43 protein-coding genes and 1 pseudogene are annotated in these 43,780 nt (G+C 64.8%); 8 read left to right on the forward strand and 36 right to left on the reverse strand.

Translation table 11 applies throughout. The features are described from left to right. The first annotated feature begins 4 nt into the window (after positions 1-4). From NFX52_RS11995 to NFX52_RS12010, 4 genes are all read left to right on the forward strand, one after another. Positions 5-247 carry an exodeoxyribonuclease VII small subunit gene (locus tag NFX52_RS11995; protein ID WP_252635655.1) on the forward strand — a complete coding sequence of 81 codons (243 nt, stop codon included), beginning with the start codon at positions 5-7 and terminating at the stop codon, positions 245-247. Further along, positions 244-1,209: a polyprenyl synthetase family protein gene (locus tag NFX52_RS12000; RefSeq protein WP_055400510.1), complete on the forward strand. Its 966-nt coding sequence runs from the start codon at positions 244-246 to the stop codon at positions 1,207-1,209. Before NFX52_RS11995 ends, NFX52_RS12000 begins: the two co-directional genes overlap by 4 nt. Before the next feature lie 115 nt (positions 1,210-1,324). Further along, positions 1,325-3,229 carry a 1-deoxy-D-xylulose-5-phosphate synthase gene (gene dxs, locus NFX52_RS12005; protein ID WP_055400512.1) on the forward strand — a complete coding sequence of 635 codons (1,905 nt, stop codon included), beginning with the start codon at positions 1,325-1,327 and terminating at the stop codon, positions 3,227-3,229. 232 nt (positions 3,230-3,461) lie between these two features. Continuing rightward, positions 3,462-4,544, forward strand: coding sequence for a TRAP transporter substrate-binding protein (locus NFX52_RS12010; protein WP_055400514.1), 1,083 nt, complete (start codon positions 3,462-3,464; stop codon positions 4,542-4,544). A 664-nt stretch (positions 4,545-5,208) separates the two neighbouring features. On the opposite strand, the gene NFX52_RS12015 is transcribed toward NFX52_RS12010, so the two are convergent. The 13 genes from NFX52_RS12015 to NFX52_RS12075 form a co-directional block, all read right to left on the reverse strand. Continuing rightward, a complete protein-coding gene (locus NFX52_RS12015; protein WP_055400516.1) occupies positions 5,209-5,460 on the reverse strand; it encodes a DUF2274 domain-containing protein in 252 nt (83 codons plus the stop codon). After that, a complete protein-coding gene (locus tag NFX52_RS12020; protein ID WP_055400518.1) occupies positions 5,457-6,716 on the reverse strand; it encodes a TraB/TrbI/VirB10 family type IV secretion system protein in 1,260 nt (419 codons plus the stop codon). The genes NFX52_RS12015 and NFX52_RS12020 overlap by 4 nt, the downstream gene beginning before the upstream one ends. A 1-nt stretch (position 6,717) precedes the next feature. Then, positions 6,718-7,719 (reverse strand): P-type conjugative transfer protein TrbG, encoded by a 1,002-nt coding sequence (gene trbG, locus NFX52_RS12025; RefSeq protein ID WP_055400519.1) that lies wholly within the window; start codon positions 7,717-7,719, stop codon positions 6,718-6,720. Continuing rightward, the gene (gene trbF / locus NFX52_RS12030) at positions 7,716-8,420 is read right to left on the reverse strand and encodes a conjugal transfer protein TrbF (RefSeq protein ID WP_055400521.1); all 705 of its coding nucleotides are present in this window, start codon (positions 8,418-8,420) and stop codon (positions 7,716-7,718) included. Before trbF ends, trbG begins: the two co-directional genes overlap by 4 nt. Positions 8,421-8,438: 18 nt before the next feature. Further along, entirely contained in the window at positions 8,439-9,812 is a 1,374-nt protein-coding gene (gene trbL / locus NFX52_RS12035) for a P-type conjugative transfer protein TrbL (RefSeq protein ID WP_055400523.1), read from the reverse strand. A 12-nt stretch (positions 9,813-9,824) separates the two neighbouring features. Beyond that, positions 9,825-10,556 (reverse strand): P-type conjugative transfer protein TrbJ, encoded by a 732-nt coding sequence (trbJ, locus tag NFX52_RS12040; RefSeq protein WP_055400525.1) that lies wholly within the window; start codon positions 10,554-10,556, stop codon positions 9,825-9,827. Then, entirely contained in the window at positions 10,553-13,024 is a 2,472-nt protein-coding gene (gene trbE / locus NFX52_RS12045) for a conjugal transfer protein TrbE (RefSeq protein WP_055400526.1), read from the reverse strand. Before trbE ends, trbJ begins: the two co-directional genes overlap by 4 nt. 9 nt (positions 13,025-13,033) lie before the next feature. Beyond that, positions 13,034-13,306 (reverse strand): VirB3 family type IV secretion system protein, encoded by a 273-nt coding sequence (locus NFX52_RS12050; RefSeq protein WP_055400528.1) that lies wholly within the window; start codon positions 13,304-13,306, stop codon positions 13,034-13,036. After that, a complete protein-coding gene (locus NFX52_RS12055; protein WP_055400530.1) occupies positions 13,303-13,689 on the reverse strand; it encodes a TrbC/VirB2 family type IV secretion system protein in 387 nt (128 codons plus the stop codon). Before NFX52_RS12055 ends, NFX52_RS12050 begins: the two co-directional genes overlap by 4 nt. Next, positions 13,686-14,765 carry a P-type conjugative transfer ATPase TrbB gene (trbB, locus tag NFX52_RS12060; RefSeq protein ID WP_055400532.1) on the reverse strand — a complete coding sequence of 360 codons (1,080 nt, stop codon included), beginning with the start codon at positions 14,763-14,765 and terminating at the stop codon, positions 13,686-13,688. Before trbB ends, NFX52_RS12055 begins: the two co-directional genes overlap by 4 nt. Continuing rightward, positions 14,762-15,208 carry a CopG family transcriptional regulator gene (locus NFX52_RS12065; RefSeq protein WP_055400534.1) on the reverse strand — a complete coding sequence of 149 codons (447 nt, stop codon included), beginning with the start codon at positions 15,206-15,208 and terminating at the stop codon, positions 14,762-14,764. Before NFX52_RS12065 ends, trbB begins: the two co-directional genes overlap by 4 nt. Further along, entirely contained in the window at positions 15,205-17,205 is a 2,001-nt protein-coding gene (locus NFX52_RS12070) for a conjugal transfer protein TraG (RefSeq protein ID WP_055400536.1), read from the reverse strand. The genes NFX52_RS12065 and NFX52_RS12070 overlap by 4 nt, the downstream gene beginning before the upstream one ends. Positions 17,206-17,413: 208 nt before the next feature. Further along, positions 17,414-17,674, reverse strand: a complete 261-nt coding sequence (locus NFX52_RS12075; protein WP_055400538.1) for an EexN family lipoprotein — start codon at positions 17,672-17,674, stop codon at positions 17,414-17,416. A gap of 140 nt (positions 17,675-17,814) precedes the next feature. Between NFX52_RS12075 and NFX52_RS12080 the strand changes: the two genes are divergently transcribed. Beyond that, positions 17,815-18,789, forward strand: a complete 975-nt coding sequence (locus tag NFX52_RS12080; RefSeq protein ID WP_055400540.1) for an IS5 family transposase — start codon at positions 17,815-17,817, stop codon at positions 18,787-18,789. A gap of 175 nt (positions 18,790-18,964) precedes the next feature. Here the strand turns inward: NFX52_RS12080 and NFX52_RS12085 are convergent, their stop codons facing one another. From NFX52_RS12085 to NFX52_RS12125, 9 genes are read right to left on the reverse strand one after another with little or no spacing between them, the layout of a single operon-like run. After that, positions 18,965-20,134, reverse strand: coding sequence for an MFS transporter (locus NFX52_RS12085; protein WP_055400542.1), 1,170 nt, complete (start codon positions 20,132-20,134; stop codon positions 18,965-18,967). Between the two features lie 15 nt (positions 20,135-20,149). Continuing rightward, positions 20,150-21,055, reverse strand: a complete 906-nt coding sequence (locus NFX52_RS12090; protein WP_207401983.1) for a LysR family transcriptional regulator — start codon at positions 21,053-21,055, stop codon at positions 20,150-20,152. Between the two features lie 11 nt (positions 21,056-21,066). Next, positions 21,067-22,338 carry a serine hydroxymethyltransferase gene (glyA, locus tag NFX52_RS12095; protein ID WP_055400546.1) on the reverse strand — a complete coding sequence of 424 codons (1,272 nt, stop codon included), beginning with the start codon at positions 22,336-22,338 and terminating at the stop codon, positions 21,067-21,069. Positions 22,339-22,349: 11 nt separating this feature from the next. Then, complete coding sequence (gene trpA, locus NFX52_RS12100; protein ID WP_055400548.1) at positions 22,350-23,180, reverse strand: tryptophan synthase subunit alpha; 831 nt, start codon at positions 23,178-23,180, stop codon at positions 22,350-22,352. 14 nt (positions 23,181-23,194) lie between these two features. Next, positions 23,195-24,436, reverse strand: a complete 1,242-nt coding sequence (locus NFX52_RS12105) for an aspartate aminotransferase family protein (protein ID WP_055400550.1) — start codon at positions 24,434-24,436, stop codon at positions 23,195-23,197. Then, positions 24,412-25,368 carry a pyridoxine/pyridoxal/pyridoxamine kinase gene (gene pdxK / locus NFX52_RS12110; protein WP_082437551.1) on the reverse strand — a complete coding sequence of 319 codons (957 nt, stop codon included), beginning with the start codon at positions 25,366-25,368 and terminating at the stop codon, positions 24,412-24,414. Before pdxK ends, NFX52_RS12105 begins: the two co-directional genes overlap by 25 nt. Continuing rightward, on the reverse strand, positions 25,365-26,084 hold the full coding sequence (locus NFX52_RS12115; RefSeq protein WP_055400552.1) for a glutamine amidotransferase: 720 nt from the start codon (positions 26,082-26,084) through the stop codon (positions 25,365-25,367). Before NFX52_RS12115 ends, pdxK begins: the two co-directional genes overlap by 4 nt. Beyond that, positions 26,081-26,896, reverse strand: coding sequence for a YggS family pyridoxal phosphate-dependent enzyme (locus NFX52_RS12120; protein WP_055400554.1), 816 nt, complete (start codon positions 26,894-26,896; stop codon positions 26,081-26,083). Before NFX52_RS12120 ends, NFX52_RS12115 begins: the two co-directional genes overlap by 4 nt. Beyond that, on the reverse strand, positions 26,889-28,145 hold the full coding sequence (locus NFX52_RS12125) for a benzoate/H(+) symporter BenE family transporter (RefSeq protein WP_055400556.1): 1,257 nt from the start codon (positions 28,143-28,145) through the stop codon (positions 26,889-26,891). Before NFX52_RS12125 ends, NFX52_RS12120 begins: the two co-directional genes overlap by 8 nt. Before the next feature lie 108 nt (positions 28,146-28,253). Between NFX52_RS12125 and pdxR the strand changes: the two genes are divergently transcribed. Then, positions 28,254-29,750, forward strand: coding sequence for a MocR-like pyridoxine biosynthesis transcription factor PdxR (pdxR, locus tag NFX52_RS12130; RefSeq protein WP_055400558.1), 1,497 nt, complete (start codon positions 28,254-28,256; stop codon positions 29,748-29,750). Then, on the forward strand, positions 29,725-29,964 hold the full coding sequence (locus NFX52_RS12135; RefSeq protein ID WP_055400560.1) for a hypothetical protein: 240 nt from the start codon (positions 29,725-29,727) through the stop codon (positions 29,962-29,964). The genes pdxR and NFX52_RS12135 overlap by 26 nt, the downstream gene beginning before the upstream one ends. A 34-nt stretch (positions 29,965-29,998) precedes the next feature. Here the strand turns inward: NFX52_RS12135 and NFX52_RS12140 are convergent, their stop codons facing one another. The 9 genes from NFX52_RS12140 to NFX52_RS12180 form a co-directional block, all read right to left on the reverse strand. Further along, positions 29,999-31,987, reverse strand: a complete 1,989-nt coding sequence (locus NFX52_RS12140) for a relaxase/mobilization nuclease domain-containing protein (protein ID WP_055400562.1) — start codon at positions 31,985-31,987, stop codon at positions 29,999-30,001. A 613-nt stretch (positions 31,988-32,600) separates the two neighbouring features. Then, entirely contained in the window at positions 32,601-33,200 is a 600-nt protein-coding gene (locus tag NFX52_RS12145) for a S26 family signal peptidase (protein ID WP_055400564.1), read from the reverse strand. Continuing rightward, on the reverse strand, positions 33,197-33,754 hold the full coding sequence (locus NFX52_RS12150) for a DUF2840 domain-containing protein (RefSeq protein ID WP_055400566.1): 558 nt from the start codon (positions 33,752-33,754) through the stop codon (positions 33,197-33,199). The genes NFX52_RS12145 and NFX52_RS12150 overlap by 4 nt, the downstream gene beginning before the upstream one ends. Continuing rightward, entirely contained in the window at positions 33,751-34,035 is a 285-nt protein-coding gene (locus NFX52_RS12155; protein WP_055400568.1) for a hypothetical protein, read from the reverse strand. Before NFX52_RS12155 ends, NFX52_RS12150 begins: the two co-directional genes overlap by 4 nt. Then, complete coding sequence (parA, locus tag NFX52_RS12160) at positions 34,032-34,670, reverse strand: ParA family partition ATPase (RefSeq protein WP_055400588.1); 639 nt, start codon at positions 34,668-34,670, stop codon at positions 34,032-34,034. Before parA ends, NFX52_RS12155 begins: the two co-directional genes overlap by 4 nt. Positions 34,671-34,959: 289 nt before the next feature. Continuing rightward, positions 34,960-35,817: a replication initiator protein A gene (locus NFX52_RS12165; RefSeq protein WP_055400589.1), complete on the reverse strand. Its 858-nt coding sequence runs from the start codon at positions 35,815-35,817 to the stop codon at positions 34,960-34,962. A gap of 26 nt (positions 35,818-35,843) precedes the next feature. Continuing rightward, on the reverse strand, positions 35,844-36,125 hold the full coding sequence (locus NFX52_RS12170) for a helix-turn-helix transcriptional regulator (RefSeq protein ID WP_055400591.1): 282 nt from the start codon (positions 36,123-36,125) through the stop codon (positions 35,844-35,846). 83 nt (positions 36,126-36,208) lie between these two features. After that, complete coding sequence (locus tag NFX52_RS12175) at positions 36,209-37,003, reverse strand: DUF2285 domain-containing protein (protein WP_055400570.1); 795 nt, start codon at positions 37,001-37,003, stop codon at positions 36,209-36,211. Positions 37,004-37,341: 338 nt separating this feature from the next. Beyond that, the gene (locus NFX52_RS12180; RefSeq protein WP_055400572.1) at positions 37,342-37,689 is read right to left on the reverse strand and encodes a DUF2958 domain-containing protein; all 348 of its coding nucleotides are present in this window, start codon (positions 37,687-37,689) and stop codon (positions 37,342-37,344) included. Positions 37,690-37,903: 214 nt separating this feature from the next. Here NFX52_RS12180 and NFX52_RS12185 point away from each other — a divergent pair, with 214 nt between their 5' ends. Continuing rightward, positions 37,904-38,194, forward strand: a complete 291-nt coding sequence (locus NFX52_RS12185; protein WP_055400574.1) for a helix-turn-helix domain-containing protein — start codon at positions 37,904-37,906, stop codon at positions 38,192-38,194. 375 nt (positions 38,195-38,569) lie between these two features. On the opposite strand, the gene NFX52_RS12190 is transcribed toward NFX52_RS12185, so the two are convergent. The 5 genes and pseudogenes from NFX52_RS12190 to NFX52_RS12210 all read right to left on the reverse strand — a co-directional run. Next, a complete protein-coding gene (locus NFX52_RS12190; RefSeq protein ID WP_055400576.1) occupies positions 38,570-38,884 on the reverse strand; it encodes a DUF736 domain-containing protein in 315 nt (104 codons plus the stop codon). 862 nt (positions 38,885-39,746) lie between these two features. Continuing rightward, positions 39,747-40,574: a hypothetical protein gene (locus tag NFX52_RS12195; protein WP_055400578.1), complete on the reverse strand. Its 828-nt coding sequence runs from the start codon at positions 40,572-40,574 to the stop codon at positions 39,747-39,749. A 204-nt stretch (positions 40,575-40,778) separates the two neighbouring features. Then, the gene (locus NFX52_RS12200; RefSeq protein WP_055400580.1) at positions 40,779-40,991 is read right to left on the reverse strand and encodes a hypothetical protein; all 213 of its coding nucleotides are present in this window, start codon (positions 40,989-40,991) and stop codon (positions 40,779-40,781) included. Between the two features lie 63 nt (positions 40,992-41,054). Next, positions 41,055-43,109, reverse strand: coding sequence for a ParB/RepB/Spo0J family partition protein (locus NFX52_RS12205; protein ID WP_055400582.1), 2,055 nt, complete (start codon positions 43,107-43,109; stop codon positions 41,055-41,057). Positions 43,110-43,187: 78 nt separating this feature from the next. Continuing rightward, a pseudogene (locus NFX52_RS12210) lies at positions 43,188-43,658 on the reverse strand (DUF932 domain-containing protein); the annotation flags it as partial. Between the last annotated feature and the right edge of the window lie 122 nt (positions 43,659-43,780).

Raw genomic sequence — 43,780 nt, forward strand, 5'->3', positions numbered from 1 at the left:
CTCCATGCCCAAGGCCCCCGAAACCCCCGCTCCTCCCGCCGAACCTGCCAGCTACGAGGCGGCCCTGGAAGAGCTGGAGCAACTCGTGGCCCGCATCGAGTCGGGCCAGTTGCCGCTGGACCAGATGCTGGCCGGCTACCAGCGCGGCGCCACGTTGCTGGCGTTTTGCCGCCAGCGGCTCGAAGCCGTGCAGGACCAGATCAAGGTGCTGGATGAAGGGCAACTGCAACCATGGAACCAGGAATGAGCGCGGTGCCAATGAATTTCGAGAGCCAGCCGCTGGACATGAACCTCTGGAGCCAGAACCACCTGGCCCGGGTGGAGCAGGCCCTGTCGCAATGGGTGGGCGATGGCGCACCCGCCGGGCTGGGCGACGCCATGCGCTATGCCGTGCTCGATGGTGGCAAGCGGCTGCGGCCCCTGCTGGTGCTGGCGGCCTATGAGGCGGTCTGCAGCGGCGCACCGGCCTCTGCGGTGGTTGACGATGCCGCGCTGCGCGCTGGCCTGGACGAGGCGGCCCTGCGGGCCGCGTGCGCGGTGGAACTCATTCACGCCTACTCGCTGGTGCACGACGACATGCCCTGCATGGACAACGACGTGCTGCGCCGTGGCAAGCCCACCGTGCATGTGCAGTTTGGCGAGGCCCAGGCGCTGCTGGCGGGCGATGCCTTGCAGGCCTTTGCATTTGAGCTGCTCACGCCCGACAACACCCTCATCCCCGCCGCCACGCAGGCCACGCTGTGCAGGCTGCTGGCGCGGGCCGCCGGCTCGGCCGGCATGGCGGGCGGGCAGGCCATCGACCTGGCCAGCGTGGGTGTGGCGTTGACCGAAGACCAGTTGCGCCAGATGCACCGGCTCAAGACCGGCGCGCTGCTGCAGGGCAGTGTGCTCATGGGGGCGGCGTGCGGCCACGCCGTGGGCGAGGCCTACCAGGCGCTGTCCGACTACGGGGCCGCCATGGGTCTTGCGTTCCAGGTGGTGGATGACATCCTTGACGTGGTGGCCGATTCCGCCACGCTGGGCAAGACGGCCGGCAAGGACGCTGCGGCCGACAAGCCCACCTATGTGTCTTTGCTGGGGCTTGCGCGGGCGCAGGCCTATGCCCAGGAGCTGCTGGCCGAGGCCCATGCGGCCCTGGCCCGCAGTGGCCTGCCCGATACCCGCGCGCTGGCGGCCCTGGCGGACATGGTGGTGCGCCGCTCGCACTGAGCCTGGCCCGATGATCCGTGCTGCACCCTGTTCATGCCCGTTGCAGTGAAATCAATGCCAAATTGGCCTCCAGCGCTTTCCTGTAAAGCGCTGGCAGCTATGAAAAAAATAGTAAATGTCCACGATGTCCTTTCCCCTGCTGCAGACCATCAATGACCCGGCCGACCTGCGCCAGCTTTCGCGCGCAGATCTCAAGGCCCTGGCGACCGAGTTGCGCGGGTTCGTGATCGAAAGTGTTGCGCGCACGGGTGGGCACCTCAGCTCCAACCTGGGCACGGTGGAACTGACGATCGCGCTGCACCATGTCTTCAACACCCCTGAAGACCGCCTGGTGTGGGACGTGGGCCACCAGACCTATCCGCACAAGATCCTGACCGGCCGCCGCGACCGAATGCACACGCTGCGCCAGTTGGGCGGCATCTCGGGCTTTCCGCAGCGGGCCGAGAGCATTTACGACACCTTTGGCACGGCGCATTCGAGCACCAGCATCTCGGCCGCGCTGGGCATGGCGCTGGCCGCCAAGCGCAAGGGCGAAAACCGCCACGCCGTGGCGATCATCGGCGATGGCGCCATGAGTGCGGGCATGGCCTTCGAGGCGCTGAACAACGGCGGTGTGGCCGATGCCAACCTGCTCGTGGTGCTGAACGACAACGACATGAGCATCAGCCCGCCCGTGGGCGCGCTCAATCGCTACCTCGCTCAGCTCATGAGCGGGCAGTTCTACGCGGCTGCCAAGAACGTGGGCAAGACCGTGCTGCGCCCCGTGCCGCCCCTGCTGGAGCTGGCCAAGCGCTTCGAGCAGCAGGCCAAGGGCATGGTGGTGCCTGCCACGTTGTTCGAGAAGTTCGGCTTCAACTACATCGGCCCCATCGATGGGCACGACCTCGACTCGCTGATCCCCACGCTGGAGAACATCAAGGGCCTCAAAGGCCCGCAGTTCCTGCACGTGGTCACCAAAAAAGGCCAGGGCTACAAGCTGGCCGAGGCCGACCCCGTGGCCTACCATGGCCCCGGCAAGTTCGACCCCTCCGTGGGCCTCACCAAGCCCGCCACGCCGCCCAAGCAGACGTTCACGCAGGTGTTTGGTCAGTGGCTGTGCGACATGGCCGCACACGACTCTCGCCTGGTGGGCATCACGCCCGCCATGCGCGAGGGCTCGGGCATGGTGGAGTTTGAAAAACGTTTCCCGGACCGCTACTACGACGTGGGCATTGCCGAGCAGCATGCCGTAACCTTTGCCGCCGGCATGGCCTGCGAAGGCGTCAAGCCGGTGGTGGCGATTTACTCCACCTTCTTGCAGCGCGGTTATGACCAGCTGATCCACGACGTGGCCCTGCAAAACCTGCCCGTGGTGTTTGCGCTGGACCGCGCGGGCCTGGTAGGCGCCGACGGTGCCACGCATGCAGGCGCGTACGACATCCCGTTTGTGCGCTGTATTCCCAACATGAGCATGGCCTGCCCGGCTGACGAGCGCGAATGCCGCCAACTGCTCAGCAGCGCCTTCGAGCAGGACCACCCCGTGGCCGTGCGTTACCCGCGTGGCAGCGGGGCCGGTGTGGCGCCGCTGGCGGCGTTGGATGGCCTGCCTTTTGGCAAAGGCGAGATCCGTCGCGAGCGCCAGGGCACCGATGCCAAGGCGCCGCGCATTGCGATCCTGTCGTTTGGCACGTTGCTGTACCCCGCGCTGGAAGCGGCCGAGGCTCTGGACGCCACGGTGGTCAACATGCGCTGGGCCAAACCCATCGACGAGGGCTTGTTGCGCGAGGTGGCCGAGCGCCACGATGCGCTGGTCACGCTGGAAGAAGGCGCGATCATGGGCGGTGCGGGCAGCGCCGTGACCGAAGCGCTCCACAGCATGGGCATCGTGCGGCCCGTGCTGCAGCTGGGCCTGCCGGACGTGTTCATCGAACATGGCGACCCGGCCAAGCTGCTTGCGTTGCAGGGGCTCGATGCCGAGGGAATCCGCCTTGCGATCGAGCGGCGGTTTTTGCCCGCGCTGCAGTCTGTGCGGGCTGCCTGATCTGCCAAGGTGGTCTGCCGCAGTCCCGTTTTGCAGCGGGGTGCGTGCGGCTGTCCCCAAGATGCTTGCAGAAGCCTGAAGCCATGTGCAAGGGCCGGGATTTTCGCGGGAAAACCCGCAAAAGTCTGAGGGGGCATGTTTCTACAATGAACCCGGCTCAAACAAGTCCTTGACGGCGCCGTGCACAACGCGTGCGCCCAAGTTTCGCAATCACTATATCGGAGAGAACCTCATGGATCGTCGTTCAATCATCAAGCAGGCTGGCATCGCTGGCGTGCTGGCTGCAGGCGTTGCGCCTGCCGTCCACGCCCAGGCTGCCATTCGTTGGCGTCTGGCTTCCAGCTTCCCCAAGTCGCTGGACACCATCTATGGCGGCGCTGATGTGTTCTCCAAGGCCGTCAAGGCCATGTCGGGTGGCAAGTTTGAAATCTCCGTGCACGCTGGTGGCGAGCTGATGCCCCCCTTTGGCGTGATGGACGGCGTGCAGCAGGGCACCGTGGAGATGTGCCACACCGTGCCTTACTACTTCTACGGTAAGAACCCTGCCTTCGCGCTGGGTTCGGCAGTGCCCTTCGGCTTCAATGCCCGCCAGATGAATGCCTGGATGCTGCATGGCAATGGCCGCAAGCTGATGAACGAGTTCTACGCGAACTACAACGCCATCAGCTTCGCCGGCGGCAACACCGGCACCCAGATGGGTGGCTGGTTCCGCAAGGAAATCAAGTCGCCCGCCGACTTTAAGGGCATGAAGATGCGCCTGGGCGGCGGCCTGATTGGCGAGGTGATGCAAAAGCTGGGCGCTGTGCCCCAGAGCATCCCTGGCGGCGAAATCTACCAGGCCCTCGAAAAGGGCACGCTGGACGCTGCTGAATGGGTGGGTCCGTACGACGACCAGAAGCTGGGCTTCAACAAGGTGGCTCCGTTCTACTACTACCCCGGCTGGTGGGAAGGTGGCCCGGAAGTGGACTTCTTCGTCAACCAGAAGGCCTTCGACGGCCTGTCTGCCGAGAACAAGGCCATCATCGAAGCCGCAACCAACGTGGCCCACATCGACATGCTGGCCAAGTACGACGCGCTGAACCCGACGGCCCTCAAGCAACTGGTGGCTGCCAAGACCAAGGTGCTGCCGTTCTCGCAAGCCGTGATGGACGCTTCGTTCAAGGCCTCCATGGAAGTCTTCGCCGCCAACGACGCGAAGAGCCCCGAGTGGAAGAAGATCTACGCCGACATGCGCGCATTCCAGCGCGACCAGGTGCTCTGGTTCCGCTTTGCCGAAGCCCGCTACGACTCGTTCATGTCTTCGCAGAAGCTCTGATCCCGAGTGGCTCTGGAATGGCGGCGCAAGCTGCCATTCCAAGGTCTGCAAAACCCGTCCTCTTTTGGGCGGGTTTTTTTTCGTCCCGGTGTTCTGCGAGGCGGCGCCTTGCTGCGGCCATGCGGCCCCCTTCAACCGCAGGAACGTGGGCAAGGTCCCAAGCCACAGCCGGCGGCTTGACTCTCGATGCCTTGGAGCGCGCGGCCGTTGCCCGTGTACCGCTGAAGCCTTTCGATTCGTGAAGGGCTTCCTTGTGGCTGCTCGCCGCTAAGAAAGAGGGTGGCAGGAGATCAAGGGGCTCATCTGCTTGCGCGATGCGCCAAAGTCGATGCCCCACCGCTACCTCCATGATCCATGGCGCACGGCCCCCCTGCGTCTGCTCCATAAAAAATGTCCGCTGTCAAGTCTTTGGTGCGGACCTGCAGTGGTGCGAAAGGTCTTATGGGGCAATGGGTTAGGCCAGATTCGCCCTGTTGCGTACTCTCGCCGCTTTTGGAGCTAGGTGCCGCATAGGCGCTTCGCGGTGGTGAGCGCAGGGGCATCGCAGCGGGCAAGGTCGCATTGCCATCATAGCCTCGGCTTGTCGCCGCCCAGCTCCCAAAGCGAAGCGCAGTCCGTGGGCTGCGCTTTCGTTGGTGGCGCGATGACAAGGGTATCCGCGTCGTCAGGGCTGTTTCGGTTTCGGTGGTGAGGCCCTGGTCATCGCTCCCTTCCGGAATCCCCGATCCCCCGCCATGAACGCTTCCAGCATATGCGGAATCAGCGTCGCCGCATCCACAGCCTCGCCATACGCTTGTGCGTGAAGCGCAGCGTACTGGTCGAGGTCGGCTTTCAAGCTGACCGGGCATGCAAAGGTCAGCTTGGTGGATTCAAGTTTCGGCAGCGGCCCGAGGCGGAGTTTTTTTGTCGTACTCATCGCGTAGTTCCCCTCAGGTAGAACATGGGCTGGTAAGGACGGAGCCGTAAGTCGCGGTTGGCGACGATCCGCACCGACAACCCCGGCCGCGCCGTCAGCGTCGGCTGGACGTTCATGTTGCGCCGAGTCATCTCCTGCCCGACCTGATTGATGCTGTCCTGGGCACTGTCGCGCCCGGCGATGATGATGCGGTTGCCGTCCTGCCGGTTCTCCGGCGCGGCCAGTTCGGCCCCCACGCCCAACAGCGTGGTCAATGCCGCCCCGGCCAGGATGCGGCCCCAGTGCCGGTCTACCTCGTCCTCCACACCGGCATAGCCGGCGGGATCGGTGCCCACGAGGTTGTCGAGCGTCAGCGAAGACGTGTCCGGCAGGATGATCCGGTGCCACACCATTTGCACCCGGCTCTGGCCATAGCTCACCTGGCTGTTGTAGCGGCCCAGGATGCGCGAGCCCTGCGGGATCAGCAGGAATTTTCCAGTGGCCGTGTCATAGACCGGTTCCGTTACCGTGGCGATCACGTCGCCCGGCAGATCGGACTTGATGCCCGTCACCAGCGCCGCCGCAATCACCGTCCCGGCCATGACCTGGTACGGCGAGGCCGACATTTGCAGATTCCCGGAATTACGGGTTTCCGTAGAACCGCCTTTCAGGAACGCCTCCTTCTGCTCCTGGCGGTTCTGCACCGTGGTCGGGTCGGCTGGCTGGGCCCCGGTCGAGGCTGGCCCGGCGGCCAGCGGGTCAAAGGCCGCCATGGCGCTGGGTGCACCGGGTGCCGCTTGCGGGATAGCACCAGCGGCTTGTCCCGGCTTGCCCGAGCGGAAGAACACCGACGACGCCGCTGCCGCTTCCGCCTCCTTGCGCAAGGCATCCTCGGGATCATGGCCCGGCGGCGCATAGGTGGGCGCCATCGGCTGCTGCGAGGCCACGATGGCCGGGCCGAGATCGCCCGGCAGCGGCGGCCCCAGTTCGGGCACCTTGGGCAGCTTGGAGTAGTCCGAAGGCAACCCATCCAGCCCCTCGGACTTCGACACGCGATCGACGTTGTACAGCTCGCTCTGCCCACCGCCGCGCCGGTGCGGCTGCAGCGACCAGATCGTGGCGCCGAGCACGGCGACCGACAGGCCGCCAGTGAGGATGGTCAAGGTGCGCCGGTTCAGGCGCGTGACCGGGCGCGGCTGCGCGCGCAGCGCCACAGCATCGGGCGCCACCTTGCCCGCCTGCTGCGTGGCGAGGTCGGGAGTGTCATCCTGGCCCATGTCAATTCCTCCCTACGCCATCCGTGCGCTCAATCCGCACCACGTCGCCCTTGTCCCCGCCCAGCCGCAACTCGGCCGCACCAAACAGCCGATCCACGATGTAGTACGGCGATCGGAAGCGGTAGTTCACCAGTTGCCCGTCGCCCTGCGCGCCGATCACAAACAGCGGCGGCAGCTCGCCATGGGCAATACCTGGCGGGAACTGGATGTAGACCTTCTCGCCGTCATCGAAAGCGCGCAGCGGCTTCCACGGCGGATTGCTGCCGCTGACCGCATAGCGGAAGCGGATCTTCTCCAGCGACAGGCCGCTATCGACCGGCGCAGCCGCACCGGCCGCCTGCGCCTGGCGCTGCAAGGCCAGCATCTTGTCCTTGGGATACTCCCAGGACACCGACGCCATCCATGTCTTCTCGGTCGCGGTCAGCTCTAGCAGGTAGGTACGTCGGCTGGTCGTGATGACCAGATTCGTCTTCAACCCCGAGCGGATCGGCTTGACCATCACATTGACGCGCAAGTCCGCGCCGGAACCGCTGGACGTATCGCCCACGATCCAGCGAACGGTATCGCCCGCAGCCACCGTCACCAGTTCTTCGCCGGGTTGCAAGGCAACCACCGTCACGCGGCCCACAGCCGCATAGACCTGGTACAGCGCGCCATCGGTGAAGGGCCAGACCTGGATCGCGTTCACATAGCCCTCGCGCGTGGGTGCGATGCGCGCCTCGGCATTGGCGCGTGATACGCGCACCTTCTCGTCCGCAGGCTCTTGCGCAAGTTTGGCGTCCCCCGTGCCGGACAACGGCATCAGTTGCCCCGGCAAAGCCAGCGGCTCGGGTACGCTGACCACCTCCACGGGCTTCGGCGCTTCGGGCAGCGGTTGCGCTTGCACCGGTTCATCGAGCGAGATGGACGGCGGCGGCTTGCCCTGCGTGGCGCAGCCCGCAAACAAGACGGTGGATGCCAGCAGGATCACCGGCAAAGCGGGCTTACGGAAATGTGCATTCATGGTTTTGCTCCTTCGTTCGCTTCCAACTCGCGGCTCCACGACAGACCATTGACGTAGATGCCCAGGGGGTTTTTGCGCACACGCTGCTCGGTGCGCGGGGTTTGCAACACGGTGGAAACCACCGCGTTCCAGCGTTCGGTGCGATCCAGCGCACCATTCACAAAGCGTGTCTCCGTCCAGCGCACGTTGAAAGACGACTCACTGGCGCGGGTCACGCTGCTGATCTGCACCGTCACCGACTCCTTGCCGATGCGCGCAAACGGGTCATTGGTGCGGGCGTACTCGTTCAGCACCACCGCCCCCTTGTCGGTGGTGTAGTCGTAGGCATCCAGCCAGTTCTGCCGCACGACGATGGGGTCGATGGACAGCGAGCGCACCAGGCCGATGAAGCGGCCGAGGTGGTAGGCGATCTGCGCATCGCTGGGCTTGTAGGGCGTGGCGGCTTCGCCGACGGCCCGAACCTGGCCCGCGTTGTCCACCTCGATGACGTAGGGCGTGACGATGGACTGGGCCGAGCGCCAGACCAGGCCACCCGCCATCAGCACGGCCAGCGTCAAGCAGCCGAAGGCCATGAAACGCCAGTTCTTCGCCTGCACGCGGGCCGAGCCAATGCGCTCGTCCCACACCTGGGCGGCCGATTGGTAGGGGGTGGCAGGCTGCGGCGTGTCGGCGTAGCGCACCTGCGGTCGTTTGAATCGCATAAGGGTTCTCCTTGAAGTTCAGGAATTGGAATCACGCAGGCTTGGCCCCTGGCTGGAACTGCCGGCGTCGCCACCGCGCAGCGTGTGGGCGGCGGTCGTGGCGGCATGGCTGAGTTGCTGCCTGCGGTGCAGGCGCTTGGCCCAGGCGGGTTGCTCGGTGGGTGGTGACGAAACGGCTGCATCGGCGGTGCCACCCGACGCGGCGCCAGCCGCTCCCGTTCCAGAGGCGGGGCCACCACCTTCCTGGAACGCCGCTGCGGCGCGCTTTGTCATCGAACGCGCGCCCTCGGCCACCTTCTGCCCGGCCGCCTGTGCGCCGGTCTTGGCGACATTGCCCATGCCAGTGGCGGCACCCTTGAGGCCACCACCGGCCGAAGCAGAACCCGCCTGGTACGCCGACTTGGCGCTGCTGGCGGTCGATGCCATCGAGCGGGCACCGTCTCCGGCCACCTTGGCGGCCGCGGGCGCCATGCGGGCTCCGGCCGCCACTGCGCTGCCCACGCCCGTGGCCGCGGCACCGACCACCACGGCGGTACCGGCTGCACCGATGGCAGCCCCGGCCATCGCTCCCGCGCCAAGCTGTGGCCCACCGGACACCAACCCGGTCGCAATGCCCGGTCCGAAGATGCCCAACGCGAGCATGGACAGCGAGGCCAGCATGATGACCAACGCCTGGTCGATGGAGGGCTCGGCGCCTGCCGGAATCGTGAACTCAGAGAACAGCCCAGACCCGATCCCCACGATGACGGCGAGCACCAGCACCTTGATGCCCGAGGACACCACGTTGCCCAACACCTTCTCGGCCAGAAACGCCGTCTTGTTCCAGAGGGCAAACGGCACCAGCACAAAGCCCGCGAGTGTCGTCAGCTTGAACTCGATCAGCGTCACGAAGAGCTGCACTGCCAGCACGAAGAAACTAACGATGACCACCAGCCAGGCGAAGAACAGCACCACGATCAGATCGATGTGGACGAACACCTCTGGAAAGCCTGCCAAGTCGCCAATTTGCGTGAAGATAGGCGCCGCTGCTTCCACACCCACCTTGGCCAGGTGGCCCGGTTGCAGGAAGTTGCCCATGCTCAAGGTCGAGCCGCTGGCCGTCAGGCCCAGACCCGCAAACGACCGGAACACGATGCCCGCCAAGGTATTGAAGTTGCCGATGATGTAGGCGAAGGCTCCGACATACAGCACTTTGCGGATCAGCTTGGCGATCACGTCCTCACCCTGGCCGGTGGCATGGCTCATGGCCCAGAACAGCCCCGCCAACGTCATGTCGATGACGATCAGCGTGGCCGTGAGGAATGCCACCTCGCCCTGCAGCAGCCCAAAGCCCGAGTCGATGTAGCGCGAGAACGTGTCGAGGAATCGGTCAATGACCGTCACGTCGTTCATGGCTGTGCTCCGTCAGTTGCCGTAGAAGTTGACGGGATGCGGCGTGTACGGGGTGCCCGTACCCTGAAAACGCCGCCGTACTTCTCGCCCGCGCTCGGCTGCAGCCGCCTGCCGAGCCAGTTCCAGCGAGGCCGCCCGATCCTGTGTGATCTGCAATCGCTGCGTCTGGATGGACTGCTTGGCCTGCAGGGCCAAGAGTTGGTTCATGGCCTGCATGGCCTGAAGCGCACCTTCAGCCGATTGGCTCTTGCCCACGAGGTCAGCGAGAACGCCTTCGTCATCGCTCAGGTTCTGCGAGGCCTGGGCCTGCATCTGCATCGTGGTCTGCAAGCCGTTCAGTGTGTTCTTCCAGCGCTCTTGCGTATCGCGGTACATCTGATCGCCGCTCACCGTGGCGGCGTACTGTTCGGGATATAGCCGCTGGAAATCCTGATCCATGCGCGCCACGTCGTAGGCCATGCCTTTGGCCCGAGCGATCAGCCGCTGCGTGGTCGCCAGATTGCTGCGTAGGCGGCTCACCACATTGAACGGCAGGCTCGCTAAGTTGCGGGCTTGGTTCGTCAGCATCTGCGCCTCGTTCTGGAGCTGCTGGATCTGGTTGTTGATCTGCTCCAGCGTGCGGATCGCGGTCAGCGTGTTCTGCACGAGGTTCGTGGGGTCGATCACGACCCATTGCGCCTGCACGGCGGGCACTGTGCAGAGCAGGGATGCGGCGACGGCGGCGGCGATAAGGTGCTTCTTCATGATGGGTTCTCCTGTGGGTGGTCAGCGGTGCGAGCGGAAAACTGAGAGGTCAGCGGCGCAAGGCCGGGGAACGAGGGCAGCAGATCGGCCGCCCAATCGAGGCCACGATGGCACAGCCAGGCACCCGCGAAGCCGGGCACGCCTGCGTCCAGCAGTACGCGATCCATGTTCCGCTGGTCCTGCGGCGAGGACGCGCCCGCAAAGGCTAGCGTCGCGGCCCCCAGGTCGAGGTCGAACAGGCGGTTGCCGAGGCGGGATTGGTAGTAGTAGTCGCGCTTGGGCTGCGCGGTGGCGACGATCTCGATCTGGCGGCTATTGAGGCCGAAGCCCTCGTAGATCGTGCGAATCTGCGGCTCGCTCGCCTGCGGATTCGGCAGGAAGATGCGGCTGGCGCAGCTTTCGATGATCGCGGGCGCGATGCTCGAATCCTTGATGTCCGCGAGCGACTGCGTGGCGAAGATGACGCTGACGTTCTTCTTGCGCAGCGTCTTGAGCCACTGGCGGATGCGGGCAGCGAATACCGGGTCATCGAGGAACAGCCACGCTTCATCGAGGATCAGCAGCGTGGGGGCACCGTCAAAGCGTTCGTCGAAGCGCGCAAAGAGGTAGTGCAGCACGGCCATGACGGCGGCCTTGCTGTGCATCAGCTCTTCCATCTCGAAGCACTGAACGGAGCCGAAGCCCAGGCGATCCGAATCCGCATCCAGCAGCTTGCCGTGCGCGCCGCCGAGCACATAGGGCGCGAGCGCCTGGCGCAGCGCGTTCGATTGCAATAGCACGGACAGGCCAGTCATCGTGCGCTGCTCCACGGGCGCACCGGCAAGGCTGCCGAGCGCCGACCAGATCGCCGCTTTCTCATCGGGGCCGACCGCCACCCCTTCGTGCAACAGGCGGCCCTCGATCCATTCGGCCGCCCATGTGCGGTAGCCTTCGCGGTCGATGCGCGCGAGCGGCTGGAAAGCGATCTCGCCATCCGTGCCCAGGTCATAGTGCTCGCCTCCCAGCCCGAGGATGGTGGCACGCATGGAACGCCCCATGTCGAAGGCAAAGATGCGCGAGCCGGGGTAGCGGCGGAACTGCATCGCCAGCGTGGCGAGCAAGACCGACTTGCCCATGCCGGTCGGCCCGGCCACCAGCGTGTGGCCCACGTCGCCAATGTGCGTGACCAACCGGAACGGCGTGGCGCCTTCGGTGCGGGTCACGATCAGCGGCGGCCCGTCGAGATGGGCATTGCGCTCAGGGCCTGCCCATACGGCGGACACCGGCATCAGGTGCGCCAGGTTCAGCGTCGAAACGATGGGCTGGCGCACGTTCGCGTAGGCGTGGCCCGGAATTGACGACAACCACGCATCGACCGCGTTCAGGGTTTCAGGAATAGTGACGAAACCACGGCCCTGAATGACGCGCTCCACCATGCGCAGCTTCTCGTCGGCCACGGCGGGATCGGCATCGAGCACCGTCACCGTGGCGGTGACGTAGCCGAAGGCCACTTGGTCGCTACCCAGCTCCTGCAGGGCCGCGTCCGCATCGGCCGACTTGTTGCTGGCGTCGGTATCGACCAGCGGCGATTCCTGCTGGAAGATGGTTTCGCGCAGTAAGGCGATGACGTTCTTGCGCTTGGCGAACCACTGGCGGCGCAGGCGCCCCAATTCCCGTTCCGCCTCGGATTTGTCCAGGCAGAGAAAGCGCGTACTCCAGCGATACGCAAATCCGAGGCGGTTGAGGTCGTCCAGAATCCCCGGCCAGGTCGAGGTCGGAAAACCTCGCACCGTCGTCACGCGCAGGTGCTGGTCGCCCAGCATCGGAGCCAGCCCACCAATGAGCGCGGAATCGGCCAGCAGCGCATCGAGGTGAAACGGCACTTCGGGCACTGGCACGGGATAGCGTCGCGTGGAAATGGTCGCGTGCAGGTAGGTCAGCGTCTGCGCGTCATCGAGCCATGCGATTTCCGGCATCACGCCATCGAGCAGGTCAAACACGCGATCCGTTTCCGCCTGAAATGCTGTCAGGCGCTCGCGCCAGTCCACGCCCTCGGTGGGTCGGTTCTCGTACAGCAGCCCCGCTGCGCGGGCGCGCGATTCCTCGGGCGGCAGGTACACCAGCGTCAGGTGGTAGCCGCTCTCGAAGTGATGCCCAGCTTCCTCGAAGCTGGCCCGGCGCTCCTCGTCCACCAGCCACGACAACTGTTCCGGAAACTCGGAGTGCGGGTAATCGGCGGCAGCGCGGCGCTCAGCCTCCACGAACAGCGCCCAGCCCGAACCCAGGCGGCGCAGCGCGTTGTTCAAGCGCGCCGACGTGGCGATCAGCTCGCCCTGCGTGGCGCTGTCCAGATCAGGCCCACGGAAACGCGCCGTGCGCTGGAAGGAACCATCCTTGTTCAGCACTACGCCAGGGGCCACCAGTCCGGCCCACGGCAGCCAGTCGGCCAGCAGCGCGGGCCGTTGGCGGTATTCGGTAAGGTTCAGCATGGCATCCCCCTACACGTCCAGCAGCGGCTTGTGCTTGATGTGCCGCGCGAAGACCTGCATGAACTGCGGATCGACGCGCGCGCCCCACACCGTCAGCGAATGGCCGACGATCCAGAGCACCACGCCCGGAATCCACAGTTGCAGGCCCAGCCCGACAGCAGCAGCCAAGGTGCCGTTGGCAATCGCCACGGTGCGCGGCGCACCGCCCATCAGAATCGGCTCGGTCAGCGAGCGATGCAAAGGCACCTCGAACCCGGCCGCGAAGTTGTCTGGGCCGCTCATACGACTGCCCCACCCGAGAAGCTGAAGAACGACAGGAAGAAGCTCGAAGCGGCGAACGCGATGGACAGACCGAACACGATCTGGATCAGCTTGCGGAATCCTCCCGAGGTATCGCCGAAGGCGAGTGCCAGGCCCGTGGCGATGATGATGATGACGGCAACGATGCGCGCCACCGGCCCCTGGATCGACTCCAAGATGGATTGCAGCGGCGCTTCCCACGGCATCGAGGAGCCGGCGGCCTGCGCGGTGCCGGCCAGGAACAGCAGCAACGCGGCCAGCAGCAGCCCTTGCGCCGCAGGGCGGGCCAGGCTGCGCAGCCGTGCGAGGTTGGGCAGACGCGAAAGCGGATTTACGGAAATACGGAAAGCAGCAACGTGCGTCATGAAAGTTCTCCAGGTGGATCAAGGGACAGGGAAGGTGCAGCGGCAGGCACTGCGGAGGAAACCGGCGGCAACTCGGGAAACGGCGTTTCCAGCGCCCCCAAGGCATCCACCAGTTGGTAGCCCACGCCGTCGAAGCCGACGACACGGGCGATGCTCTCGATGCGGCGCTTGCGCCCGCGCCCGGCGATGTGGATCACCACATTGACCGCTTCGGCGATCAGCGCACGGGGTGGGTTCACCGCCACTTCGAGAATCAGTTGCTCCAGGCGCAGCAATGCGCCGATGGCGGAGCCCGCATGGATCGTGGCGATGCCGCCCGGATGGCCCGTGCCCCACACCTTGATGAGGTCCAGCGCCTCGGCGCCGCGCACTTCGCCCACGACGACACGATCGGGACGCAGCCGCATGGAAGAGCGCACCAGTTCCTGCATGGACACCACGCCTCGGCGCGTGCGCAGTGGCACGTGGTCACGGGCGGCGCATTGCAGCTCCACCGTGTCTTCGAGCACCAGCACGCGGTCGCCCGTGGCGGCGATCTCCGCCAGCAGCGCATTGGCCAGGGTGGTCTTGCCGCTGCTGGTAGCCCCCGCGATCAGGATGTTCTGCCGCTCGCGCACCGCACGGATGAGGTAGTCCGCCTGGGCGCGGGTCATCATGCCGTCGGTGACGTAGCGCTCCAAGGGGATCACGCCGATGGCGCGCTTGCGCAGTGCGAAGGCCGGGCCTGGTGCGGCCGGGGGCAGGATGCCCTCGAAGCGTTCGCCGGTTTCGGGCAGCTCCGCCGACAACAGCGGCTGGCCGCGATGCACTTCTGCGCCGACGTGGGCCGCTACGAGTCGGATGATGCGTTCGCCGTCCGCTTCGGACAGATCCACACCCATCGGGGAACGACCCGAGGAAAGCCGGTCGATCCACAAGGTGCGATCGGGGTTGAGCATGATTTCCACCACGTCCGGGTCTTCGAGCGCGGCGGCGATCAGCGGCCCCATTGCTGTGCGCAGCATCTGGATGCGCCGGTCCAGTGACGTGGCGGCCGATGAACGAGGTTCTGCCGGGAGTTGGGGAACGGCGTTCATGAGGCACGCTCCTGCGCTTCATCCATGCGCGTGGGGTCTGGATGCAACTCCTCCACCACGTCCCGCACCAAGCTGCGCCCGCGCAACAGATGGCGACCCAGCTGTTCGACGAACTGTTCGAAGCGGGCCTTGCCCTGGGCACGCGCTGCGTCCTGATGGGCCTCTGGCACCGGCGTGCTCACCGTGAGGAAGTAGCGGATGAACAGCGCCAGTGTTTCAATTTGGATGTTCTGGTCGCGCTCCAAGCACTCGGCATGGCGCGACAGGCGATCCAGCCGTTTGGCAACTGCTGCTTCGCGCTGGTCGGCCGCGTCAGGCGACAGCCACGATGCGAGCGCCGCAGCGACGATGGACGACTTGGAAACGCCTTTCTTGGCGGCCAACTCATCGAGCCGTTTGCTGTGCTCTGGCTGGATGAATACATTGAGGCGGTGCTGGGTCATAGGTCGATTCCGTCGTTGGGGTCGAGGGATGCCAGCCGGGCCGTGCGCTGCAGCGCCGGGTCAAGCTGGCGCGGGAGGGGAAGCGGCGCGTCGTCGTCATCGAGCAGCGCGAGGTCGTTGGCTGCGGATGCCTGTTCGGGTTGGTACTCGGAGACTTCGGAAAGCTCGGGCTGGCGGCGCGGGCCGCCGTCGTCGGCAGCGGCAGCGAAGCCTTCAGCGGCATCAGTGACAGAGGCGATCGGCACAGCGGGAATCGCCAACGCACTCCAGTCGTCGGCACGCGAGGGAGGTACGTCGGCGTAGCGTCCCGCAGTCAGAACGGGCGGCGGCAGCACGCGGTGCTTGAAATTGCTGTCCGCGTAGTAGCGCAGCTTCTTGGCTTTGATCGGCGCCAAGCTGGACACCATCACCACGGCCTCATCGGGCGGAAGCTGCATGACTTCGCCGGGCGTCAAGAGCGGCCGGGCCGTCTCCTGGCGCGACACCATCAGATGGCCCAGCCACGGCGCCAGGCGGTGGCCCGCGTAGTTGCGCTGGGATTTGAGTTCGGTGGCGGTGCCCAGGGTTTCTGAGATCCGTTTGGCGGTGCGTTCGTCGTTGGTGGCGAACGTCACGCGCACATGGCAGTTGTCCAGAATCGAATGGTTCTGGCCGTAGGCTTTGTCGATCTGATTGAGCGACTGCGCGATCAGGAAGCTGCGGATGCCATAACCCGCCATGAAGGCCAAGGCTGTCTCGAAGAAATCCAGGCGCCCGAGCGCCGGGAACTCGTCGAGCATCAGCAGCAGCTTGTGGCGGCGCTCAATGCCGTCGCTGCCGTCGAGTGATTCCGTGAGGCGCCGCCCGATCTGGTTCAGGATCAGGCGAATGAGCGGCTTCGTCCGCGAAATGTCCGATGGCGGCACCACGAGATACAGCGAGACGGGATGCTCGGCTGCAATCAGGTCGGCGATGCGCCAGTCACAGCGCGAGGTGACTTCGGCCACCGTGGGATCGCGGTACAGGCCGAGGAACGACATGGCCGTGGAGAGCACGCCCGAGCGCTCGTTGTCGCTTTTGTTGAGGACTTCACGCGCGGCGGACGCCACCACCGGATGCGGGCCATCACCCAAGTGCGATGTGGTCATCATCCGGTGCAGCGTCAACTCAAATGGGCACGCGGGATCGGACAGGAAATTGGCAACCCCACGCAAGGTCTTGTCTTCGCCCGCATACAGCACATGCAGGATGGCGCCCACCAGCAGCGCGTGCGAAGTCTTCTCCCAGTGGTTTCGCTTCTCCAGCGCGCCTTCGGGATCGACCAGGATGTCCGCGATGTTCTGCACGTCGCGCACTTCATGCGCGCCGCGCCGTACTTCCAGCAGCGGGTTGTAGGCCGCCGACTTCGCATCCGTGGGGTTGAACAGCAGGCAGTGCGAGAAGCGCGAGCGCCAGCCTGCGGTGATGCTCCAGTTCTCGCCCTTGATGTCGTGGATGACGGCGGACGCGGGCCAGCTCAACAAGGTGGGCACCACCAGGCCGACGCCTTTGCCGCTGCGCGTGGGCGCGAACGTCAGGACATGTTCCGGGCCTTCATGGCGAAGGTACTGGTAGTCGTGCTGGCCCAGGAACACGCCGGCCGGCTGCGTGAGGCCCGCCTTGCGAATGTCCTCCTTGTTGGCCCACCGCGCCGTGCCATAAGTCGTGACCAGCTTGGATTGCCGCGAACGCCAGATCGACATGCCGATGGCAACCACCACCGCGAACAGGCCACTGCCTGCTGCAATGGCGCCACCCGTGTCAAAGACGTGGGGCGCATAGGCATCGAAGAAGAACCACCACTCGAACAGCCGCCAGGGGTGGTAGATCGGCGTGCCCAGTAGGTCGAACCAAGGCGAGCCCAGGCGTAGCTGGTAGCCCAAGGCGGCGGCTGTCCATTGTGTGGCGCCCCACACGCCGGAGATCACGATGCCGAACACCACGGCGATCTGACCGAACAGCACGTTCGTCCCTTGCATGACCCTGCCTCCATTCACGGCACAAAGACGTGCCGCAGGCATCAGGATCAGCGCCGTGGGGAGTACCGGTCAAAGACCGTTATCAGAATGTAGATGCCGCAAAAAGCATCGTTTCAGGCAGGAGAGAGCACAGTAAGAACGCCGCTAGCTAAGGCGCATTGCGGCGTATCGAACGAGAAAAAAGAACTGCGTTGCAGGCAGCAGACAATCAGAACTTGGGCGGTTCTTTGGATGGGGTGTATGGCACCTTGCCATCGCCCACGAAGCGTCGGCGCGTGGCTTCGGCCACGCGATTGCACAACGCGTCACCCAGCTTGGCCCGATCCAGCTTGCACTGCTGGCGCAGTTCCTTGAGGCGCTCAGGATTGGCCGCAAGGGATTCCACCGTCTCGGTGGAATTGGATGACTGGCCGCAGGCGGCGAGCATCGCCGCCAGCGATGACGACACAATGATCTTGAACAGGCTCATGGTTTTATTTCTCCAAAGAGTGGGGCTTGAGGCAAAGGCCGCAGCAGATCCGCACGGCCTTGATAGATTCAAACGAATTTCTTTAGGGCAATGCTGAAAAAGTCCCCGCTGCTTCTTCAGTCTGGGTAAATTACAGGGCCATGAAGCAGCAGACCCTTGCCATGGCGGCCGACACGCAGTCGGGCTTTGAACAACACCGCAAACCCACGCGGCGCGATGAATTCCTCAAGACCATGGATGCGCTGGTGCCCTGGGCTGCGCTATGCGAGGAGATTGCCCCGCACTATCCCAAGGCCGGCAATGGACGCCCCCCCATTGGTTTGGAGCGCATGCTGCGCATTCACTTCATCCAGCACTGGTTCAACCTGGCTGACTTGGCGTGCGAGGAAGCCCTATACGACAGTGCCAGCCTGCGCCGCTTTGTGGGCATAGATCTGGGCTGCGAGCCGGTCCCAGACGCCACCACGATGCTCAAGTTCCGCCACCTGCTCAACGACAACAAGTTGGGCCAAGCACTGTTCACGCGCGTCGGCAAGGAGTTGCAGGCTCGCGGTATCAAGGTCAACACCGGCACCATCGTGGACGCCACCATCATCGGCGCGCCCAGCTCCACCAAGAACGCTGACAAGGCCAGAGACCCCGAAATGCACCAGACCAAGAAGGGCCAGCAGTGGTATTTCGGCATGAAGTTGCACATTGGCGTGGATAGCCAAACCGGGCTGACCCACAGCGCGGTGGTCACGGCGGCCAACGTGCATGACAAACACCCGCTGCCCGATTTGCTGCACGGCAACGAACAGCGCGTCTACGGCGACTCGGCCTACGCCAGTCAGAAAGCACTGATAGCGAGTAAAGCACCCCAAGCCAAGGACTTCACCAACCAGCGCACGCGACGTGCGGGCGAGGTGAACGAGGTGCAGCGGGCCAAGAACCGCAACAAGTCGCGGGTACGTGCCAGGGTCGAGCATGTCTTTGCGGTGATCAAGCGCCTGTGGGGATTCACCAAGGTGCGCTACCGTGGGCTACAAAAGAACGCCACGCGCGCATTCACGGCCTTGGCGCTGGCCAACATTTACCTGTGCCGCAGTCATCTGTTGGGACAGGTGCGCCCGTAAGGGCGGAAATCGGGCCTCAGCGCCCCGCGAACTGCCCAAATGGGCCGCGCGAGAGGCATAAAAGTCCAAAAAACTGCGTCATCCAGGTTTGCGCGGAAATTTTTCGACGGCTTGTTCAGCGTAGCCTTAGCGCAAGAATGCTGACTTGCACACGAATGGGTCGCCGTGCGCCCTTCTAGAGCGTCATGCGCGGCTTCTGCTGGGCTCGCCGCATGTTGCTGCTAGCGCCAGCGCGAGAATTGCCATGACCGCTCCGACGGCACAGGTGCCGTTCCATCCGAAATGGGAGAACGCGAGTCCTCCCAGGCCCGCCCCAATGGAACCCCCAAGAAGCATGGTCGCGATAAACACCGTATTGAGGCGGCTGTGCGCCGTGGCATCGAGAGCCAGTGCCCGTGCATGGTTCGCGACTTGAGACGATTGGACACCTATGTCCATCAGCAACACGCCCACAGCAAGCGCCCATAAACTGCCTGGCAAGGCGATGAGCAAGACGAAAGCGAGGATGACCAGCGCCGTCCCGGCGCGAATCACCGCGGTCAGCGAGGCGACCGGCCGCCGGCGCGGCGGCCACACCAACCGCGCCGATCACCGCCATCATTCCGGTCGCCGACGGTCCCAATTGGTAGGGTTCACCGGCAAGCAACACCGCAAGGTTCGACCAGAAGGCCAGAAAGGCTGCGAAGATCAGCGCTTGTATAAGGACAGCGATCCGCAATGTCCGGTGCTCGGCTAGCAGTAGCCATAGCGATCCCAGCAACGCGGCATAACTCGGAGTTGCTTTCGGATGGACCTTTGGCAATCGCCATGCAAAGAGGAGCGCCATTGCAAACATGGCTCCGGCGGCAGCAAGAAACATGGCCCGCCAACCCCACCATTCCGTGACACCGCCGCTGATCGTTCTTGACAGAAGAATGCCCAGAAGAATGGCGCCCGTGATCAAACCAAGCGCTTGGCCTCTGGATGCAATGGGCGCAATGTGAACCGCAAGCGGAACGATTTGTTGCGCAACGGTGGAGAACAGACCGATCATGAAGCTGGCCGCGATCAGCAGCCACAACGTTGTCGCAATTGAGGCTCCAAGTAATCCCAACGCAAGTGCAACAGTCGTGAGAACGATCAGTGCCCGGCGTTCAAACTTATCACCCAGGGGCGCGAGAAAAATGACCCCCAAGGTATTGCCCGTTAAGGCGGCCATCGGGATCGCGGCCACGACGGCAGGCGTGGTGCCGAACGCAATGGAAAGCTCGGCAAGCATGGGTTGGCTGTAGTAGGTATTGGCAACCGCCAATCCTGCTCCCGCCGCAAGGAGAGGCATCGTCTTGCCATCTAGGTTTTTCTTCATGTTCCAATTTCCTCCCTATCGTCCAGATGACGTGACACACGACGGAACGGCAACGACTCGCTCAACGAACCGCGACAGTCTTTCGGACGGTTCCCTATCTAGCCGCAGCAGATAGGTCGTCAGCACTGGTGGGCGTCCGGCCAAGGGGCGCGAAACGATGCCTTGTTCTCGGCCGCCTGCGATCTGCGAGGCGCCGGCCAGTCCCAGCGCCAACCCCGCCGCGACCATTGCCATCATTAATTCGCAGGACATGACCTGTTCAGCGACCAGAGGCTTCTGATCCGCGACGCGCAAGATGCGCTCGATCTGCTGGCAATAGCCCTCGCAGAACTGTGGGTCGCCCATCACCAGCGGATAGCGGAGCACTTCATCGAGCGGAATGCGCTTGTATGCCAGCAAGGGATGGCGGGCCGGCAAGGCAACGTGCAGCGGATCGCTCCAGGCCTCCACCGCCAGGATGCCGTCACCCACGTTGGCCGATTGGGCGAGGCCCACGTCGTACAGGTCTTCATGCAGCCCCTTGAGCTGCTGCGCCAGAGAGACCTCAAACAGGCGGATTTCCACCTCAGGTTCTTCCTGTCGGCACAGTGCCAGCAAGGCCGGCAAGCGTGAGGGGGTCATGCCATCGGACAGCGCGATGCGCAACTGACCATGGAAGCCATTGGCGGACGCCTTTACACTGTCGCGGGCTTGCTGCAAGGCCATGAAAATGCGCGGAACATGCTCAAGGAACAGGTTGCCGGCACGCGTCAGCCGCGTGCTGCGAGACGTGCGAACGAATAGCTGCTCGCTCAGGTCTTCTTCCAACTCCTTGATGGCGCGCGACAGCGGCGATTGCTCCATATGCAGCCGCTCGGCGGCGCGGGCGAAGTGGAGTTCTTCGGCCACGGCCAGGAAGCAACGCAGGTGCCGCAATTCCATGTGCAAAACCGCTATCGGTACACGGGGTGGCGGTGGCACAAGTCCACCACCAGTTCCCGCACCCGATCACGTACCGTTGTCAGCGTACTGCCACCCGCCTCCAGCGCATCCAGCACATCGCACAGCCAGCCGGCCAGCTGCTCGCACTCGGGCACGCCGAAGCCCCGCGTGGTCACCGCTGGCGTGCCGATGCGCACGCCCGAAGTCACGAAAGGCGAGCGAGGGTCGTTGGGCACCGAGTTTTTGTTCGCGGTGATGTAAGCATCGCTCAACGCTGCGTCCGCGTCCTTGCCGGTGTACGGCTTGGCGGACAGGTCGATCAGCATCAGGTGGTTGTCGGTCCCACCGGAGACGATCTTGTAGCCGCGCTGCTGGAGCGCGGCCGCCATGGCACGTGCGTTGATCACGACCTGTTGCTGGTACGTCTTGAACTCGGGGCGTAGCGCTTCCTTGAATGCGATGGCCTTGGCGGCGATCACGTGCATCAGCGGGCCGCCCTGGATGCCGGGGAACACGGCGGAATTGAGCTTCTTGTAGAAGTTCTCATCCTGCCCCTTGGACAGGATGATGCCGCCACGTGGGCCGCGCAGAGTCTTGTGCGTGGTGCTGGTGACCACGTGGGCATGCGGCAATGGATTCGGGTACTCGCCCGCTGCCACCAAGCCGGCCACATGCGCCATATCCACCCAGAAGACCGCGCCGACCTTGTCGGCAATGGTGCGCATGCGCGCCCAGTCCTTGTGGCGCGAATAGGCGGAGAAGCCGCCAATCAACATCTTGGGCCGGGTCTCCAGCGCGATGCGCTCCATCTCGTCGTAATCGATCAGGCCTGTCTCGGGATCAAGCCCGTAGGGCACGATCTTGTAGTGCCGTCCGGAGAAGTTGGACGGATTGCCGTGGGTCAGATGGCCGCCCTGGGCCAAGTTCATGCCCATCACGGTATCGCCGGGATTGATCAACGCCAGGAACACCGCCGCGTTGGCCTGGGCGCCAGCGTGGGGCTGGACGTTGGCGTAGTCGCAATCGAACAGCGCCTTGACTCGTTCGATGGCCAGGCGCTCGGCCACGTCCACGTTCTCGCAGCCGCTGTAGTAGCGCTTGCCCGGATAGCCTTCGGCATATTTGTTGGTGAACACCGAGTTCTGGATCGCCATCACCAGCGGGCTGGCGTAGTTCTCGGAGGCGATCAATTCGACATGATCTTCTTGGCGGCGTTCTTCGTTCTGCAGGGCTTGCGTCAGCTCGGGGTCGAAGTCCGTAAGAGCGAGAGATGTGTCGTACATGGTGGGGAGTCCTATCGTCGGTTTCGTTGAGGTTGGGTTGTTGGGGATGGCTCGGGCGTGTCCATGTCCAGTTGCCTGCGGATACTGCGGATGAGATCGCTGGCAGCGGCCAGGGCTTCGGCCGCTGACTTGTCCGCCAGGCTCTCGATGAGCCAAGCACCAATGACGACGGCATCGGCGCTCTGGGCGATGTCGCGGGCGGTCTGCGCGTCACGGATGCTGAAGTCGATGCCCACGGGAATGCGCACATGGCGGCGAATGCGTGCCGGCGTCTGGTCGCCAGTGAGGGCCTTGACGCATAGGCAGCAGAGGTAACCGCTGGCGCGCTCGGCCACCGCCCGCACGTGGCGCTCCGTGGCGGACGATGCCAACCGCAAGATCATGTCGAGGCCGCAATGGCGCAGTTGTGCGGCCAGCCCATCGGCGGCTTCTGGCGGGCAATCGACCACCAGCACACCATCCACGCCCGCGCTGGCCGCGTTCTCGGCAAAGGCGCCCGACTGACGCAATTGGTCGTAGCGTTCGATGGGATTTGCATAAGCCCTCAGCACCACGGGCGTGGCGCCATCCGCCTCGCGGAACTGTCGTACCTGGTCAAGGACTTGCAGCAGTCCAACCCCTGAGCGCAATGCCTGTTCGCCAGCGGCTTGGACAGCCGTGTCTTCCGCCGATGGATCGGAGAACGGCACGCCCAATTCAATGACGTCGGCTCCAGCCTCCACCAGCACGTGCATCAACGCAGGCGTGATGTCCGCGTAAGGGTATCCCGCGACGACATGGGCAATCAGCACCTTGCGACCTTGTTCGCTCAGACGCTCAAACGTGAGGGCAAGGCGATGCATGGTTGGACCCACAGTCACCTCACACACTCCGCCTGCATTGCGGCGTCAGGCGCCGCAGGACTCGAACGACTGAGCGCAGGAACGGAGGACAGCAAGGGGGCGATACGCGCCACGATGTCGTCAATCTGCGCTTCGTCGCAGATCAGCGGGGGCAGCAAACGGATGGTGGTGTCGCGTGTCACCGTGATGAGCAAGCGCTGCTCCTCCAACGCCCGCCCGACCAGTTCCTTGCAACTTCTGTCCAGCTCGATGCCTGCCATCAGGCCCTGGCCCCGGATTGCCAGCACATTCGGGTGATTACCCAGCGTCTTTTGCAAGCCTGTGAGCAGGCGGTCTCCCAGGACAGCGGCCCGCTGCGGCATGCTGTCCCGCGCCATGATGTCGAGCACAGTGCAGCCCACGCGACAGGCCAGCGGATTGCCGCCAAAAGTCGATCCATGCTGGCCGGGCGAGAACAGGTCGGCCGCCTCACCTCGCGCCAGGCACGCGCCGATGGGAAAGCCGTTGCCCAGCGCCTTCGCCAAGGTCATGACGTCGGGTGTGATGCCCGCATGCTGGTGCCCAAACCAGGCCCCGGTACGCCCCATGCCCGCCTGGATCTCATCAATCATCAGCAGCCAGCCACGCTCGTCGCACAAAGCACGCAGTTCCCTCAAATAGTCGGCACTGGCGACGCGGATGCCACCTTCACCCTGTACGGGCTCGATCAGCACCGCAACGATGCCGGGTGATTGGTCTGCCGCATTGCGCACCGCCTCGATATCGTCGTACGGAACCCGCAGGAAACCAGGCATCAGGGGCTCAAAACCTTGCTGCTTCGCCGGATTGCCGGTGGCCGAGAGTGTTGCCAGGGTGCGGCCATGAAAGCCGTTCTCCATCACAAGAATCTGTGGCTGCGCCACCTGCCTGCGGTGCCCGTGCAGGCGCGCGAGCTTGAGTGCGGTTTCGTTGGCCTCGGCGCCAGAGTTGCAGAAGAAAACACGCTGCATGCCCGCCAACGCGCACAGGCGTTCGCCCAGTTGCTCCTGCCAGTCGATGCGGTACACGTTGGAGGTGTTCAGCAGCAGGCCGGCTTGCTCGGCGATGACGGCGGCGATCTCCGGATGGGCATGGCCCAGGCTGGTGACGGCGACGCCCGCGATGGCATCCAGGTATTCCACGCCGTTCTCGTCCCACAGAAGCGCGCCGCTGCCGCGTGCGAATGAGACGGGTTGGCGGGCATAGGCCCGCATCAAGTGGGAAGTGGTGTGTTGCATGAACGGTGACTCCAATGAGATTCGGAAAACGCTTGGCGGATACGCACCAGTTCGCGGGCGTGGGTCTGGTTGTTGGCCTGAGGGCTGACCACTCGGCTCGGCAGCACCAATTCGGCGCATTGCGCGTTGTGGGTGTGGCGCAGCGCCTGCACGATCATTTGGCAAGCCCTGGCAATGGCTTCGGGCAAGGTGGCACCGTTGAGCCAATGCCCCGTCAGGGCAGCGCTGAACAGATCGCCTGTTCCTTTGGGCACGGCGTCGATGCGTGCATGCGTGATGACGTGCGCTTGCTCGCGGGTGACAAATACAACCTGCATTTCACCGTCCGCCCAGGTAGTCGGCGCCGCACTGGTCACCGCGATCCATTGGGTGCGGCCCGTCAGCAAGGTTCGGGCCGCTGCAACGACGCTCTCCATGTCATCGACCGGGCGGCCTGTCAGGTGCGCCAGCTCAAACCCGTTCGGTGTCAGTCCATGGGCCAGCGGCAGCAAATGCTGGCGGTAGGCTTCGGCCATGCCGGTATCGACATAGATGCCGCGATCGTGATCGCCCATCACGGGGTCGATGACCACGCGCAGGCCCGCGCGCTCGGCCTGCAAGGCTCGCGTCCAGCGGGCCAGCACCTCGGCTTGCCCCGGATTTCCCAGGTAACCGGCCAGGACGGCGCGCAGTGCGTGCAGCGCGCCGCGTGCCGACAAATCCTGTAGATATCCCTCGAACCATTCGACGGGCAGCGCACCGCCGTGCATCGTCGGATAGTGCGGCGTGTTGCTGAACACGACGGTCGGCACCGCAGCCACCGACAGGCCCAGCGACTCCAAGGTCGGAACCGCGACGTTGTTTCCTACCCGGCCGTAGACCACCTGCGATTGCACCGAGACCACCTCCAGCGATAGCGGTCGAGATACCCTAGAAGATGGGGTTTCGATCATGGAGCCTCCCTTGGACAGGCCGCCTCAATCTCGTCCAGCCAGGCGGTGAAGGCCGCCCGTGCCGCCAGCGGCAAGCTGGATTGCAAGGCTTGTGCGTCGGTGCGTAATGCGCGCGGGTCGATGCCAGCCTGCGCCAGTTCGCAGGCATGGCCAACTAGCCAGCGCTCAATCTGGCGGGGGTCCGCTTCCAGATGGCATTGCAGCGCCAGCACATGGCGGCCCACGCTGAAAGCCTGATTGGCGCAGCTTGGCGTGCCCGCCAGTCGCGTTGCCCCAGCGGGAATGTCAAAGCGGTCGCCGTGCCAGTGCAGCACCGGCACCTTGCCCAGCACCGCCAGCGGTGACGCCTCGCCCTCCGGCGTTAGCGTCAGTGGCGCAAAACCGATTTCCTTGACACCCATGCTGGCGACACCGGCACCGAGCGCCCGCGCGATCAGTTGCGCGCCCAGGCAGATGCCCAGCAGCGGGCGCTGGCTTTTCAGTCGCTGAAGAATCACTGCGAGTTCGTCGCCGATAAAGGGATAGATGGCGTCATCGAAGGCGCTGATCGGCCCACCCAGCACCACCAGCAAATCTGCCGCTGCCGTGTTCACAGTGCGCAAGTCGTCGGTGGTGGCATCCAGGTAGCGCACGGCATAACCGCGTGCCGCGAGTAGCGGCTCCAAGGTGCCGAGGTCTTCAAAGTCCAGATGGCGGATGGCCAGGGCGGTTTTCATGGTTGTGCCTCCTCTGTGCTGGGTTCGCCGGGCCAGTAGTGGCTGTCTGGCAAAGGGCGGGCACCGAAGATGGCCTGGCCGACGCGCACCACGGTGGCGCCTTCCTCGATGGCGATCTCGAAGTCACCGGACATACCCATGGAAAGCTCGTCCAGCCCGATGCTCGCAGGAGCGCTTTGCCGCAGTTGGTCGCGTAGCGTGCGCAGGAGAATGAAGCACTGGCGCACCCGCTCAGCCTCGGCGGAAAACAGCGCCAGCGTCATGAGCCCGCGCACACGCAGCGCCGGGAACGCGGGCAGCGCGCGCAGGAAGGCCGGAACGTCCTCGGGCGACAGCCCGTACTTGCTGGCCTCGCCCGAGGTATTGACCTGCACAAACACATCCAGCGAGCGGCCTTCGGCTTGCAGGCGACGCTCCAGTGCCTCGGCCACGCGCAGGCTGTCCAGTGCCTGGAACTCGCTGGCGAAGCGCGCCACCAGCTTGGCCTTGTTGGTCTGCAGGTGGCCGATGACCGACCAATGCAGGTCGGTCAAGTCTTGCATGGCTTCCCATTTGCCGAAGGCTTCCTGCACCTTGTTTTCACCCAGCATCCGGCAGCCAGCCGCATGGGCCAGGCGCAGGCTGGCCTCGGGCTTGGTCTTGCTCACCGGCAGCAGGCGCACCCCGGCCGGGTCGCGGCCGACGCGGTGGCAGGCGGCGTCCATGCGGGTGCGCACCGCCGCCAGGTTGTGTTGGAAGTCATCGACTGTGGCCGCCTGCGGATAGCGGCCATGCTGGTCGTGACGGGTCTGGGTGTCCGATGGCTCAGGCATTGGCCCCCTCCCTCTTGATCGCGGGTTGGGCGGCCGATGCCGCAGTGGCCGGCCGCCCACGGCGCGGCAGTGTTCCATTGAGCACGGCATAGGCAATTAGGCCGATCACCAGACCCCAGAATGCGCCGCCAATCCCCAACAGGCTGATGTTGGCGGCGGCCGCCAGGAAGGTGATCAGCGACGCTTCGCGCGTCCTCACATCGGCCAAGGCGGTGGCGAGGCTGCCGCCGATAGTGCCCAGCAGCGCCAGCCCCGCCAGCGTGGTGATGAAGGTCGCTGGGAAGGCCATGAAGACGGCGGCCAGCGTCACGCCGAACACGCCCACGAGGATGTAGCACACGCCTGCGGCGATGCCCGCGATCCAGCGTTTGGACGGATCTTCGTGCGCCTCCCGGCCCGTGGCGATGGCGGCCGTGATGGCGGCGATGTTGAAAGCATGCGAGCCGAACGGTGCCATCAGCAGCGAACCCAGGCCGGTCACCGTCACGATGGGGTTGGCGCTGGTCTTGAAGCCGTCATTGCGCAGCACCAGCATGCCGGGCATGTACTGGCCGGTCAGGGTGATGAGGAACAGCGGCAGCGCCACGCTCAACAAGGCGTTGAGTGAAAAAGCGGGCATGGTGAAGACTGGCGTGGCCAGCTTCAGGCTCAACCCCGACAGATCGACGCGATCCTGCATCAGCAGGAAGGCCAGACCCAACACCAGGATGCCCACCACCGCATAGCGTGCGGAGCATCGCTTGAACACCACGTAGGCGAGGATCAGCAGTCCGGCCAATAGCGGGTCGATGCTCATGCCACCAAAAGCCCCAATGCCAAACTGCAGCAGGATGCCCGCGAGCAAGCCTGCGGCCACGCCTGGCGGGATCAGACGGATGACACGCTCGAACCAACCCGACAGCCCCAGCACCACAAATGCCGCTGCTGAAATCAGGTAGGCCCCCACGGCTTCAGCATACGGGGTGGTCGCCAGCGCCGTGACCAGAAACGCCGCCGCAGGCGTGGACCACGCGGTGATGATCGGCTCGCGGGACATCCAGCTCAGGATGATCCCCGTCACGCCCACACCGATGGAAATCGACCACACCCAAGAGGCCGTCAGTTCCGGGCTCAGGCCCGCGACCTTGGCGGCCTGGAACACCAGGATGAATGTGCCGCCGTAGTTGACGATGACCGAGATCAGTCCGGCTACGACTGGATGGGTGAGATCGTTCCAGCGAACGGTTGAAGGTGAAGGGACGGATGACATGGCCTGACGGTGACTCCTGATAAATCGGTTAGATGGCTTGTGAAACGTATTTATAGATTTAAAATGGCTTGGTGTTCCCCGCCATTTTTTTGATTAGATACAGACCAATTGTTCAAACATGCCCAACTTGAATCCGTCAAAGCCTGGGTCGGCGACCCGGCCCATGGCGCCTTGCCCCTGCATGCGCGCATTCAGCGGGCCATCCGGCAACTGATCCTCGACGGCGCGCTCGATGTAGGCAGGCCATTGCCCGCGTCACGCGCCTTGGCGAAGTCCTTGGGGGTGTCCCGCGATACGGTCGAGTCGGCCTACAGCCAGTTGCACGCGGAAGGTTTCATCGAGCGGCGCGTGGGCAGCGGCAGCTTTGTGTCGGAGCGGGCACAGCGCTTGCCAGGGCGGGGGGCAGTACAGCGCACGAGGGCACCCAAGGAAACGTTGCGGCTCAGTCGGCGCGGCAGCGCCATGTTCCAGGGCGGTGGCGTGCGCGACTTCCTGACACCACGCCCATTCGCGCCCGGTGTACCGGAAACGCGCAACTTTCCACTACCGACCTGGGAGCGGCTGGAGCGGCAGGTGTTGAAGGAATACGGCACCCTGGCGCTGCTGCACAGCCCACCACAGGGAATGGCGCCGCTGCGGCGTGCCATCGCGGATTACGTCAATCTCGAACGCGGTGCGCGCGCCACACCCGAGCGTGTGCTGGTGCTGACCAGTTCTCAGCAAGCCCTGACCCTGTGCGCCACGGTGTTGCTCGATGCGGGTGACCAGATATTCATCGAAGACCCCGTGTACCACGGCGCGCGTAAGGCGTTCGACGCCGCCGGACTGGAGTGCGTGCCCGTGCCATTGGATGCAGACGGCCTGCGGGTGGAGCATTTGATTGAGGCAAGCAAGGCGCCAGGCGAACCGGCCAGGGCGGTGTTCCTGACGCCATCGCACCAATTCCCCACGGGGGCGACACTGTCGCTAGACCGGCGCCTGGCCGTCATTGAATGGGCCAGAGAGCACCAGGGCTGGATCATCGAAGACGACTACGACAGCGAATTCCACTACGCAGGTAAACCCACGGCCTGCGTACAGGGGCTCGATCCGCACGAGCGGACGATCTACATCGGCACCTTCACCAAATCGCTGTTTCCCGGCCTGCGCATCGGCTACATGGTGTTGCCGATGCAGTTGGTGGCGCCTATGACAGTGGCCCGCACCTTGCTGGATGGACACAGCGCGCCCATCCCGCAACTCACGCTGGCGCGCTTCATCGAAGGCGGCCACTTCGGCGCCCATGTGCGCACCATGCGCGCCGTCTACGCCGAACGGCGTGACGTGCTGGCGCGGCTGGTGCGCCAGCATCTGGCTGACTTCGTAGAACCGAGGGTGCCGGCCGGGGGCATGCAGATGCCCTGTGTGTTCATCCGCGACATCCCCGAGCGCGAGGCCGTGGACTCCGCACGCCGAGCGGGAATCGACCTGCTGGGACTGACGGCGCTGCATACGTCGAGCAAGCACAAGGCAGGCTTCCTCATGGGATTCGCCGCTCACGCCCCGCATGAGCTGGATGTTGCCGTCAAGAAACTTGCAAATGTGCTACGTGCGCTGTGCCGCTGATCGGCATGCCAAGCGTGAAAAAAGCCAGGATGAGATCGTTGCCCATCGGGTGATCGCCTCCGGTGTCCAACGTGAATCTTCTCTGCTGCGCGAGCGCAGCGTGAGCTGCTGCAGCAGCGAGGCCGCGCTATCGGTGCGCACTACCAGCCATGCAACTCTCCAATTGCTTCAAGAAGGCAATGGACATGACACCGGCAGCCCACTGGACGGCTAGTGAGACGCCCGAGCTGTTTTCTTAGAATTCTCTTTCAGATCGAAGGCGTTTGCTGTCTTCCGATCATCCATGACACGCCGCCGCCGCCCACGGTGGCTGCGAGTTGCTGCCCCAGCCGCTGCTCGATCACTGGCTTCCACGGCACCAGGCTGAAGCCCTTGCCATCGTCGAGCATGGCGTAACGCCCGCTGGCGAGCATGACGGAGCGCCGGTAGATGCCGACCACGCGCTGGCCGTCAGCCATAGGGCGGTGCTCCAGCCCGGTATCGGCGGCAATGCTCTTGGCTGCCTGTGCCAGTTCCCGGTTGCGCAGCGTCGCCAACAGGTTGCGCGCCAGAATCACGCGCTGACCACGCCGCTCCGCCAACCCCAGTTCGCTCAGGAAGTCAGCTCGTTTCTGTAGTGCCTCCTCGGCCTCGCTGCCAAAGCCCAGGTCGCCCAGCCCCTTGCCGCCATCGATCAACTGCTGATCCAGCCAGGTCGCGCCGATCGCGCGCGCCTGTCGTTCGATAGGCAGGTGCGATTTCAGCTCCACAGCCACGCCGCCCAGGCGCTGCGCGTCATAGCGGCGACCTTTCTCTGGCAAGTCGCCCGGCACCTTCCATAACCCCTCGGCCACCCGCTCCACGATGCCGGCCCGGCGCAGGGCTTCCAGCCGTCGAACGTGAGCGGCCACGACTTCCTGCGGATCGCGGCCGGCCTGCGTTTGGCGTTGAGCTATCGCCAAGTGATGGTCGGTGCGGTACAGGCCATCGCTGGTCAGCGCGGCGATGTTCCGATCCGCCGCCCGCACTTCGGCGGAACCGCGCACCTCCACAACCGATCCGGTGGGATAGTTCGCCGGTTCGTCGCGGGCATTGAGCGCGACATAGTGGGCCTTTCCGTCCACACCGTCGATGACTAGATAGGCCCGGTCGCGCAACTCGTCGGCCAGCCCCTTGGCGGCCACGCGGCCGACGATGGTGCGCCCATCGTCGCCCGGCTCGAAGACGGCCAGCTCGCGCGGCCGGCCGCTCATGACCCTTTGCATGGTGCGGATGATGTCGCCGCGCTCGCCCAGGGCACGCAAGGTCTTTTCGGCATCGGCATGGACGGCCCAGGTGCCGGGCTGCATCTCGTCGGCCAGGCCCAGGCGCTGCAAGCGTTGCAGGCGGCCGATCAGAAGCAGGCGCTGGCGTTGCAGTCGGGGGTCGTTAATGCGTTCGATCTGCACCCGGCCATCGTCGCCACTCTCGCGTTTCAGCGTGCGATCCAGGCTCGTCCACCGCTCCTGCTCCACCTCGCGCTGCAGGCTCTGCTGGATCTCCAGCTCGGTGCGCGGGCCGAGCCACTCCGTCGCCAGCTTGGCGGCGCGATGGCGGAAGCCATCGGCGATGTAGTCGCCCGCGATGATGAGGTCTTTACCGGTGTCGTCGCGCCCACGCACGATCAGGTGGGTGTGCGGGTTGTCGGTGTTCCAGTGATCGACCGCCACCCATTCCAGCCGCGTGCCTAGGTCGGCCTCCATGCGGCCCACCAGGTGGCGCGTGTACATCCGAAGATCGTCCAATTCAGCGCCATCCTCGGGCGAGACGATGAAGCGAAAGTGATGCCGGTCATCCTGGCTGCGTTCCTTGAACGCATCCAGATCGGCTTCGTCGGTCTGCGGCCCATAGGCCCGGCCCGGTTCGCCATCGCGGCCCGCACCATCACGCTCGATGTAGCGCAGGTGCTTGGCGAGCGATTGCGGGCTGGCCCGCTGCTGATTGACCAGCAGCGTCTTGATGGTCACGCGCCGCGACATGGGCATCAGCTTCGCGCCCGCGAAGCGCGCCGCCGTGTGGCCGCGTCCCAGGCGCGAGCCGGGCCGCTGGCCGGTTCCAGTGCCCTTGCCAGCTCCGCCAGGGCGGCGCACCGAGGACTTGCCGCCGCTGGTCTTTCCGACCTGCTTGAGCACCTTGGACACGAAGCCTTGACCGCGGTTCTTCGGGGCCTTTGGAGGGTTTGGACGGATGCGGAAATCGTCATCGCGGCGGTTGCTCATGGCTGTCTCCCTGGAAAGTCGTGGCGTGTCCGGTCGTGCGAAGCACGCGGACATGCCCGTATCGGCGCGGGCCTCACGCCCCAAGCGGCACGGCGGCGAAGCCGCACCGTGCCGCGCCACCCCCACGTGCAGACTAGCTTTGCGGGCGGCTGGGTGCCGCACCCTTTTGTCTTGCCTTCCGCATTTGCCTCCCGCATTCGCTCCCGGCCATCGCGGCCCGGTGGCGCTGCTGCACTGGCAGCCAACGCCCCGGCGAACACCGCGACGGCCACAGGCCGGCCGTGTTCGAGGCAAGTCATCTGCACGTGGGACGGCTGCATGGAATGCAGGGCCGCATGCTGCGCGGTGGGCCGTGCAAAAGCACAGGCACGCCATGCGCGGCGACACGGCCCGTGCAGCCGGAAAGCCCCGCCCAAGCGCACGGACAGACTGCACGGCGAGTCGGCAGCCAGCGATACAGTGACTGGTGCGCCGGATGACCGCGCTGAATGCAGCCCGAGGTGCAGCGCGAAGTGCCATGCGAATGCATTGGCACTGCACGCGCGGCGACATGGCGATGACACGCCCGATAGCACGATGGAATGCACATTGGCGTGCAGCAAACCGGCGACCCTCATGGACGGGCCTCCAGCCAGACCGGGTGCGCCACGCCGATCACGGCGGATGCGCTGACCGGCCCAAAATACCGGCTGTCGAAAGACACCGGGTTGGTCGCGCTCAGAAGGAATAATTCGCCAGGCCGAAGCTGGCGGCATTGCGGCCAGGATGGCAGCAGACGGCCCAGCCGGTCGGCAGACCGCACGGCGGCCACCGGCACGCCGTCGATCCACACCAGCGCATCGAACACACACACGTGCTGCGGCGTGACCGCGCCCACACGTTTGAGCAGCGGCACACGCGCTGGAAGGTAGCCGCGCTGCGCAGCCAGCGCGGCAGCGTCGACGGGCAAGCGGGTCAGCACGATGCTGCCCACGCGCAACGAAGGTGGTAGCGGACGTGGCAGCGAGTCGGCACCGTGGCCCGTCGGATCGACGCGGTACCAGCCGACCGCTACGCTGTCGGACGGGTTGTAGACCAAGCGCGGCAGCGGCTGCACGAACGCCGCCCAGGCCAACGCAGCTAAGCCGCAGGCGGACAGTGCAGCCAGCACGAGGCGAGCATGCCAACGCAAATGCGCAGGCGAGCGAGAAATGGATGTTGCTGCGGCGGTCATGGCGACACCCTTCCGGCCAGCCAGGCGGCATGCCGCTCGGCGGTGTATTCGGGCAGCGGCAAGCGCGCCGCGAGCCGGTTGCCCAGCGTGCGCCAGTACGCCGGCGAGACGCCGACAGGCGCGATGCCCAGCGCCTCGATGGCGTCGATATGCTCCAGCACAGCACGGACCTGGTTGTCGCCCTCGGCGTGCAGCAGCAGGCGCGCGCCCGGTTGCACGCCAGCGATGCGCTGCGCGTCATCCAAAGGCGTGCAAGCCTGCATCACCATGAGCTGCCAGCGGATCGTGCCGTAGTCGTTGGACTGCCAGCGGATGCGACAGAACACCGCGTTCGGCACGAACACGGCCACGCTGCGCCAGCGGTCGAGCCGCAGCGTGCGCGCAGGTTCCCCAAAGCGCAGGTAGAGCTTGATTCGGTGCTCCACGTAGGCCAACGCAACGCGCGTCAGCGGAGTGGAGGAAGGCCGGCCCGCGAACACAGCGAGCGACGGCGACGGTGCCGCCGTGGTCGCGATGGCAACAGGTGCGGTGGCAGGCAAAGCGGACATGTTCATGGTGTGTTCTCCCTGCGGTGTTCAGGAAACTCCCGCTCCAGCAGCGCGCGCAGCACGTCCGCCACCGTCACGCCTTGCGTGAAGGCCGATACCTTGATGCGCGAGCGCATGGCGGGCGTGATATCGAGCGTGAGGCGAGCCGTGTAGGTGTCGCCCTTGTTGAGTGCATCGCCGTCGCCTTGGCGAATCCACGCCTCGGCGTGCGGATTCGCTGGCGGGCGCGCTCCGATACCGACGCGCTTGGCCGGGCGTTTGCTGTTGGGTGGTGGATTGGCTGTCATGTCGGCCACCGCAGCAGTTCGTCCACCAGCGTGGTGATTTCGCGTGCGGCGGCGCTGTCGGGCGCCGTCTCGCGTGCAAGCCGGCCAGCGGCCACGCTGTCGGCGAAGACGATGCGTTGATGCACTTCCGAACGCAGCGCAGGCAGCGGCTGGTCGGCGAGCGCCTGGCGTGCTTCGCGTCCGATCACGGTGGTGCTGACACGCCGGTTGATGACAAAGGCTGCACGGAGCTGCGGCCGGAACACCTGCGCTTCCCGGATCAGCGCCACCATTTCCGCCGAAGCCCACAGGTCGTAGGGGCTGGGCTGCACGGGAATCAGCACACGCTCGGCCGCTAGCAGCGCGGAGCGCGCCAAGGCCGCGATCCTGGGTGGTCCATCAATGACGACGTGATCGGCCCGTCTGGCGAGTTCTGGCGCTTCCTGATGCAGGGCTTCGCGTGCCAGGCCCACGGCGCTGAACAGCCTTGGCAAGCCTTGCTGACTTCGGCGCTGCGTCCAGTCCAGGGCAGAGCCTTGCGGATCGGAATCCAGCAGGATGACCGATTGCCCGCGCATCGCCAGCTCTCCGGCGATGTGCGTGGCGAGCGTGGTCTTGCCCACGCCGCCTTTCTGGTTGAGCAAGGCGACGATCATGACGCGGCCCTCCAAGCGGGAAAGCTGGCTTGCGCGCGCCTTGCAAAACGAGGTTGTTTCGGGTTTCTGGCTTGCTGCGCTTGTTGCCTTTTGGCGCTTGTCCACCGAAACGGCGCGCTGCTACTAAAAGTTAGAGTATTTAAGTTAGGTAAGTTAAGGGAGGCCGAAACCCGCGCCAGCATTGGCTTTGCGGCCGATTTTGTTGCCTGATAGCACGAGGATCTGTTGCCTGATAGCACGATACCTGTGTTGCCTGATAGCACGAGCCCATCCACAGGCTTTGCCGCAGTTATCCCCGTGCCGTGGGCGGCACGGGCCGGAACGTCAGCAACGGGGAAGAAAGACCCGAGACATGCTCGACGCCCAACTGGTAGCCGGGCAAGGCTTGCCGCGTCACGAGCGCCCGCAGGTCGGCGGCGAAATCGTAGTACCGCGCGACGCTGCCCGATTTGCGGTACAGGTGCTGGAAGTCGAACTGCCAGCCACCCGGCTGTCGCCCGCCGTGCTTCCTCACCAGCCGGTACAGCCAGCGCTCGATGCCACCCGTCAGCCGGAAATACGCCGGGTCGATGGTCAGCACCAGTGCCGCATCCAGCACGCCCGCATAGAACCAGTCCGGCAGGATCAGCTCGATGCCCAGCGGCGTACCGCTGCTGTCGGCCAGCTCCTTCCACTCGTTGATCCAGGAGAAGCGGTGCAGTCGCCTGCCCGTGGTCTCCCGGATGGACGTGGCCACCGTGGTCGATTGCAGGCGATCCAGGGCCGCTTTGAGGCGCTGGTAGTCGCGCAGCGAGGTGCCACGCCCGATGAAGCGCAGGATCTCGTAGGGCGTGGCCTGCATCAGCCGCGACGGGCGCAAGCCCGCATCGCGCGCCTCCACGATCTGGCTGGCGGCCCAGATCAGCACGTCCGCATCCCAGATCGTGGCGATGCCATGCTCGGCCGTCCCTTCCACGCGGATCGTGATGCCGCTGGCGCGGAAGTCGATCGGCGCCGTGCGCCGCGACTTCGCCAGCGAGAAGAACGGAAAGGCCATCAGGTCCTGGCTGTCGCGCGGCGCCATGTCGCCCGGCAGGGCGCGGAACAGGTCGAGCTGTTCGCGCTCCTGCGACGGTCGCTGCCGTGATGGCAGCGATGGGCTGGACATGGCGAAGGCCACCCGCGTGCCAGCGATTAGCGCGCACGGCTGTCCGCCGCATGCTGCTCGGCGTACTCAGGATCAGAAGTCGTCTCGTAGCTGCGCTCCGCGGCCCAGGTATCGAGGTCGGCCACGGCGTACATGACGCGCCGCCCGAACTTGCGAAACTTCGGACCGCCTCCGATCACGCGCTGTTTCTCCAGCGTGCGCGGCGATAGGCGCAGGTAGTCGGCAGCTTCGTCGTTGGTCAAATAGCGTTGGGGCTGCGCGGGAGTAGTCGCGAGAGCGGCAGCAGGTCGCAAGGGAGTAGGACGCATGGTGAAAACCTCCATCGGTTAAAAGGTTCCGGCCACAAAGCGCAACCGGATGGAGGTAGTCTCAGAAAACGCGGCTGTTCTGCTCAGGGCCGATCTGCGCTGGATGCAGAACGACCCTTCTCAAGGGGCGGAAGTTGTGCTAGGCGGCGGTAGCCGCCGCGCATCAACGCATCGCCGCGTTGCACCAGGCGGCGCACCTTGGAGCGCAAGCCGCCGTCGCTGTACCAGTCCACCGCCGCATCGACTCCGTACAACCCTTCAGCGATCTCGCGCAAAGAGGCACCCGCCAGGGCGGCGTCGAGCGCCTGCAAGGTGTGCAGTTCCTGCAATGCCGACAGCGATGGCCGCACCGATGCCACCGCCGCAGGCGTGGCATCAACGGCGGTCGCGAGCTTTTGCAGCATGGCGGCCAGCCCCTGCAACTGCGCGCAGGCGCGGATGGCATAGGCGAAGGCCATGCCATCGGCCAGGCCAGGCGCGATAGCCAGCCGCAGGCTGTAGCCCGGCCAGCGCAGCACCAGCATCAGTCGCTTGCCGTCATGGATCAGGCATTTGCTGCCGGGCAGACTCCAGAACGCGAAGACGATGGCGTCCATTGGCGGATCAGCGTCCGGGTAGAGCTGGAGCACGCCATCGTGGTCGGGGAACCAGGCTGGGTGCGCGTCACGCGCATCCAGTGCCGGGTCTTCCAGCAGGCGCAAGCCCCAGCGATGCGCCACTGGCTGTGCCACCTGCGGCCGGCGATGACGGCGCAGCCAGTCGAGCCGGTAATCGGGATTGCGGCGCAGGTACTCCCAGGCCAGCGCCAGGCCATCGAGGTGCAGTGTGTAGAGATACGCGGCTGTCGGATACCAGGGTTCGGTGTGATGCTCGGCCATAGCGCAGGCTCCTGTCGAAGATCAGGAACGTCGCCACGGGCGTTCAACACAGGGCTATCGCAGACAACCAATTGCCATCAGAATCGGGGCAAGCTGTAACATTGAGTGTCAAGACCGATTGGCTCCGGTGTATTGCGAAATTCGTCCGAATACGACGACCGCGCAATCCCAAAGCGTCACGCGGCACAGAACACCGTGCCGCAACCCGCATGAAAGATCGTGACTGTTTTAGCCACAGATACACAGGTTTGATGCAAGAGTTCGGATTCAGACCGGCCAGGTCTGATGCCAGACTGAAATAGTCTCAATACGCCCGGCTTGGCCGGGGCGCGAACGGTTCAATCGACGATGGAACCGTTTTCCTGCGCCAGTCGCAGGTACTCCGACAGCGGTCGCACGGCCTGGAAATACCGATCCCGCATCACGGGCTGCTGGCGCGGCCCGACGATGGAGGCCAGATCGGACAGCTTCACGTGGCCCAGCTCGGGCATGCTGATTCCCAGGTCGATCAGGCCGTAGGCCGTGTCCCCATCGACGGGATTGAGTGCGACCAGCAGCCAGGTGGCGTGCGCATCGGGCGTGAACAGCCGCACCACGGGCAGCGGGTCGATGGCCCTGCCAGCGGCACAGGCCTGGCCGTGGGCCAGCAACTGCCTGCGCTCGTCCTCGGTGATGAGTTGGTTCATGGATGGCCCCTTCATTGACACAAATCCGCCAAAGCGTGAAAGCGTAAAGCCGTATCGATGGATTTGAGGAAAAGTACGGATGCGGTTTTGCGGTTCTGTCGGAATCCGTAGATACGGATTTCCGCAAAAACGTAGAAGCACGAAAAGAATCATATCCACGAATGAGTTAAAGATAACGTGGTTTTAATTGTGCTGTGACTTGACGCTTCTGTCTATGCAGAAGCGAACTGTCCAGCGTGGCCGACCGGCCGGCGCCACCACCTTCGACGCCGAACTGGCCCAGGCCTTCGGCGCGGCGGTGCGTGCGCTGCGGTTGGAGCGTGGGGTCGCGCAAGAATCGCTGGCGCACCTCGCCGGCATTGAGCGTTCGCACATGGGCAAGGTCGAGCGCGGCGAGCACATGCCCACGTTGGCGATCATCTTCAAGATCGCTGGCGCGCTTGAATGCAGCACGGCAGTGCTGATGAGCAAGACCGAAGGCCAGCTTGCTGCGGCCCGGTCGTAGCGATAGGAAACCCGCCCTTGTGACAAGGCGCTGACCTGGCCGATCCGGCGCAGCCGGTTCGGGGCATTCAGGGGTGCCAAGCTCTGCGCGGCGGGGATAGCCCCTTGGGCCTTCCCCTGGAGGTAAGCGCCAGCGCGCAGCGCCGCAGGCGCGAAGGCGCGAAGGCGTGAGGGATTGATGCCGAATGGCCGTGACGACAAAGGCGGCACGGGGCGCAGCCCGAAAGCCCGGCGGCGCATCGCGCCGACACGCCATGCCGTCCTCGCAGCCACAGATTCAAGCCATGCAGATAGAGGCAGCCGATACAGCCCTGCCTCTTGCAGTGCCGCGAAAGCAGCACTGCGCCCCGCCGAAATGGGCGGGGCGCAGTGGCCGTCAGGCCGCCTGGGGCTTGCTGCGCGACCAGATCAACGTGTGTGTGCCGTCCTCTTCCTCGATCAGGCGAGCATAGACCGTCGCCGGGAACGAAGGGTCATCGAGGGTGCAGGACACGTAGGCTCTGCCGGCTTCGCTGGTCTTCCTCCACGCCGCGCCGATGTCGTGGCCGGTCGCCTGGAGGCGGAAGTCGGGGGCGTTCTCCTTGTCGCCCTTGTCGTTGGGAACCAGTTTGACCTTGACGTTGAGCGTCAGGGTGCGAAGCGTGCCGGTGAAGCCGTCTTTGTCTGCGGTGAAGGTGCCGATGTTGGCCATGATGAATTTCCTTTCGGTTGAACAAGGTTCGCGCCCATCGCGTCCTTGTTGTGATCCGATCGGCGGGGGACGGGCTGGCTGCACCGCTTGCGGTCGCAACGCAGTGGAGAACCGGAAGGCGAAAAGAATTTGTCCCGCGAGGAATGCGCCGAACGCAGTGACAAAGCAGGGGAAATTGTTTTTGCTGGACGGTTGCAGCCATGAAGCCCGAGGCGCAGCCGTGCCCCCGCCAGGATTCACAACGAGACAAGGACGCCTTGGGCCGATCCGCTCCGAAAGGAGTTATGGCCGATTCGGCATACCCGCACGAAGGCTTCACCGACTCGTTCCCTGACGCGGGCCAGGTCAACGCTCCAACGACTGACGAGAAAGCCCCTGCCGCACCTTGCGATGCCGATCTTGAAGCGTGGCGTGGAAGTTTCATAGCGAGGTCGAGCGGTGTGTCCGTGAACCATCCTTCGTGATGCGATAGACGAGAACCGCCAGCGTCGAGGGCGGCACGCATCCGCAGAACCTGCCGCAGCAAGCGCCAGCGTGTTCGCCAGTGCCCCGCCCATCGCGGCGGAGCGCTGGCCGGGCCGATCCGGCGTATCCGGTTCGGTGGTATTTGAGGGGCGCCAAGCAACGCGCGGCGGGGATGGGCCTTGCGCCGATCCCCTGGAGGCAAGCGAAGCGCGCAGCGCCGCAGGCGCGAAGGAGTGAGGGATTGAAGCCGAATGGCCGTGACGACAAAGGCGGCACGGGGCGCAGCCCGAAAGCCCGGCGGTGCATCGCGCCGACACGCCCAGGCCGTTCTATATTTTGGAAGGAAACAGATGCAGATGCTGGCCTGAAGTGACGTCGGTACTGCCTCGCCTTCCCGTCAGTCAGCTTCCGGTTCGTGCTTCAGCTTGATCGTATGAATGCGCGCCTCGATGGTATCGTCCTGCACGCGTATTGAGTCGAGGCGTTCCAGCAGGAAATCCTCTCGAATGACCTCCACGACCGTCGTTTTCCGATCTTCGCCGTCGTGCCAGTTGAATTCCAGTCTGGCAAGTGGCACTTCTTGCAGTTGCACCGCCCCGTCTGCAGTCACCTTTGCGGTGAGAAGCTGGCCGCTCACGACCACCATCGGGTGCCAGAAGAACAAGCGCCAATACCGCCCCGTCTCCTCTGTGATCCACCCGTTGAACGCGCCCACTTCGTCTTCCGTGTACTGGCTGGCCTTGAGCAGCGACGAATAGATGTCATCGGGTTGACATGCCGTGAACTCGTCCCGACCATGCAGCTTGCTTAGCGCGCAAATCTCTGAGAACAGATTGCGCCAGTCCGCGGGCCTCTCCTCGTAGGGGTGAATCTGATCGAGGAAGGGGCAAGGAACCGGGCTTGTGCCGAACTTGATGTAGCTCTCGAAGTCTGCGTTGGGCGTCGAGGGCCGCTCCGTCAGGAGAACGATGGGAAAAGCGTTGTTGATGGTTTGGATCACGAACGTCGTCTTGACGCAAACGCCGCGTCGATTCAGTCCACCAGCGGTTTCCGCCGTAAGATCGATTCCCCGCGCCTTGCCGTGAATGTCTTTGTGCGTGACGTTCGGCTCCACGAAGAAGTCTGCCGCCGTGAGCGCGCGCACAACACGAGACTTCATCAGGTATCCCGAGCGTTCGAGGGATTCGCGAATAACGTCGATTGGGATTGGCTGTTCTGCAGGCATGACTGGATTGTGCCGCCTGCGATGATCTTTCCACGCAGCAGCGCATATGTGGGGATGCCTTTAACGCCGTTGCCTGAGCCACCGAAGGCGGCGACGCGATGTTCTGGCTGTTCTGCTTCAACACCGGGCGCGGCCACTGCCGCGCCCGGATTTTGCGTCCACCGCGCCCAGGGCGGAACGGCCTGGGCGCGGTGCTGGTCGCGGTTATTCCTTCGTCTCGATGATCCACCACACGGCGCGCGACAAAGCGCGGCCCGTGATGGGGTGAATGTCCGTGAGGTCGGCGCTGGCCGTCCAACCCGAGGGCGGACGGTAGCTGCGCACGTCGCCTTCGCCGTGCCAGCGGCGGGCGCGCACTGTGCCAGGTGCATAGATCGCCGCCATGCGCGAGCGGCTGGTGGTGGTGGTGCGGCTCATGGGCGGTTCTCCTACCAAGCGAAGCGCCCCGGTCGAAGCCAGGGCGCTTGCCTTCGGCGTGGGTCAAGCGGCCAAGGCCTCGGCGGGTTCATCCGCCACGGCTTCGGCATCCTCCGGGGCGTCCTGCGCCGCTTCCTGCATTGCTTCCCGCGGGTCTTCGGCCTTGAAGATGGCGGGCATCCAGCCCGTGCCATCGGCCAGCCGTTCGGCTTCGCTGGCAATGTCGGCCTTCTTCAGCTTCGCCAGCCGGGTGACGTGCTCCGGTGCGAACGCGCCCACGGCATCCAGAATCACGGCCTTGGAAACATGCTTGAAGTAGCCTTCGGCGGTCGGCTTCCACCATGCGGCCATGTCGAGGCCCACGGCCTGTGCCAGTTCCGCGCCGGGCTGGTGTGGCGTGGCGCGGGGCGTCACCACATCCACCGTGGACGCCACGCACACGGCCAGCAACTTGACCAGTTCGCCTTGCTCCATCGCCAGCAGCGCGGTGAACAGTTCGGCGCTGTCCTTGGGCAGCTTGCCGCCCCATGCCTGTTGCAATTCGCGCAGCGCCTCAGCAGCGGACGATTCGGGCCAGTCCGGGCCCATGCCTTCCAGCCGGTCTTGTGCCGTGAGACGCACGCCCAGCGGCAGATCGTGCCCGTAGTGGCTGTCCTGCAGGACGGTTTGCACCATGCCATGCACCAGTGCGGCCAATGCCACCTGCGGATGCCGGGCAACTTCGATTTGCAGCGCGGCGGTACGGTGGGCGCTGAGGCGTTGGGCCAACCGATCAGAGATAGCGGCCTTGGGCGCTTCGTCGTTCTCGCCTTCGTCGTCGTTCTCGGCTTCCACGCTGCCGAAACCTTGGCGCAACTTTTCCGGCGTGCGCAGCGCCTTCGCTTCGGCCTCACGCATCAGCCCTCGATGAATCACTGCCTCGCCGTTGCGGTCGATGGTGACGATGGCACCGGCAGCGGCCCGCATGTTCGCGGCATAGTCCAGCAAACCATCTTCCAGTGCCTGCAACTGCTGGCCCAGGCGCTCACCTTCCTCCTGCAAGGCGTCGGCCTTGTCCTCGTCGTCGGCGTCCATCGCGGCATCGAGGGCTTCGGCTACCTCCCGCATCCTGGCTTGCAGCTTCTCGATGCGCAGGGCTTCGCGCTTGCCCGGCGTGCGCCGCTCTCTCGGGGCGCGTTGAAACGCTTGCAGGTCGGCATAGGTGGCGGCGTGTGCAGCATCCACCCATGCCCAGCCTTCGGCCTTCACCTCGGCGGCGATGCCCGCCAGCCTCTCGTGCGCCAGCCGTTCCAGCAAGGCCGCATCGTTGAGGTACACGCCCGCATCGCCTTCCGCGAACAGATCGCGGCGAATCCCGCCGCCTGCGGCTTCGTAGGTGTCCAACCCGACGAATCGCACCAGCGGATGCCGGTAAGCATCAATCTCGCGCTCGGTGAGGCGTTCGCGCAGCGCAGACGGACTGCGCTGCCACTGCGGCGCATCGTAGAACGCGGCGTCTTGCGAAGCATGATCGTCAGTGATGGAAAGCGCCATGAGTTGGTCGAGCGTGACGGCATCGGCCCGGTAGTCGGCCATCAAGCGTGGCGAAACATTCGCCAGCTTCAAGCGCCGCTGCACCACCAGCGGCGTGACGGAAAAATCCGCTGCAATGTCTTCGATGGGCCGGCCTTCGGCCACCAGCGCCGCGAAGGCTTCAAACTGGTCTGCCGGGTGCATGGCTTCGCGCTGCACGTTCTCGGTGAGGCTGGCCGTGCGGGCCGTACCATCGGCCACCAGCAGGCAAGGCACCTCCCAATCCTTGGCGAGGCGGTGCTTCTTCGCCAGCAGCTTCAACGCGGCCAGCCTGCGGCCACCGGCCACCACTTCGTAATGCTCGCCATCGGCAGCGGGAATCACGATGAGGTTTTGCAGCAGGCCCACGCGCTGGATGCTCGCGGCCAGTTCGGGAATGGACATGCGCGGGGTCTTGCGCACGTTGCGGCCCGTGGGGCGCAGCACCAGCTGCGACAGCGGAACCAGAATCATGTTCTTGCTCGGGTCGGCGGCTTGCAGCACGTTGGCGGTGCTGCTGGCTGCGGTGTTGACGGCCAGGGTTTCGGTACGGGTAACGGCGTTCATGGTGTATCTCCAATCAAATGAAACAGACAGGGAATGGAGGGGAAACCGCCCCTCCGGCGGGAAAATGTCGGGAACGGGTCAGGCTTTGAGGGCGCGCATGCCATCGGCCAGCAGCCACAGGGCGCGGTTCAGGCGAATGTCGGAATCAATGCCCTGCACGGGGCGGGTTTGCTGCCTGCGGCCATTGGCGCTGCGGCCATGCAATCCGCCCTTGGTCAGGTTCTCCTGCGTGCGGTTGAACACGCTCCACAGGTCGGGGCGGCGATCCTCGAAGCGGCGCGGCATCAGAATCTGAGATTCGGTGATAGGCGCAGGCTTGTTCGGGTCGTTGTACTTCAAAGCCAGCGCAGCACGGGCGAACACTTCGGATTCGCCATCGTCCAAGGTGATGCCGCGCATGAGATTGCGGGATTCCTTCACCCGCTCGAAGCCGCTCAACACCTCGTAAGCGCCTGCTATGACGTGCCCGGCCACGTTGCCTTTGTGGGGCACGCGCACATCGGCCACGGTGTCACCGCACACCAGCCCATTGCTGCACACGAAACGGAACTATGTCCAGCGTCGAACTATGTCCAGTCATTCGACTTGCGCCTGAGCGAGCAAGTCTTGCTGGCCAATAACGCTGTACATAGCAATCCTCCTTGCTGGGCATGTCGCCCACAAGGAGACCA

This window comes from Acidovorax facilis (assembly GCF_023913775.1).
Taxonomy (GTDB): Bacteria; Pseudomonadota; Gammaproteobacteria; order Burkholderiales; family Burkholderiaceae_C; genus Acidovorax; species Acidovorax facilis.

Bases quoted from the DNA above. Each gene is read 5' to 3' on its own strand.
- NFX52_RS12190 (WP_055400576.1), bottom strand. From the start codon at position 38,884: ATGGCCAACATCGGCACCTTCACCGCAGACAAAGACGGCTTCACCGGC.
- dxs (WP_055400512.1), top strand. From the start codon at position 1,325: ATGTCCACGATGTCCTTTCCCCTGCTGCAGACCATCAATGACCCGGCC.
- NFX52_RS12180 (WP_055400572.1), bottom strand. From the start codon at position 37,689: ATGAACCAACTCATCACCGAGGACGAGCGCAGGCAGTTGCTGGCCCAC.
- NFX52_RS12170 (WP_055400591.1), bottom strand. From the start codon at position 36,125: ATGCGTCCTACTCCCTTGCGACCTGCTGCCGCTCTCGCGACTACTCCC.
- pdxK (WP_082437551.1), bottom strand. From the start codon at position 25,368: ATGATCGAAACCCCATCTTCTAGGGTATCTCGACCGCTATCGCTGGAG.
- trbL (WP_055400523.1), bottom strand. From the start codon at position 9,812: ATGAACGACGTGACGGTCATTGACCGATTCCTCGACACGTTCTCGCGC.
- NFX52_RS12010 (WP_055400514.1), top strand. From the start codon at position 3,462: ATGGATCGTCGTTCAATCATCAAGCAGGCTGGCATCGCTGGCGTGCTG.
- NFX52_RS12090 (WP_207401983.1), bottom strand. From the start codon at position 21,055: ATGGAATTGCGGCACCTGCGTTGCTTCCTGGCCGTGGCCGAAGAACTC.
- NFX52_RS12080 (WP_055400540.1), top strand. From the start codon at position 17,815: ATGAAGCAGCAGACCCTTGCCATGGCGGCCGACACGCAGTCGGGCTTT.
- NFX52_RS12085 (WP_055400542.1), bottom strand. From the start codon at position 20,134: ATGAAGAAAAACCTAGATGGCAAGACGATGCCTCTCCTTGCGGCGGGA.
- NFX52_RS12105 (WP_055400550.1), bottom strand. From the start codon at position 24,436: ATGCAACACACCACTTCCCACTTGATGCGGGCCTATGCCCGCCAACCC.
- NFX52_RS12070 (WP_055400536.1), bottom strand. From the start codon at position 17,205: ATGCAAGGGACGAACGTGCTGTTCGGTCAGATCGCCGTGGTGTTCGGC.
- trbE (WP_055400526.1), bottom strand. From the start codon at position 13,024: ATGCTGAACCTTACCGAATACCGCCAACGGCCCGCGCTGCTGGCCGAC.
- NFX52_RS11995 (WP_252635655.1), top strand. From the start codon at position 5: ATGCCCAAGGCCCCCGAAACCCCCGCTCCTCCCGCCGAACCTGCCAGC.
- NFX52_RS12075 (WP_055400538.1), bottom strand. From the start codon at position 17,674: ATGAGCCTGTTCAAGATCATTGTGTCGTCATCGCTGGCGGCGATGCTC.
- NFX52_RS12015 (WP_055400516.1), bottom strand. From the start codon at position 5,460: ATGAGTACGACAAAAAAACTCCGCCTCGGGCCGCTGCCGAAACTTGAA.
- NFX52_RS12165 (WP_055400589.1), bottom strand. From the start codon at position 35,817: ATGTCCAGCCCATCGCTGCCATCACGGCAGCGACCGTCGCAGGAGCGC.
- NFX52_RS12000 (WP_055400510.1), top strand. From the start codon at position 244: ATGAGCGCGGTGCCAATGAATTTCGAGAGCCAGCCGCTGGACATGAAC.
- NFX52_RS12065 (WP_055400534.1), bottom strand. From the start codon at position 15,208: ATGACCCAGCACCGCCTCAATGTATTCATCCAGCCAGAGCACAGCAAA.
- NFX52_RS12155 (WP_055400568.1), bottom strand. From the start codon at position 34,035: ATGACAGCCAATCCACCACCCAACAGCAAACGCCCGGCCAAGCGCGTC.
- NFX52_RS12135 (WP_055400560.1), top strand. From the start codon at position 29,725: ATGTGCTACGTGCGCTGTGCCGCTGATCGGCATGCCAAGCGTGAAAAA.
- trbG (WP_055400519.1), bottom strand. From the start codon at position 7,719: ATGAATGCACATTTCCGTAAGCCCGCTTTGCCGGTGATCCTGCTGGCA.
- trbF (WP_055400521.1), bottom strand. From the start codon at position 8,420: ATGCGATTCAAACGACCGCAGGTGCGCTACGCCGACACGCCGCAGCCT.
- NFX52_RS12185 (WP_055400574.1), top strand. From the start codon at position 37,904: ATGCAGAAGCGAACTGTCCAGCGTGGCCGACCGGCCGGCGCCACCACC.
- NFX52_RS12195 (WP_055400578.1), bottom strand. From the start codon at position 40,574: ATGCCTGCAGAACAGCCAATCCCAATCGACGTTATTCGCGAATCCCTC.
- trpA (WP_055400548.1), bottom strand. From the start codon at position 23,180: ATGCATCGCCTTGCCCTCACGTTTGAGCGTCTGAGCGAACAAGGTCGC.
- trbB (WP_055400532.1), bottom strand. From the start codon at position 14,765: ATGAACGCCGTTCCCCAACTCCCGGCAGAACCTCGTTCATCGGCCGCC.
- NFX52_RS12020 (WP_055400518.1), bottom strand. From the start codon at position 6,716: ATGGGCCAGGATGACACTCCCGACCTCGCCACGCAGCAGGCGGGCAAG.
- NFX52_RS12120 (WP_055400554.1), bottom strand. From the start codon at position 26,896: ATGCCTGAGCCATCGGACACCCAGACCCGTCACGACCAGCATGGCCGC.
- NFX52_RS12125 (WP_055400556.1), bottom strand. From the start codon at position 28,145: ATGTCATCCGTCCCTTCACCTTCAACCGTTCGCTGGAACGATCTCACC.
- NFX52_RS12140 (WP_055400562.1), bottom strand. From the start codon at position 31,987: ATGAGCAACCGCCGCGATGACGATTTCCGCATCCGTCCAAACCCTCCA.
- NFX52_RS12050 (WP_055400528.1), bottom strand. From the start codon at position 13,306: ATGAGCGGCCCAGACAACTTCGCGGCCGGGTTCGAGGTGCCTTTGCAT.
- NFX52_RS12150 (WP_055400566.1), bottom strand. From the start codon at position 33,754: ATGAACATGTCCGCTTTGCCTGCCACCGCACCTGTTGCCATCGCGACC.
- NFX52_RS12145 (WP_055400564.1), bottom strand. From the start codon at position 33,200: ATGACCGCCGCAGCAACATCCATTTCTCGCTCGCCTGCGCATTTGCGT.
- NFX52_RS12115 (WP_055400552.1), bottom strand. From the start codon at position 26,084: ATGAAAACCGCCCTGGCCATCCGCCATCTGGACTTTGAAGACCTCGGC.
- NFX52_RS12200 (WP_055400580.1), bottom strand. From the start codon at position 40,991: ATGAGCCGCACCACCACCACCAGCCGCTCGCGCATGGCGGCGATCTAT.
- NFX52_RS12205 (WP_055400582.1), bottom strand. From the start codon at position 43,109: ATGAACGCCGTTACCCGTACCGAAACCCTGGCCGTCAACACCGCAGCC.
- parA (WP_055400588.1), bottom strand. From the start codon at position 34,670: ATGATCGTCGCCTTGCTCAACCAGAAAGGCGGCGTGGGCAAGACCACG.
- NFX52_RS12175 (WP_055400570.1), bottom strand. From the start codon at position 37,003: ATGGCCGAGCATCACACCGAACCCTGGTATCCGACAGCCGCGTATCTC.
- NFX52_RS12055 (WP_055400530.1), bottom strand. From the start codon at position 13,689: ATGACGCACGTTGCTGCTTTCCGTATTTCCGTAAATCCGCTTTCGCGT.
- trbJ (WP_055400525.1), bottom strand. From the start codon at position 10,556: ATGAAGAAGCACCTTATCGCCGCCGCCGTCGCCGCATCCCTGCTCTGC.
- glyA (WP_055400546.1), bottom strand. From the start codon at position 22,338: ATGTACGACACATCTCTCGCTCTTACGGACTTCGACCCCGAGCTGACG.